Genomic DNA, 49848 nt, shown 5'->3' with positions numbered 1-49848 from the left:
CCCTGAGTCGCTTCGCGCCTTCCCCCTTCTCTCGAATGGCTGCGCCGTTCGGGAAGGGGGACACCGCCAGCGCGGCGGGGCGGCCCTTGCGCGGCGGTCACTGGTCTGGCCCCGCGCGCTTCATCGACCTTGGTGGGACGGCGCATAGCTCTCCCTTGGCACTTTTTTCATGGACCCACATGTGCTGCCCGGAATCTGTCCGGCCCGCCGGTGGGTCTTTCTCCAACAGACTGAACGAGATTTCCCATGAGCAAACAATTCGACGTGATCGTCATCGGCGGCGGCCCCGGCGGCTATGTGGCTGCCATCCGTGCAGCGCAGCTGGGCTTCAACGTGGCCTGTATCGACGAGTGGAAGAACGAGAAGGGCGGCCCCGCACCGGGCGGCACCTGCACCAACGTGGGCTGCATCCCCTCCAAGGCGCTGCTGCAATCGTCCGAGCACTTCGAGCACGCCAACAAGCACTTTGCCGAGCACGGCATCACCGCCACCGGCGTCAAGATGGACGTGGCCAAGATGATCGCCCGCAAGGACACGGTCGTGAAGCAGAACAACGACGGCATCCTGTACCTGTTCAAGAAGAACAAGATCAGCTTCTTCCACGGCCGTGGCTCGTTCGTGAAGACGGTGGACGGCGGCTACGAGATTGCCGTGAAGGGCGCCAGCGACGAGACGCTGACCGGCAAGCAGATCATCGTGGCCACGGGCTCCAATGCGCGTGCGCTGCCGGGCACGCCGTTCGATGAAGAGCTGGTGCTGTCCAACGACGGCGCGCTGCGCGTCGGCGCCGTGCCCAAGAAGCTCGGCCTGATCGGCTCGGGCGTGATCGGCCTGGAGATGGGCTCCGTGTGGCGCCGCCTGGGTGCCGAAGTCACCATCCTCGAAGGCCTGCCCACCTTCCTGGGTGCGGTGGACGAGCAGATCGCCAAGGAAGCCAAGAAGGCCTTCGACAAGCAGGGCCTCAAGATCGAGCTGGGCGTGAAGGTCGGCGAAATCAAGACCGGCAAGAAGGGCGTGAGCATTGCCTACACCAATGCCAAGGGCGAAGCCCAGTCGCTGGACGTGGACAAGCTCATCGTCTCCATCGGCCGCGTGCCCAACACCACGGGCCTGAACGCAGAAGCCGTGGGCCTGCAGCTCGACGAGCGCGGCGCCATCGTGGTGGACGCAGACTGCAAGACGAATCTGCATGGCGTGTGGGCGGTGGGTGACGTGGTGCGTGGCCCGATGCTGGCACACAAGGCCGAGGAAGAGGGCGTGGCTGTGGCCGAGCGCATTGCCGGCCAGCACGGGCACGTCAACTTCAACACCATCCCCTGGGTCATCTACACCAGCCCCGAGATCGCGTGGGTGGGCCGCACCGAGCAGCAGCTCAAGGCTGACGGCGTGAAGTACAAGGCGGGCAGCTTCCCGTTTCTGGCCAACGGCCGTGCGCGCGCACTGGGCGATACCACCGGCATGGTCAAGATGCTGGCCGATGCCGAGACCGACGAGATCCTGGGCGTGCACATCGTGGGCCCGCAGGCCAGCGAGCTGATCGCTGAAGCCGTGGTGGCCATGGAGTTCAAGGCCAGCAGCGAAGACATCGCGCGCATCTGCCATGCACACCCTTCGCTGTCCGAAGCCACCAAGGAAGCGGCCCTGGCCGTGGACAAGCGCACGCTGAACTTCTGATTCTTGAATAAAAATAGGCCCCAGCGCTTACTGGATAAGCGCTGGTAGCTATCAAAATCATAGTTTCAGAGTGTTGAGTCCGTGACTGTCAAACAGGCATACCTGGCCGAACTGGCCGCCAAAGGCTATCAAAGCGACCCTGCGCAGCTGCGTGCCGTGGAGGCTCTGCAGCGCTGTGCCGACGACTGGACGGCCTACAAAGCGCGCCGGTCCAACGCCCTCAAGAAGCTGATCAACCGGCCCGATGTGCCGCGCGGCGTGTACATGTACGGCGGAGTGGGGCGGGGCAAGAGCTTTCTCATGGAATGCTTTTTTGACGCCGTGCCCCTCAAGCGCAAGGTGCGCCTGCATTTTCACGAGTTCATGCGCGAGGTGCACCGCGAACTGGTGGGCCTGCAGGGCACGGTGAACCCGCTGGATGTTCTGGGCGCGCGCATCGCGCGGCGCTACAAGCTCATCTGCTTTGATGAGTTCCACGTGGCGGACATCACGGACGCGATGATCCTGCACCGGCTGCTCGTGGCACTGTTTGACAACGGGGTGGGTTTTGTCACCACCTCCAACTTCAAGCCCGACGAGCTGTACCCTGACGGCCTGCACCGCGACCGCATTCTTCCGGCGATCGCGTTGCTCAACCAGAAGCTGGAAGTGGTGAACGTGGACAACGGCACCGACTACCGGCGCCGCACCCTGGAGCACGTGAAGCTCTACCACACGCCACTCGGGCCCGAGGCCGACGCCGAGATGGGCCAGGCCTTTGACCAGCTGGCCGAGGTGCACGACGAGGACCCGGTGCTGCACATCGAGCAGCGCGAGATCCGCGCGCGCCGCAAGGCGGGGGGGGTGGTGTGGTTTGACTTCAAGACCCTGTGCGGCGGCCCGCGTTCGCAGAACGACTATCTGGAAATCGCCACCCAGTTCCACACCGTGCTGCTTTCCGACGTGCCCTACATGCCGGTGAGCATGGCGTCGCCCGCACGCCGCTTCACCTGGCTGGTGGATGTACTGTACGACCGGCGCGTCAAGCTCATCATGTCGGCCGCCGTCGCACCCGAGAAGCTGTATACCGAAGGACCGCTGGCCCATGAGTTTCCGCGCACGGTGTCGCGGCTCAACGAGATGCAGTCCAAGGAATTCCTGGCGCTGGAGCGCCGTTTGGTGGACACCGGACTCACATGAACCTGCTTGTGCTGAAACACACGCGGCCGCTTTGGCCGGGGGCAGCCCTTCGCGGGCTGCCGGTGCTGGTGGTGACGGCGCTGATGGCGCTGTCGGGGTTGTTGCCCGCCGCACATGCACAGACGTCGCCAGCCTCCGCGGAGGCGTCCCCAGCCCGTTCCCTCACGCCGGCGGATCAGCGAAAGGCGGAGCACGAACGCATCCGGGCCGAGCGGGCCCACCTGCTCGCGGAGCGTCAGCGGGACGAGGCGGCGTGCTACCAGCGCTTTTCGGTGGAAGACTGCCTGCGCGGCGTGCGCGCCCAGGCCCGCGAGGCCGAGGCCCGTCTGCGCCACCGTGAATATGCGTTGAACGATGCAGAGCGCAAGGAGAAGGCCGCAGACCGACTGCGCGCCATCGAAGAAAAGCAGGGCGGGGCCGGTGCCACCGCCCCGTCGCACGCAGGTGCGCCGGGCGCCAATGTGCGCTCTGCCGCCCGCGCTGCGGGCTCCATGGCAGCGCCAGTGCCCAAGGATTCAAAAGCCGCCAAGACCCCGAACGAACAGCATGCCGAGCGCCGGGCACAGGCACAGCGCAGCCGCGTTCAGGCGCAGGCCCGGGAGCAGTCCGAACGCAACGCCCAGAACGCCGAACGCGCGGCCAGGGCGCGGGCGCGGCAGGCCGAAGCCGTGAAGGCGGCTGATGATCGCCGCGATCGGGTGCAACAAAAAAGGGCCGAAGCAGCGGCTTTGGGGCGCACGCCTGCCGCACCGTTGCCGACAGCGCCCACGCCAGCGGCATCGTTCCCCGCCCGCTGAGGGGACTGAAGGGTCAGAGGGGTCAGTAAGCGGGCAACGGCGCCTTGGCCTGCGCGCGGCTACCCGGCTGCAGCCGTGATCAGGCGGGCCACCTTTTTCTCCTCGACCAGCGCCTCGATCTTCACGATCACGAGCGAGAGGTTGTCGCCACCGCCCCGTGCACGGGAGCGCGCTTTTTCGATGAGGAACTCCGTGGCTTCACGGGGCGACAGCGAGTCCACCACCGAGCCGAGTTCGGTGGGGGAGAAGTAATGCCACACGCCGTCGCTGCACGCCATGAGCACGTCGCCAGGCTGCAGCTGGGGAATGATGTGGGCGGTGACGGGTGGGTCGCTTTCGGTGCCCAGGCACCCCACCAGAATGTTGGAATGCGGATGGTTGTTGGCCTCAGCCTCGGTCAGTTCGCCGCGGTCTACCAGGGCCTGCACGTAGGAATGATCGCTGGTGCGCGACACCAGGCGCGAGCCCTGGAAGTGGTAGATGCGTGAATCGCCGGCATGCACCCAGTGGCAATCGCCGCGCGGGTTGATCAGGAAGGCGGCGATGGTGCTGTGAGGTTCCTGCTCTGCCGAAATGGCCGTGAGGCGAATCACGATGTGGGCTTCTTCCACCATGCTCTTGAGCATGGCCACCGGGTCGTCGGTGTCGGGCGAATAGCGATCAAACAGCTGGCGCGCTGTCATCATCACCTGGTCGGACGCCTTGCGGCCCCCGCTGCGGCCGCCCATGCCGTCTGCGACCACGCCCAGCACGCACCCGTTGTGGCGGGGGTGCGCGATCAGGACCACCTGGTCTTGCTGGTACTCACGGTCGCCCTTGTGGATGCCGGTGGACGCGATAAGACGGAAGGCTTTGGTCATGCTGGTGATTGTGGAGGTCGCGTGCGCAAACGCCCACTGGCACAGCGGGCCAAGCGCGTATTATCCGCCCGCCTGTCGCATTTTTGCCATCGCAGCGCCGCTCGCCTTGAACCCCCCTCCGAACTCCTCCTGCCTCCGCCCTTCAGGGCGCCTTGGCGCCGGGTCGCTTGCATCCACCCACGTCCGCACGCCCCAGGCTTCTGCCCGGTGCCGGCAGGATGCGTGCCTGTCGCCGCGAGCCGTGTGATGCGCCTGGCGGACATGGTGCAGGAGGTGTTTGCCGCCGACGGCGTGCTGGCCCGGGCGGACGCGCAGTTTCAGCCGCGCGAAGGCCAGACCGCCATGGCGGCCGCAGTGGCCTGCACGATGGAGCAGGGCGGGGTGCTGGTGGTGGAGGCGGGCACGGGCGTTGGCAAGACGTATTCCTACCTCGTGCCTGCGCTGCTCAGCGGCGAACGCGTGCTTCTGTCCACCGCCACCAAGGCGCTTCAGGACCAGCTGTATGCGCGGGATCTTCCGCGCCTGGCGCGCACGTTGGGCCTGCCCGTGCGCATGGCATTGCTCAAGGGGCGGGCGAGCTATCTCTGCCTGCACCGGCTGGAGCGGGCGCGGCACGATGCGCTGGCTGGCGAGCGCGGCGTGGCGCGGGTGCTGGGCAAGGTCGAGGCCTGGGCGCAGTCCACCGCCACGGGCGACCTGTCGGAACTGACGGGGCTGGACGACCGATCGCCCGCGATTCCCCTCGTCACCTCCACCCGCGAAAACTGCCTCGGGTCGCAATGCCCGCAGTTTCGCGAATGTCACGTGAATCGCGCGCGGCGTGAAGCGCTTGCGGCCGACATGGTGGTCATCAACCACCACCTGTTCTTCGCGGATCTGGCGGTGCGTGAGTCCGGCATGGCCGAGCTGCTGCCGACCGTGCGCGTGGTGGTGTTCGATGAAGCGCACCGCATCAACGAAACCGGTGTGCAGTTCATGGGCCTGCAGCTGGGCACCGGGCAACTGCAGGACCTGGCCCGCGATCTGCTGGCTGCGGGGTTGCAGCATGCGCGCGGTCTGGCGGACTGGCTGGGGCTGGCGCGTGCCCTGGAGCATGCGGCCCAGGACCTGCGGCTGGCCGTTGGTGACGCGCCCGGTGGTGCAAGATTGCGCTGGCTGAACGACGTGCCGGAGGGGGTGGACAGCGCCGCGTGGCGCGCCTCGCTGGCGGGGGTGGGCCACGCGTGCACGCAGGCCCTGGAGGCACTCGACACCGTGAGCGAGATGGCTCCGGACTTCGTCCGGCTGTACGAGCGCTGCAAGGAGCTGCTTGCGCGTTGGGTGCGGTTCTCGCAACCGGGAGGTTCGACCCAGGGCGTGCGCTGGGTGGATGTGGGGTTACAGGTGCGGCTTGTCGAGTCGCCGCTCGACATCGCAGAGACCATGCGCTCCCGCCTGCTGCCTGCCCCCGCCGCAACCGCTGCCGAAGACGATGGCTGGCCGCTGCATCCGCAGCCCGAAGCACCGGACTCCGCGCGCAGGGCGTGGATCTTCACGTCCGCCACGCTGGGTGACGATGATGGCCTTACCTGGTTCACCCACCGGGCCGGGCTGCAAGACGCGCAGATACTGCGCGTCGCCAGTCCGTTCGACTACGCGAACCAGGCAGCCATCTACATACCGCCCGACCTTCCCTCACCCGCCGACCCCGCCCACAGCGTTGCACTGGCCCGTTGGGTGGCGCGCGCGGCGGTGCAGCTGGGTGGGCGCACCCTGGTGCTCACCACCACGCTCAAGGCGTTGCGCACCGTTGGCGAGGCACTCAGGAGCGCCATAGGCGGCACGGGCGGTCAGGGAGGTCCAGGTGGCCCCGGCGGGCTGGAAGTGCTGGTGCAGGGGGAATGGCCGAAGCGCCGGCTCATGGAGCGTTTTCGGGAAGGCAGCACCGAGGGGCAGCCGGGCTGCGTGCTCGTCGCCTCAGCCAGTTTCTGGGAAGGTTTTGATGTGCCCGGGGAGGCGCTGCAGATGGTGGTGATCGACAAGCTGCCGTTCCCGCCCCCCGGCGATCCGGTGATGGAGGCGCGAGGGCAGAGGATCGAAGCGGCGGGCGGTTCGGCGTTCCGCTCCGTTGCGCTTCCGGAGGCCGCGGTCGCCCTCAAGCAGGGGGCGGGCCGGCTCATACGCCATGAGACCGACCGGGGCATCCTGGTGGTGGGTGACAAGCGCCTTGTCTCCATGGGGTATGGCAAGCGGCTGCTCGCTGCGTTGCCGCCCATGCGGCGCCTCCAGTCCGATCAGGAATTCGAGGAGGCCGTGCAGGCGCTTACCAGAACTTCCACCATGGATCGCCCTTGCCCTTGAAGCCGCTTCGCACCAGTTCGCTCTGGGGGTACGAGGTGTCCATCACGCGGCGGGCATCGTCACGCAGCTGGGTCATGCCCAGGGCGTCATACGACTGGATGAGGATGTACAGCGCTTCTTCCAGCGCCGGCACGTCACGGTAGTCGGCCAGCGCCACCTGGGCGCGGTTGATGGCGGCCACATAGGCGCCGCGCTGGTAGTAGTAGCGGGCCACGTGCACTTCGTACTGCGCCAGCGAATTCACGATGTAGGTCATGCGCTGGCGCGCGTCCTGCGCGTAGCGCGAGTCAGGAAAGCGCGTGACCAGCTCGCTGAAGGACTCGAACGAGTCCTTGGCGGCCTTCTGGTCCCGCTCGGACAGGTCCTGGCGCGAGATGAAGGAAAAAAGGCCGAGGTTGTCGTTGAAGTTCACCAGGCCCTTGAGGTAGAGGGCGTAGTCCAGCGCGGGGCTGGCGGGGTGCAACTTCATGAAACGGTCCAGCGTGGCAATGGCCTGGGCCTTTTCGCCGGCCTTGTACTGGGCATAGGCCTTGTCGACCTGCGCCTGCTGCGCCAGGGGGGTGCCTGCCGCGCGGCCCTCCAGCTTCTCGAGCAGCGGAACCGCCTTGTCGTAGGCGCCGCTGCTCATTTCGTCTTTCGCTTCGGAATGGATGCGGTTGGGGCTCCACCCCGCTGTTTTGTCCACGTCGGTGCTGGAGCAACCCGCCAGCAGGCCGGCGATCAGCAGGGCAGAAACAAGGGGCAGGGGGGCACGCAGCATTGCAGGCAGCTTTCAGCAGATGAGACAACGACAACCCAGGGGAGGCGGTGGCGGCCGGCTGCTTGGCGAGGACGGCAAAGCAGCCTGGCAAACGCGCCCCGGGGGACGCGGGCCATTGTACTGGCGCGGGCCCGGCTACTGAACCCAGGGAGTCGGGGCTGCCAGACCCTCAAGCGCCATTCAGGCTGAGGCAGGCTTTCTACAATGGCCGGCATGTTTGTCCATTTGCGCCTGCACACCGAATTTTCCGTCGTCGACGGCACCAACCGCATCGATGAGGTGGCCAAGGCCGCCGCCCGGGACGGCCAGCCAGCGCTGGCCATCACCGATCTGAACAACCTCTTTGGCGCCATCAAGTTCTACAAGGAAACCCGGGGCAAGGGCGTCAAGCCCCTGCTGGGCGCCGAGATTTTCCTGGAGGGCGAAGCCGGGGCGCCGCCCTCTCGCATGGTTCTTTTGGTGCAAAACCGGCAGGGCTACCTCAACATTTCAGAGTTGCTGGCCCGCGCGTGGACGCGCAACGTGGTCAAGAACCTGGCGCTGTGCACCTGGGAGTGGCTGGCGGAGCTGTCCGAAGGCTTGATCGTGCTGGCCGGAGCGCAGGCGGGACCCGTGGGGCAGGCGCTGCTGAAGGGCGACGATGCCGGGGCAGCCGACTTGGCGTTGCGCCTTGCAGGGATCTTTCCGCACCGTTTTTACGTCGAGTTGCAGCGGGCGGGCCGCGCGGACGATGAGAGCCACGTGGCTGCGGCCGCGCAACTGGCGGCGCGCCTGAACCTGCCCGTGGTTGCGACCCACCCGGTGCAGTTCGCCACGCCCGATGACTACGAAGCCCATGAGGCCCGCATCTGCATTGCTGAAGGGGAGATCCTGGCCAACCCGCGCCGGGTGCGCAAATTCACCCGCGACCAGTATTTCAAGTCTTCGGCCGAGATGAAGGCCTTGTTTGCCGATGTGCCCTCGGCCATCGACAACACGCTGGAGATCGCGCAGCGCTGCAACCTGACGCTGGTGCTGGGCAAGCCGCAGCTGCCGGACTTTCCGACGCCCAACGGCATGCCCATTGACGAGTACTTCCGCCATGCTTCCTTCGAGGGGCTGGAAGAGCGCTTGAAGCTGCTGTTCCCCGATGCGGCCGAGCGGGATCGGCAGCGCCCGCGCTATGTCGAACGGCTGGAGTTCGAGATCGGCACCATCCTCAAGATGGGATTCCCGGGCTACTTTCTCATCGTGGGTGACTTCATCCAATGGGCGAAGAACAACGGCTGCCCGGTGGGGCCGGGGCGCGGTTCGGGTGCGGGGTCGTTGGTGGCGTACGCGCTCAAGATCACCGACCTGGACCCGCTCGAATACAACCTGCTGTTCGAACGCTTCCTGAACCCCGAGCGGGTGTCGATGCCTGACTTCGATATCGACTTCTGCCAGGGCAACCGGGACCGCGTGATCGACTACGTGAAGGAAAAGTACGGCAAGAACGCCGTGAGCCAGATCGCGACCTTCGGCACCATGGCCGCCAAGGCCGCGATTCGCGACGTGGGCCGTGTGATGGACATGAGCTACACCTTCTGCGACGGTATCTCCAAGCTGGTGCCGGGCAAGCCCGGCATGTCGTACACCTTGCAGTACCCGCCCGAGGTGAAGAAAGAGGGCGACAAGAACAACTACGCGCTGGAACTGGAGCCCATGCTCTACGAGCGCGTGCGCAAGGAAGAAGACGTCAAGACCGTCATCGAGATGGCGCAGAAGCTCGAAGGCATGACGCGCAACATCGGCATGCACGCCGGGGGCGTGCTGATTGCGCCGGGCAAGCTCACCGATTTTTGCCCGCTGTACCAGCAGCCGGGCAGCGAGTCGGCCGTGAGCCAGTACGACAAGGACGACGTGGAGGCCATCGGCCTGGTGAAGTTCGACTTTCTGGGCCTGGCCACACTCACCATCCTGGAGATCGCGCGCGAATTCATCATGAAGCGCCACAAGGGCCAGGAGAACTTCACGTTCGAGACCGTGCCGCTGGACGATGGCAAGACCTACAAGCTCTTTCAGGACGGGCTGACCGAGGCCGTGTTCCAGTTTGAAAGCCGGGGCATGCAGGGCATGCTCAAGGAGGCCAAGCCGAGCCGTCTGGAAGACCTGATTGCCCTGAATGCGCTGTACCGCCCGGGCCCGATGGACCTGATCCCCAGCTTTGTGAACCGCAAGCACGGCAAGGAAGAGGTGGAATACCCGCACCCTGCGGTGGCCGAGATGCTCAGTGAGACCTACGGCATCATGGTCTACCAGGAGCAGGTGATGCAGACCGCGCAGATCCTGGGCGGCTACAGCCTGGGTGGCGCCGACCTGCTGCGCCGCGCCATGGGCAAGAAGAAGGCCGAGGAAATGGCCGAGCACCGCGAGAAGTTCCGCGCCGGTGCGCTCAAGACCCACGGCATCGACCAGCAAAAGGCCGATGAAGTGTTCGACCTGATGGAGAAGTTCGCGGGCTACGGCTTCAACAAGTCGCACGCGGCCGCGTATTCACTGCTGGCGTACCACACCGGCTGGCTCAAGGTGCATTTCACGGCCGAGTTCTTCTGCGCCAACATGACCGTGGAAATGGACGACACCGACAAGCTCAAGGTGCTCTATGAAGATGCGGTCAAGAATTTCGGGATGACCTTCGAGCCCCCGGACGTGAACCGGGGTGTGCACCGCTTCGAGCCCGTGACGGACAACATCATCCGCTACGGCCTGGGGGCCGTGAAGGGCACGGGCCAGCAGGCCATCGAAGCCATCGTGGCTGCGCGCGAAGGGCGGGGCGAAGGCCCCAATGGCGCCACAAAGGGCCCGTTCAAGAGCCTGTTCGACTTCTGCCTGCGCGTGGACAAGGCGCGCATGAACAAGCGCACCGTGGAAGCGCTGATCAAGGCGGGCGCCTTCGACTCCATCCACATGAACCGCGCAGCGCTGGTGGCGTCCATCGACCGGGCGTTCGACTTTGCGGCTGCCAGCCTGGCCAACGTGAACCAGGGCGGGCTGTTCGACATGATGGGCGACGACACGCATGGCTCCAGCACGCAGGAGCCGGAACTCGTCGATGCCGTGCCCTGGGGCATCAAGGAGCGGCTGACGCTGGAGAAAACGGCCGTGGGCTTCTACCTGTCAGGCCATCTGTTCGACGAAGTGGCGACAGAAGTGCGACGCTTCGTGCGCACCCAGATCGACGAGCTGCTCGACAGCCGCGAGCCGCAGGTGCTGGCCGGCATCATCAGCGACTTCCGCGTCATCAACGGGCAGCGGGGCAAGCTGGCGCTGTTCAAGCTGGACGACAAGTCGGCCGTCATCGAGGCTTCGGCGGATGAGGCGCTCATCAACACCTACCGCAATCAGCTCAAGGAAGACGAGTTTGTGGTGATGGTGGGGCGCCTGCAACTCGACCACTTCAGCGGCGGCCTGCGCGTGAAGGTGCAGCAGGTGTGGGACTTGGCGGGGGCGCGGTGCCGTTTTGGCAAGTACCTGCATGTAGTGGTGGGTGATTCCGCTCCGGATGTGCCTCGCCTGGTGCGGGAGTTCCCGCCGCGGCGGGAGGAACTGGAAGAAGGCGAAGTGCTGCACGGCCTGCGCGTGCGCATGGGCGTGCGCTGCAAGGCCGATGACGCGGCGGCGGTGGCCGAACTGCAGTTGGGAGAAAGCGCCCGCTTTTTCCCCTCCGACGCCGCATTGGCAGCGTGGGCGGCACAGGCCGGCACCGGAGCGACCACCGTGGTGTACGAGTAGCCGCAAGGCGCGGCGGAAGGTTCCTGTCGCGTGGCTTGAAAATACCGGGTCAACTCCCAACTTCTTCTGCGGCAGGCCCCGGCAGGGGTCGCTAGAATGATTTTCATGGCAACAAAACCACCCTCACCCCCCACCGCGCCGCCAGTTACAAGGCCAGCGCGGGATGATGGCGGTTCGGTCGTGCTGGAGAGACGCACCCAGAAGACCCAGCCGCCCCAGATGTACCAGGTGGTCATGCTCAACGATGACTACACGCCCATGGAGTTCGTCATCGTGGTCTTGCAGGAGTTTTTCAGCAAGGACCGGGAGCAGGCCACGCAGATCATGTTGAAGATCCACCTGGACGGCAAAGGCGTCTGCGGGGTGTATTCCCGCGATGTGGCCGCCACCAAGGTGGAGCAAGTGCTTGACGCCGCCGCCAAGGCGGGCCACCCACTGCAATGTGTCAGTGAACCTGTTGAATAACGGGTCTTTGGCCCTGAACTAAAGTTATCCCTACCACGCAAGCACAAAGGAGTTCTCAAATGATTGCCCAGGAACTGGAAGTCAGCTTGCACATGGCCTTTGTTGAGGCCCGTCAGCAGCGCCACGAGTTCATCACCGTGGAGCATCTGTTGCTTGCATTGCTCGATAACCCCAGCGCAGCGGAGGTGCTGCGCGCTTGTTCGGCCAACATCGATGATCTGCGTTCATCGCTGTCGAACTTCATCAAGGACAACACCCCCCAGGTCGCCGGCACCGACGAGGTGGACACGCAACCCACGCTGGGCTTCCAGCGCGTGATCCAGCGCGCCATCATGCACGTGCAGTCCACGGGCAATGGCAAGAAAGAGGTGACGGGTGCCAACGTGCTCGTGGCCATCTTTGGCGAGAAGGATTCGCATGCCGTGTACTACCTGCACCAGCAGGGCGTGACGCGCCTGGACGTGGTCAACTTCATCGCCCACGGCATCAAGAAGGGCGAGCCACCGGAGCCCGCCAAGGCCGAGAACCAGGCCGAAGGCGAAGAGGGCGGTGGTGGCGAGCGCAATGAAAAAGCCTCGCCGCTGGAGCAGTTCACCCAAAACCTGAACCAGGCGGCCAAGGACGGCAAGATCGACCCGTTGATCGGCCGCAACTACGAGGTCGAGCGCACCATCCAGATCCTGTGCCGCCGCCGCAAGAACAACCCGCTGTTGGTGGGAGAGGCCGGCGTGGGCAAGACCGCGATTGCCGAGGGCCTGGCCTGGCGCATCACCCAAAACGACGTGCCCGAGATCCTGGCTGAGGCCACGGTGTACTCGCTCGACATGGGTGCGCTGCTGGCGGGGACCAAGTACCGGGGTGATTTCGAACAACGCCTCAAGGGCGTGCTCAAGTCGCTCAAGGACAAGCCCAACGCCATTCTGTTCATCGACGAGATCCACACCTTGATCGGTGCAGGTGCGGCCTCGGGCGGCACGCTGGACGCCTCCAACTTGCTCAAGCCAGCGCTTTCCAGCGGCCAGCTCAAGTGCATCGGCGCGACCACGTTCACGGAATACCGTGGCATCTTCGAAAAGGATGCTGCCCTGTCCCGTCGCTTCCAGAAGGTGGACGTGGTCGAGCCCAGCGTGGCCGAGACCATCGACATCCTGAAGGGCCTCAAGAGCCGCTTCGAAGAGCACCACAGCGTGAAGTACGCCGCGGCGGCCCTGCAGGCTGCTGCTGAATTGAGCGCCAAGTACATCAACGACCGCCACCTGCCCGACAAGGCCATCGACGTGATCGACGAGGCGGGTGCAGCGCAGCGCATCCTGGTGCCCAGCAAGCGCAAGAAGACCATTGGCAAGGCTGAGATCGAAGAGATCGTGGCCAAGATCGCGCGCATTCCGCCCGCCAATGTCAGCAATGACGACCGCAGCAAGCTGCAGACGCTGGAGCGCGATCTCAAGAGCGTGGTGTTCGGCCAGGACAAGGCACTCGAAGTGCTCGCTTCTTCCGTGAAGATGGCGCGTTCGGGCCTGGGCAAGGGCGACAAGCCCATCGGCTCCTTCCTGTTCAGCGGCCCCACGGGCGTCGGCAAGACCGAAGCGGCCAAGCAGCTCGCCTACATCATGGGCATCGAGCTGATCCGCTTCGACATGTCCGAGTACATGGAGCGCCACGCCGTGAGCCGCCTGATTGGCGCGCCCCCCGGCTATGTAGGTTTTGACCAGGGTGGCCTGCTGACAGAAGCCATCACGAAGAAGCCGCACGCGGTGCTGCTGCTCGACGAGATCGAGAAGGCGCACCCGGACATCTTCAATGTGCTGCTGCAGGTCATGGACCATGGCACGCTGACGGACAATAACGGCCGCAAGGCCGACTTCCGCAACGTGCTCATCATCATGACCACGAACGCCGGCGCCGAGACCATGAACAAGGCGACCATTGGCTTCACGAACCCGCGCCAGGCGGGCGATGAGATGGGCGACATCAAGCGCCTGTTCACGCCCGAGTTCCGCAACCGGCTGGATGCCATCGTCAACTTCAAGGCCCTGGACGAGCAGATCATCCTGCGCGTGGTGGACAAGTTCCTGCTGCAGCTGGAGACGCAACTGGCCGAGAAGAAGGTGGAAGTGACCTTCACCGACCAGCTGCGCAAGCACCTGGCCAAGAAGGGCTTTGATCCGCTGATGGGTGCGCGCCCGATGCAGCGCCTGATCCAGGACACCATCCGCCGCGCGCTGGCCGATGAACTGCTGTTCGGTCGCCTGACTGAAGGCGGCCGCCTTTCTGTCGACATCGAGATGAAGACGGACGACAAGGGTGTGGAAACCCCCGAGGTACTGCTGGACATTCAGCCGCTGCCGAAGAAAGACCGCGCCACCAAGTCCGAGCCAGCGGAGCCGGAAGAGGCCACTGCCGACTGAGAAGACGGCGCTTCGCTGACAAGGCCCTGTGCCCCGAGCCAGCCATCATCATGATGGCTGGCTTTTTTTATGCTTGAGAGCGATCAGTTCAATGAGCCCCTGCGCTTGATGTGAAAACTTTCCCGCACGAGGAACCGTTGAACTAGCCAGTGAAAACAACGATCCATTTTTTTGGCAACCACAGGAGAACCCATGATCACGACCCATCCCACCATGACCAACCTTTTCCTGCAGCTGGGGCTGGACGAGAGTGAGCAGGGGATCGCCCAGTTCATCAAGGACCACCAGCTTGATGCCGGTGTCCCGGTCTCCGACGCACCCTACTGGAACGATGCCCAGCGCCAGTTTCTGTCCGAGCAGCTCAAGGCCGACGCCGTGTGGGCGGTGATCGTTGACCAGCTCAACGAGTCGCTGCACGAGGACGCCGTGCGGCGCAGCACCGGGCTCTGATGGAGCTTCTTGCTTTCCATTGAGCAACGGGGCGCGCTGCTCCCGATTTCATGATGGAAGGCACATAAGCGTGAAACGTTTCCGAACATTGGCGCGGCGGGGCGGCAGCATACTGCGCGCTGGTTCACGGAGACGCCCATGAAGACAACCCTCCCTCTACACAGCGCCACCACAGCCCGGCGTCTGGGCACCCTGGGCCGCTACATCGCCCTCATCAGCTTGGGCGCGGCGGTAGCGGCTTGCGGAGGTGGTGGGGGCGGCGATGCCCCGTCACCCGCGCCCAGCCCCGCAGCGCCAGCCCCGGCACCCCCCTCTCCGGCCCCCGGGGCGTCCACCTATGGCGACCTGCGCGGTGCGGCCCTGGGTGTGGGCGCATCGCTGAACGGCGCCGTGCCGTTTCCGGCCGACAACGCCTGGAATGCAGACGTCAGCACCCACCCGGTCGACCCGAATTCCGACAACCTCATTGCCAGCATCGGGCTGGACCGCGGACTGTTCCCGGATTTTGGATCGGGCCTGTGGGAGGGCGCGCCCATCGGTATTCCGTATGTGGTGGTGCAAGGCAGCCAGCCGCGCGTGACGGTGAGGTTTACCGACTATGCGGACGAAAGCGACCCGGGGCCGTACCCCATTCCGCGCGACGCGCCCATCGAAGGCGGCCCGGCCAGTGCGGGCGATCGCCATGTCATCGTGGTCGACCGCGACAACCACCGCTTGTACGAGACCGGCAACAGCTACCCCCAGCCGGACGGCAGCTGGCGCGCCTCGGGCGGTGCGGTGTTTCACCTGGACAGCAACAACGTGCGCCCCACGGCGCAGCCGCGCTGGACCAGCGCCGATGCAGCCGGTCTGCCGATTTTCCCGGGCCTGGTGCGCTACGACGAGGCCTCGCGCGGGCCGGGCGGCATCCGGCATGCGTTGCGCTTCACCGTCAGCCAGACGCGTCGCGCCTATGTGCCGCCAGCTACGCACTGGGCGTCCAGCAACACCAGCGCCAACCTGCCGCCCATGGGCATGCGCGTGCGCCTGAAGGCCAGCTATGTGATTCCTGAAGGCTTCTCGGCCGAGAGCCGCGCCATCCTCACCGCCCTCAAGACCCACGGGATGATGGTGGCCGACAACGGCTCCAACTGGTTCCTGAGCGGAGCACCCGACGAACGCTGGAACAACGACCGCCTCAAATCCGAACTGCGGCTGGTGCTGGGACGCCACTTTGAGGTCGTGCGCATGGACGGGCTGGTCACGCCCTGAGAACCTGGTGTGAACGGGCTGGGTGCTCGTTCAGGGCTGCGCAGTCAGCTGCTGCAGCAGCTCCAGCGTCGGATAGCCGTCCGCCACGGCGCCAATGCTCTGCTGGTAGCGCCGCAGGCCGCCGCGCGTGGCGGGGCCCGCCACCCCGTCGGGGGTGCCTGTGTCGAAACCGCGCTGGTTCAGGGCGGTCTGCAGTGTCCGCACCTGCTCGCGCGACAGGGGCTGCAGGTCACGCGGCCAGGCTGCCACAACGCCGGGCCCGCCGTCGATCTGCTGCGCCAGCAGCGCCACACCCAGTGCGTAGTTCATAGCGTTGTTGTAGCGCAGCAGGGTGCGGAAGTTGGGCCCCACCAGAAAAGCCGGCCCGCGCGCGCCTGCGGGGGCGAGGATGGAGGTTTCGGCCATCGCGGGCAGCGGCTGGCCGTGCATGCCCTGCACGCCCTCTGCGGCCCATTGCGCGGCGCTTTGCCGCACGCTCAACTCGGCGCGCGCATGGTCAAACCCGGGCGGCAGGCGCACCTCGGTGCCCCAGGGCTCGCCGCTGCGCCAGCCCGAGCGGGCCAAAAAATGGGCGGTAGACGCAGCCACATCGGGGATGCTGCCCCAGATGTCGCGCTGGCCGTCGCCGTCGGCATCCACCGCATGCACCAGAAACACCGTGGGCATGAACTGTGTGTGGCCCATGGCGCCAGCCCACGACCCCACCATGCGCTCGGCGCTGATGTGGTCCTGATCCACGATGCGCAGCGCGGCCAGCAACTCGCCTTCGGCCCAGCTGCGGCGGCGCCCCTCATGGGCCAGCGTGGCCAGGGCGTCCACGGTGCGGAAGCTGCCGAAGTTTTGACCGTAGTTGCTTTCCAGCCCCCAGATGGCCGTCAGCACCGGCGCCGGCACGCCGTAACGGGACGTGGCGGCGTCGAGGGCCGTGCGCTGCTCGGCCAGCTTGGCCTGGCCGTTGGCGATGCGCTGGGGCGACGCGGCGCTGTCGAGGTAGGCCCAGGGCGGGCGGGTGAATTCGGGCTGCGCTCGGTCCAGCTCTACCACGCGGGGCAGCCACTGGGCCTGGCCAAGCACGTCGCGCACGGTGGCGGGGCTGATGCCGGCGGCCAGCGCCTTTTGCGCGAAGCCTGCGCGCCAGGCGGCAAAGTCAGCGGGTTGCTGGGGGCTGTCGGGGGCGGTGGCCAAGGGCGGCACCGCCACAGGGGCTATCGGCGCAGAGCCTGGGGCGGTTGCCGAGGCGCAGCCCGACAGGGCCAGCGCAGCGGCCAGCGGCCACAGTGCGAGGGGGCGGAGGATAGTGTGGAGTGCAACAGGCATGCCCGCATTGTCCCGTGCGCTGGCATGCCCCATGTGTCTGTGTGTTGCACTATGGATTTGATAGCTGCTGGCGCTTGATGGATATGCGCTGGGGGCCAAAAACACTTTAAAACCGGTTACATTGGGCGGCTGTTCCCGCCCTTTTGCCATGCACGCACACACCTTTCTCTGGCACGACTACGAAACCTTCGGCGCCAACACCCGCAGCGACCGCCCCGCGCAGTTCGCGGCCATCCGCACCGATGCCGAGCTCAACGAGGTCGGCGAGCCGCTGATGATCTATTGCCAGCCGGCCAACGACTACCTGCCCGACCCAGAGGCCTGCCTCATCACCGGCATCACCCCCCAGCTGTGCCTCGAAAAAGGCCTGCCCGAGCGCGAGTTTGCCAACCGCATCGAGGCCGAATTCGCCCAGCCCGGCACCATCGGCGTGGGCTACAACACCATCCGGTTTGACGACGAGATCACGCGCTTCATGTTCTGGCGCAACCTCATCGACCCCTATGCGCGCGAGTGGCAGAACCAGTGCGGCCGGTGGGATCTGCTGGACGTGGTGCGCATGACCTATGCGCTGCGGCCCGACGGCATCACCTGGCCGAAGAAGGACGACGGCGCGCCCAGCTTCAAGCTGGAACACCTCTCCAAGGCCAACGGCCTGGTGCACGAAGCCGCGCACGATGCGCTGTCGGACGTGCGCGCCACCATCGCGCTGGCCCGCCTCATCCGGCAGCACAACGCCAAGCTGTTTGACTTTGCCCTCGGCCTGCACAAGAAGGACCGCGTGGCCGCCGAGCTGCGCCTGCCCGCCACCGCAGCCACGGCGCGGCCTTTTTTGCATGTGTCGGGCATGTTCCCGGCAGAGCGGGGCTGCCTGGCCGTGATGTGGCCGCTGGCCAGCCACCCCACCAACAAGAACGAGCTGATCGCGTGGGACTTGGCCCACGACCCGCGCGAGCTGGCCACGCTGAACGTGGACGACCTCCGCCTGCGCATGTTCACCCGCGCGGCCGACCTGCCCGAAGGTGTGGCACGCCTGCCGATCAAGACCATCCACCTCAACAAGTCGCCCATGGTGGTGGGCAACGTGAACACGCTCACCCCCGCGCTGGCGCAGCGCTGGGGCATCGACCTGGCGCAGGCCGCCGCACACGCCGATGTGGCGCGCTGCCTGCCCGACATGAGCGGCATCTGGCCCGCCGTGTTTGCCCGGCCGCAAGAGCCCGCGCCCGATGTGGACCAGGACCTGTATGGCGGCTTTGTGGGCAACAACGACCGGCGCCATTTGAACGACCTGCGCAGCCTGTCCGGCGCCAAGCTGGCCACTGCCCGCACGGGGTTTGACGACCCGCGTCTGGGCGAGCTGGTGTGGCGCTACCGCGCGCGCAACTTTCCGCAAACCCTTTTGCCCGAGGAGGCCGAGCGCTGGGAGGCCCACCGCGCCGCCTGCCTGTTTGACGGGCAGGGCGGGGCACGCACGGTGGAGCAGTTGTTTTCTGAAATCGACGCGCTTTCCGAAACCGCCGACGACGACCGCGCGCAGGACATCCTGGGCGCCCTCTACGACTACGCCGAACACATCGCTCCGGACCGGTAAATTCCATGACCAACCACCAATTCACCACCCAGATCGTGCACGCCGACCGCCTGGGCGGCGCTGAGCACGGCGCCATCCACAAGCCCATCCACACGTCCGTGCAATACGGCTATGAAAAGGTCGAAGACCTGATCGCCGTCTTCCAGGGCACGGCCAAGGGCGGCTTCAACTACGCGCGCCAGGGCACGCCTACCACGGCGGCGCTGGAGGCCAAGATCACGCAGATGGAAGGCGGGCAGGGCACCATCGCGTTTGCCACCGGCATGGCGGGCATCTGCGCGGTGTTCCTCACGCTGCTCAAGGCGGGCGACCACGTGGTGGCCAGCCAGTTCGTGTTTGGCAACACCAACAGCGTGTTTGGCACACTGGCCGACCTGGGCATCGAAGTGACCATGGTCGACGTGACCGACGCCGCCAACGTGGCCGCCGCCTTGCGTCCCCACACCCGCATGGTGTTTGTGGAGACCATTGCCAACCCCGGCACGCAGATCCCCGACCTCGAAGGCATTGGCGCGCTGTGCCAACAGCACGGGCTGCTGTACGTGGTGGACAACACCGTGGCATCGCCCTACCTGTTCCGTGCCTCCTCTGTGGGTGCGGGGTTGGTGGTGAATTCGCTCACCAAAAGCATCGGCGGGCAGGGCGCGGCCCTGGGCGGCGCCGTGACCGACACAGGGCTGTTCGACTGGTCGGGCTACCCCAACATCTTTGCGCCCTACCGCAAGGGCGATGGCAAGGGCTGGGGCCTGCAACAGCTGCGCAAGAAAGGCCTGCGCGACATGGGCGGCACGCTGTCGTCCCATGCCGCACAGCAGCTCGCTCTGGGCGCTGAAACCTTGACCCTGCGCATGGAGCGCACCAGCGCCACCGCGCTGGCCTTGGCGCGATACCTTGAGGCGCATCCTGCCATCTCGCGCGTGCTGTACCCCATGCTTGAATCGCACCCCCAGCACGCCTTTGCGCGCAAGCACCTCAAGGCGGGTTCGTGGCTGCTGTCGTTCGAGCTGCGCGACGCAGCCCAGTGCCTGCCCGTGTGCAACCGCCTGCAGCTGCCCATCAAGGCCACGGGCCTGGCAGACAGCCGCACGCTCATCATCCCCGTGGCTCACACCATCTTCTGGGAGGCCGGCCCCGATGTGCGCGCCGCCATGGGCATTGCCGACGGCATGATCCGGCTGTCGGTGGGCCTGGAAGAGGTGGAAGACCTGCTGGCCGATTTTGAACAGGCGCTGGCCGGAGCCTGACCCCGCCTGACTCGCCCACCCTCTCCGGGAGCCCCGCCATGGCCACCACTGCCACCACCGCCACGTCGGCACCGCCCGCCAACATTGGCAAGTACCGCATCGAGCGCGAACTGGGCCGTGGTGCCAGCGGCATCGTCTACCTGGGGCTCGACGGCTTTCGGGGCCGCAAGGTGGCCATCAAGCAGACCCATGCCTACCTGCTCAAACAGCCCGAGCAGGCCGAGCGCTACCGCAAGCTGCTGCGCAACGAGGCCGCGCTGTCCGCCCGCCTGCGCCACCCCCACATCGTGCGCCTGCTCGACGCCGACGAAGAGGCGCTGCCGCCCTATCTGGTGCTGGAGTATGTGGACGGTCAGCCCCTGTCGGCCTTTGCCACGCCCGACACGCTGCTGCCCGTGCCCCAGGTGCTGGACATTGCCTACAAGTGCTGCAACGCGCTCGACTACGCCTGCCGTGAAGGCCTGGTGCACCGCGACATCAAGCCCGCCAACCTGATGCTGGCGCGAGATGGCGACGTGAAGCTGACCGACTTCGGCGCCGCGCTGTCGCTGCGCAGCGACGCCACGCAGCTGTCGGGCCTGGTGGGCTCGCCGTCATACATGTCGCCCGAACAGGTGCGCGAGCACGACCTCACGCACCACAGCGACATGTTCTCGCTGGCTGTGGTGGTGTACGAGCTGCTCACCGGCCGCCGCCCCTTTGACGGCGACACCGATTTCGCCACCCTCTACAAGATCAGCAACGAGGCGCCCACACCACCGAGTCTGCTGCGCGCATCGCTGCCCCCGCATGTGGACGAGGTGCTGCTGCGCGCCCTGGCCAAGCAGCCCGCCGACCGCTTTGCCACCTGGGACGCCTTTGCCCAGGCCTTGCTGGCCGCGCACCAAAGCCTGCCCCGCCAACGCTCGCAAGACACCGAGGCCGAGCGTTTTGCCGCCCTGCGCGCACTGCCGTTCTTTGCCGACTTCCATGACGTGGCGCTGTGGGAGCTGATGCGCCTGGGCAACTGGCGCCGCCTGGAGCAGGGCACCGTGCTGATGCGCGAGAACACGCCCGGCGATTCGTTCTGCATCCTCATCGAAGGCCAGGTCGCCGTCAGCCGCCAGGGCTGGACCCTCAGCACCCTGGGCCCCGGCGTCACCCTGGGCGAGATGACCTACCTGCACCCCGAGAACCGCCTGCGCACCGCCACCGCCGTGGCCGAAACCGAGGTACTGGTTCTCAAGGTGCGCAACCCCGCGCTGCGCGAAGCGTCGGAGGACTTGCAGTCACGATTTGACAAGGCCTTCATCAAGCTGCTGGTGGGGCGGCTGATTGCGACGAATGAGCAGTTGGCGGAATGGGAGCAAGGGTTGAGCGCGCCGGAGTGACTGGGGTGTCGAAAGTGGGCATCGAGAGCGCGCAAGCGAGGCTGCCGATTGATGGTGTTGATGGCTATGAAATTTATAGCTGTTAGCGCTTGATGGTTAAGCGCTGGAGCCAAAAAACGCTAGACATTTAACGCTGAAAGCCCTTTCTCACAGATCGGTTTGACGTGATGTACGGGCTGTGCGGACGAATGACGGCTACGCAGCGATTGCAGCCACCCGACCTGCTTCATCGAACGCGTACTATCGGCCAAAAGCGGGCTCCGAAGTAGACATCACGACGACAGCCCCACTAGAAGATTCCAACTCTATGAAATTTCCATGGATTGCTCGTATTGCAATGGCTGACGTCCTGCGGGACGGCAGGCTCTTACTTCCTGCTGCTCGAAGGAAAAGGAGGCCAAATCTTCACTCTCAGGTTGCCAGTAAAGCTAAGCGAGTTGGGGAGGCGGACCGGATACGGAACTCCCTCGTTTTCCGAGCAGGTTACAGGTAAGTCTGACCCATTGAATTGGAATGATGCGGCTGATCTGGCTCGAATGCTGGAGGAAATTTGCAGGGGGGAAATCGCCGAAAGAGGCATACGACGCGCCAAAGAATGCATTGCACTGCTCGCCGGGGCTGGTTCATTGAGCGCTCTGCCGACAGATGCAGGGCATTAATTTCGCGCCAGCCAAGCGCCTGATCTGAGCGGCCGCTACGGGCCAGAAGGCAACGTTGAGCACCGCTGCGCAAAGCGGTCAGCGCAACCGGTTTATCCTGCGGGTTGCTAGAACAAGATCGTCATAGATTTCAATGCCAAAACGCCGCGTGAAAAGAGTCAGCTGGGAGGTCGAGAGCGAGCGTCTTTTGATAACACCGTCTATGCATCGGCGCATGAGGAAGGCGCGATTGGCGAGGGCTACCATTTCGTTCTCCGAGTGGAAAAAGGCAACTACTCAACAAGAAGCCTTCTACGCGGTCGCTGCTGCTGCTTTTGGTGCCTACGACCTGGGAAATTTTTCTGAAGCAGAGGCTATCGCGCACAGGGCTATTGAGCTTGCTTCATTATTTGAAGAGAACTGGAACGCCGGAAATGCCCTGTTTGCGGGCCATACGGTTCTTGGTCTCCTTGCATTGCGTCGAGGCGATGTTGAGCTTGCGCTCCAAGAACTCCACACTTCTGCGAGGAACCGAGGCTCGCCGCAACTTAGGTCATTTGGCCCAACGATGCGCCTAGCCAAAGAATTGGTAGAGCTAGGAAAAAAAGAGGAAGTAATTGCATTCCTTCATCAATGTTTAGGTTTCTGGAGGATGGGCAGCCCGTGGGTCGAAGTTTGGGAGAAGAAGATTCGGCGTGGGCTGGTGCCTAATTTCTTCATGAACCTCCATACTTAGAAAGCGAGTGGCTCAACTTGTTGCAGGCTGTTTACCTTTGAAGTCGAGCGTCTGCTTCATCTAGCTGTCGTCGGCTGCTTCTGGCCGATTTCTGCCTTTACGTCTTTCTTCTTGTTGCTCCCGCCACGATGCGGTTGGCTCGCTGAGCAGAACCTTCCCAAAGCATACCGGCACCGAAGCTGAGCAGTATCAACATGATGCCGTACCAACCGGTGAACCAGCTCAATGTCGCCGCTAGAAAAACCGCGATGCCCACCGCGACGAGAGTTAAGAGCCCAATACGCCAGTGCAGCGCCAGAATTAAAGCCAGTTCAAACAGCGCATCCATGTAGTTGCCCAAGCTCCCGAAGTGGCCGCTTTTGGCCGGGTCCGGCCTTACAGCGCGGATTCTGCATCGAACCAAGAGCTGATAGCAGCGCCATCGTTAGAGAGTCACAATCATGTGTTGATGCACAACCGAGCCGGGCCCAGACTGTTGGAAATCCAGCCATTTTTCGAGCGTATGTCGAAAATCACTTGTGAGCACTTTCTCTTCAAATCGGCTTTCATATAAATAGGACACGCTGGTTAGCTCTCCGCCAATTTCGGCACAACATTCACTGCCACTCCAGCCATACGGAGGAGCACCCAAAGGAAGTTGCTCCGCTGCGACTGCTAGGTTGATACCCTCACGAAGCCAATCATTCAAACTTCCCCCAAGCCCGGGAACACCACAATCGAGCAGTCGAGCGATCGGACTGAATCCTCCTGCCAAGTCGATATCTGCAACACAGCTGGCTCTTGGTCTTCCTTGTATTTCACGCCATCGAAATATGAGGTTCATTCTTTGTATTAACTGAGTGTCCGCTTGTGGCCGATAGTACTCATTCGCGTACGCCTCCCGCATGACCGCCGCCAACCTTTAGCAGTCGTTGAACTCGCGCAGACTGGTGTTGTCGCAGCGCGAGCGGGTAATGGACTGAGTATTTATCGTTGCGGCAACCCCTTTGCCATTTCCGACAGCTGCGCAGCCCTAGCGGTGTTCAATGCTCCCACGCACAGCAACCGGCGCATTTCCAGCCCATTGCCGACCGCGCCGCCACCCAGGGCCTGCTGCAGCTTGCAGTGTGCAGTGCGGTGCTTTGCAAACGCTTGGTCTGCGGCATCCAGCTGGCGCCGGGCTGCCGCTTTGTACTTGGCATCTTCGTCCCAGCGGTCGATGGCGGATGCCAACGCGGTGCGTGCCTGCGTCAATTCGACCTCGCTGGCGGCGGCTGCTTTGCCAAGGCATGTGAGCCTGTCCGCCTGGGAGTATGCGTCGCAGTCTTGGACAGACGCGATCGCGCTGGCGGGGGCTGCCAGCGCGCACACGGCCCACAGCACCGACAAGGCGAGGCGTTGATGGGAACAGGCGGCAGCCATCAGGGAACGCATGAGACTTCCTTGCCAGCCCGCACTACCGCCATGGCGTGGTCCAGCTTGCGGGCGTAGTGGGGGTCGCCTTCGCCGTTGTAGCGGGTCAGGGCCAATTGCGACGTCAGGGGGCGCCAGCCGGTGATCACGCGTTGTATGGAGGCTTTCTTGAAGATCAGCCTTTGGCCGATTCGCAGCACCGCCGTGTTGGCATTCATGCGTTGCAGCATGCCGACCGTCGTGCCTTGCTCTTGGGCGATGCGGCTCAGGCTGTCCCCTTTTTTTACGGACGTCTCGTGGATCGCAGGGTCTGAAGAGGGCACTTCCTGGTGTTCGAAATACGCCATGCGCATCAGCAGATAGCCGATGCCTGCCCGAATGTTGTGGGCGGGCATGGTGCGGGCAGAGTCCATGGTGAGGCGGCCGCGCCAGAGGGGCGGCAGGATCAGCTCTCCACCTTCTTCGCCCGACAGAAACGCCTTGAGCCCAGGGTCGCCCGCGACACCGATCTGCATGGGTTTGATGCGCCATTGCGCATTGCCCGCCCCGGATTCCACCCACAGCATGGATTTGATGAAGCGCCAGTCTGGAGGAACGTAGTTTGCGACGCCCTGCAAGTGCTGGTTGAACTCGCTGAGTGCGAGCTGGACTTCACAGTCCCACTGGTTCCAGCGCACGTCACCGGGGGCGGCATTGTTGATGCCTTCTGCCCACTGTTGAAACTTGTCTTTAGCTGCGGTTGGGGTTTCCATGATCTTGGGTTTGCCTGCCGATGTTGTGTGTGGTGGCCGATGCCCGGCGCGGCCCCGCAGAACCGCTGTGCAGTCCGTCTGCCATCCAGGTCCGAGCGGCTCGCATGCTAGACGCAGGCGCGGTGGGACTGGTGGAACAAAACGTGAGATTGGTCGTTGTTTTGTATCGGAGTTTTGCTCAGGTACTGGGGTCTTGCACGGGGTGTCGGTAGGGGGCCGCCGTTTGGCTTCACGGGCGGGTCAGCCAACTGCAGCACGTTTGCCCTTTGTCGCCCGGGCGCGCTCACCCAAAAAACCAATAGCTCACCCCAATCGCCGCCACTACACCCGCCAACTCGGCCAGTAGCGCACAGCCGACCGCGTGCCGGGCTCGCTGAATGCCTACGGCCCCGAAGTACACGGCCAGCACATAGAAGGTGGTTTCGGTGCTGCCTTGCACCGTGGCGGCGGCCAGCGCGGCAAAGCTGTCCACGCCCTGGGTCTGCATGGTCTCGATCAGCATGGCGCGCGCCGCGCTGCCCGAAAACGGCTTGACCAGGGCGGTGGGCAGGGCGTCCACAAACCGGGCGTCGGCGCCCAGCGTGGTCACGCACCAGCGGATGCCATCGAGCACATAGCCCAATGCCCCCGAGGCGCGAAACACGCCTACCGCACACAGCATGGCCACCAGGTAGGGCAGCAGGCCCTTGGCCACGTCAAAGCCTTCACGCGCGCCGTCGATGAAGGCCTCGTACACCGGCACCTTGCGCCACGCGCCCAGCGCCACAAACAGCACCACCAGCGCAAACAGCGTGAGATTGCCGAGCAGCGACGACAGCGAGGCCAGGGCGGCGGCGCTGAGCGTGGTGAGCAGCGCCACGAAGCCACCCAGCACCAGCGCCACGGGCAGCAGATAGGCCAGCACCACGGGGCTGTACAGCGGCAGGCGCTGCACCACGGCCACGCAGAGCAGGCCCACCAGGGTGGACGCGGACGTGGCCAGCAAGATGGGCAGAAAGACCAGCGTCGGGTCGGGCGCGCCTTGCTGCAGCCGGTACATGAAGATGGTGACGGGCAGTAGCGTGAGCGATGAGGCGTTGAGCACCAGAAACAGAATCTGCGCGTTGGTGGCGGTGTCGGGCTCGGGGTTCAGCTCCTGCAGCGACTTCATGGCCTTCAGGCCGATGGGCGTGGCGGCGTTGTCCAGCCCCAGGGCATTGGCCGCAAAGTTCATGGTGATGAGCCCGAGCGACGGGTGGCCGCGCGGCACGCCGGGCATGAGCTTGGCAAACAGCGGCGCCAGCCAGCGCGCCAGGGCGTCCACCAGGCCCGCCTTTTCGGCGATGCGCAAGAACCCGAGCCACAGCGTGAGGGTGCCGAACAGCAGCACCATCACCTCCACCGACAGCTTCGCCATCTGGAACAGCGCCTGCACCATGGCCGAGAAGATGTCGGCATTGCCGCCCACCAGCCACTGCGCCAGCGCGGCCACAGCCGCCGTGATGAAAAAGCCGAGCCACAGGGTGTTGAGCATGGGGTGGGGGTCTGGAAAACGGGGCAGGGCGGGTGAGGACGGGGACGTGGGGGTTGCTGCCGAGGTTACACGCTGGCCCGGCCCCAACCAGGGTTGCAGGGCACCGGATAAAATATAGGGTTTTGCCGCGCGGGGCGACCTGCGGCAAACACCCCTCACCAACCCCCACACACAAAGGGAACCCCATGGGCGCGCAGTGGAAAGCAAAAGGCAAGGCCCTGGTGGCCGATGCCAAGGGCAAGCTGTTTGGCAAGCTGGTTAAGGAAATCACCGTGGCCGCACGCGGCGGCGCCGACCCAGCCAGCAACTCGCGCCTGCGCCTGGTGGTCGAGCAGGCCCGCAAGGCATCGATGCCCAAGGACACGCTGGAGCGCGCCATCAAGAAAGGTTCTGGCACCGGTGCCGATGCCGTCAACTACGAGCGCGTGATCTACGAAGGTTTTGCCCCGCACCAGGTGGCGGTGATGGTCGAATGCCTCACCGACAACGTCAACCGCACGGCGCCCGAGATGCGCGTGCTGTTCCGCAAGGGGCAACTGGGCACCTCCGGCTCGGTGGCGTGGGACTTCAACCATGTGGGCATCATCGAAGCCGAGCCTGCCAATGCGGATGCCGACCCCGAGCTGGCCGCCATCGAAGCCGGTGCGCAAGACTTTGAAGCGGGCGACGAAGAAGGCACCACCGTCTTCTGGACCGACCCGACCGACCTGGACCTGGTGAGCCGCGCCTTGCCCGCGCAGGGCTTCACGGTGCTGACCGCCAAGCTGGGCTACAAGCCCAAGAACCCGGTGAACCCGGCCAACCTCTCGCCCGAACAGCTGGAGGAAGTGGAAGCCTTTTTGGCCGCCATCGACGCCAACGACGACGTGCAGAACGTGTTCGTGAGCCTGGGGGGCTGATGCAGGCTCTCGCTGGCCATGTGCCGCATGGCCGGTGCCGGTCTTTGTTTGCCACCCACCCTGCGAATCCTGCTTCATGACTGCTGCTGACCACTACGGTGCGCTGGGGCTGGCGGCGAATGCGTCGCTGGCCGACATCAAAAAGGCCTATCGCCAGAAGGCCGCGTTCTACCACCCCGACCGCAACGACGCGCCCGACGCCGCCCAGCGTTTTGCCCTGGTGCAAAAGGCCTACGAGGTGCTGTCGGACGACGAAGCCCGCCAGGCCTACGACGACAACCGCCGCCGCAACCTGCTGGACGACCCGCTGCAGACCGCGCAAGAGATCTGGCAGGCCTATTCGGCGCGCATCCTTTCTTCTTCCTCTTCTCCCCAGTGAAACTTTCTCCCTACTTTCATGACCTGCGTTCCGCCTACCAGGCCGAGCTGGATGACCTGGTCTCCGACTCCGAAGGCAACGATGTGCTGCGCAAACGCCTGGCCGAAAAGCGCAACGAAATTGCCTTTCTGGTGCAGATGATGGAGCTGGCCCCGGAGATGGTGGCCGTGGTGTTCCACCGGGGCTTTCGGTTCACCAACCCTGCCGCCGTCGAGCACCTGCTGGGCCAGCCCGTGGACGCCTTGCCCGACTGGCACAGCCTGACCCACGCGGTGGCGCTGGAGCCCTGGGCGCAGAGCCTGGCGCAGACGGTGCTGCGCGAGCCGCAAGGTGCGCGCTTCATGGCCGTGGCTGCGGGGCTCGAATACCTGCAACAACACGCCCGCATGGCCCCTGCATCGGCCATGCATGACGACAGCGATGGCGAGGACGACGGCGAAGACGCCGCCGAGCACGACGACGACTACAACGCACTGAGCGCCGACGATGCGGTGGACCCGCAAAACAGCCGCACGCGCGAAGAGTCCAGCGCCAACTGGCTGGCCGACGCAGGCTTCGACCGGAAAGAATGACCATGAGTGACCGCAACCACCTCGCCCTCATCACCAAAACCACCAGCCTCATTGCGGCCGGTGACATCGTGGGCGCCGAATCGGCCCTGGCCGAGCTGGCCGACACTGACGGCGACGGCGCGCTGATGGTGGTGCTGGACCAACTGGCGCCCAAGGACATCCTGGCCGTGATGCGCGAGTACGACGACTCCAAGGCGTCCGTGGTCAACATGCTGGTCACGCCCGAGCAGTTCGCTCGCGCCATGGTGCTGGAGAAGCAGTACAAGGACCTCACCCACACGCATTTGCGCAACATGGTCAATGCCGTGGTCTTTCGCGACGATGCCGACCCGGTGGAGTTTTTGACCGCCATTGGCGACCTGGAGGGCGGCGCCGAGGCCCTGGCCAACTACTTTGCCGAGAAGTGGAGCCGCGTGGAGGCCTTTGCCCGCACCGGAACCTTTGACGCGACCGAAGACTACGGTGTGACGCTGAGCGACGATGAGCTGCTGGCCTCGGGCTACGTGCAGCCGCGCGTGGACCAGGACGAAGTGGCCGACCGCGACTGGATGCAGATGGCCTGGCTGCTGCGCTATGAATGCCGCGACCTGTTCATCGAGATGCTACTGGTGCTGCGCGCCAAGGCCCGTGCCTTTGACCTGGGCCTGGAAGAGGGCGACGAGACGCCCGCCGAGGAAGACGACGGCAAGTTCGAGACCAGCGAAACCGACCGGGGCAAGGCCACTCCGGCCGCACGTGGTTCCGACGAAGAATCCGCGATCTAGAAACAACCCCCTGAGGCGCTGCGCGCCTTCCCCCTTCTCTCGAACGGCTGCGCCATTCGGGAAGGGGGACACCGCCAGCGCGGCGGGGCGGCCCTTGCGCGGCGGTCCTGGTATGGGCCGCGACAGTTTCATAGCCCATGAGCAGCGCGAAGCGCGATGGATATCCACATGACCCAGCCCGATACGCCTTCCTTTGATGCCCAGCCGGCTGCAGCAGCGAATGCACTGCAACTGCACGACGCCCGTCCTTTTTTTGAAAAGGCGCTGGTGCACGGCGTGCAGCACGGCATCCTGGATGCGGACCGGCTGGCGGCCATTCACACCGATGCGCCGAAGGGTATGGTGCAGATTGCGCGCTACTTTGGCAGCGAGTTTTTGCGGCCCGAGCTGGAAAAAGCGCGCGACCGCATGGTCAACCTCATCAGCCTGTACCTGCTGGAGACCACGGGCGGCGACCTGGCCAAGGCGGCGGTTTCGCTGCGCGACAACTCCTTTCTGTCGCGGTCCAAGGGCGGCTCGGACATGCTCAAGCGCCTGATCGCCATGCCCGAGAGCAGCAACTTCGGCATGGCCGGGTATGCCGATGCCGAAACCCCGCTGCTGGCCGCCTGGTCGCTGCGCAGCCATGCCGACTACCGCGCCGAGCTGGCCCGGCGCAGCCAGATTGGTGAGGCCATTGCCGCCGCCGAGTGGCTGGCCGCGCAGTACGACCTGGACACCGACGAGCTGGAATCCGCCGGGGCCGACGCTGAGGCCGTGATCCGCACCGGGCTGCTGATGCAGGCCCTGGCCCCGCAGGCCATGGCGGCGGGCGAATGGCCCAGCGCCCCCGCGTTTGAAAGACTGGTGACAAGCCTGCGCAAGAAGAAGGTGCCCGTGCCCACGGCGCTGCGCCTGCCGCCCGGGCTGCCCCAGCCGCTGCACGATGCCGTGGCGGCGCACTGCAGCGCCGTGCTGGCCGACCTGCCCAAGCTGCTGCAGTCCACCACGCCGCTGCGCAACCTGCTGCGGCCCATGGCGGCGTTCCGTGCGCGCTACTTTTTGCTGGACGACCCGCTGGCCGAGGTCGAGGCCCTGCACCACAGCTTGGACACGCTGGACGAAGACGCCGAGCCGCCCCAGCCCGCCACCAAGACCTGGACCCGGGCCACCGAGGGCAACGATGACGAGCATTCGTTGCTGACCCTGTTTTTGTGCGTGGCCGCCGGTGTGCCCAAGAAGACCCTGCTGACCGAGAAGACCGCCGCCAGCCTGGTGCGCAAGGCGCGCAAGTCCGGCCTGCAGCCCACGCTGGCGGCCGATTTCATCCGCACCCACGCGCCCGGGTTGCACCAGCAGGATTACCTGGCGCTGTGGACCGGCTTTGTGCAGGACGCCGAGAAAACCTTGCTCAGCGACATGGACTACCAGTTGCACGACGCGCTGGCGCTGCTGCGCCGCGAGTGCAACGTGCAGGGCTGATCGGCGCGCGTTAACGCCGAACAGGGGCAGAACAGGGGCGCAATGGGAGGTGCCCTGCCTGTGCCCATGCCCGGAGGCTTTGCCGTGGTGGGCGTGAGACTGCCGTAAGGGCTCGGGTAACATGGCGCCAACTGCGGGCCCACGCTCCTCATACTGCTTAAACCCCCCACGCGCCGCCTGCCACACGCCCGTCGCCGACCGGGCCCCCGCCCACCGCACTCAGCATAGTCCTCCGTGCACAGCCCCACCCTCATCATCCTCGCGGCGCTTTTGTCGGTGCTGGTCACCGTCGTTCTGTTTGCGGTGTGGTGCTTCAACCGCCAGATACCGGGGCTTCGGGTGTGGGTGCTGGCCTTTGTCAGCAGTTCGGTGTTCAGCGCCAGCCTGCTGGCCCGCGACTGGGTTCCAGTGGCCGTTTCGGTGTTCGTGGCGCAGGTGAGCGTCAGTCTCACCGGGTATCTGTGCTGGATGGGCAGCCGCGCCTACATGGGCCGGTCGCCGCCGCCGCACGGCGTGGCGGCTCTGGCGCTCGCGGGGCTCACGGCGGCGGCCCTTTATTTCACAGTGGAGCGGAACGACCCCGGCGTGCGCTTCATGCTGCTGGGGCTGATGACTGGGGTGTGTTTCATCCTCACTGCACGCACGCTGGCGCACGGCGGCTTTCACCGGGTGCCTGCGCGCTACCTGTTGGCGGGCATTGTGGGGGGCCATGGCGTGTTTGTGCTGATTCGCCCGCTGGCGTTTGCGCTGGTGTTGCCCCAGCCACCGGTGGAAGGGGCGCTGCTGTCGGCACTTTCGTACATCGTGGTGCTGGAGGCCACTGGTGCCCTGGTGCTGATCGGCTTTGGAGCCGTGATGCTGACCAATGAGTTCATCACCAACGAGCTGCGCCACCTGGCCGAGGTGGACCCGCTGACCAATGTGTTCAACCGCCGCGCCTTTCTGACGCTGCTCGACAAGGCCATCAGCAGCGCCCAGCGAACCGGCCAGCCTCTGCCCGTGCTGGTGCTGGACGTGGACCACTTCAAGCAGGTCAACGACAGCCACGGCCACCAGTGTGGCGACGAGGTGTTGCGCCATTTCGTGCGCGTGGCACAGCGCTGCCTGCGCAAGGAAGACGCGATGGGCCGCCTGGGTGGCGAGGAGTTCGGCATCTTTCTGCCCAACGCGGACGGCGCAGGTGCGCTGGCCGTGGCCGAGCGCTTGCGCGCCCTGGTCGAGAACACCCCGGTGCGCGCGGGCGCAGTCGCGCTGCTTCGGGTCACGGTGAGCATCGGCGTGACGCTGGCCGGCCCCGCCGATGCGCCCGACACCGCCCTGCAGCGGGCCGACGAGGCCATGTATCTGGCCAAGCAACGGGGCCGCAACCGCGTGGAGATGAGTGCGACCGCGCCAGCGAAACCCGCAGTCGGCCTTTCTGCCGCCGCGTGAGCCGCTGCACCTGCCGACAGCAGGGCAGCAGGGCAGCGGGGCAGCAGTGCAACTCGCCGCAGGTCAGCAAGGCTGTGCGGCTTGTGTCGGGTGGCTGACGGTGGGGCGGCGCGGTGTCGCCGCAAAATCGCCGCCTCGGCGTTCACACGCCATCCCAACGTGCAAGTGAGCTTGTCCCCGCATGGCAACAACACCTCCTGGCGTTTCACCGGACTCCGGTGCATCCCCCTCATCCCCCGCGTTCACCCCTGCCGCCCCGGCCGTCCCGGACACTCCAGGGCCCGCTGCCACGCGCCGCTCGTTCATGCGCTCCGGTGCCGCGCTGGCGGCTGCAGCCGGTGGGGCCGTGGGCGCGGGCGCAGTGGCCTATTCCCTGCTGTACCGCCCGGCGCACGACCGGCAACTGGTGTTCGGCCGCCTCAGCGAGGCCATGGCCGAGGTCGAGCGTCTGGCAGCGGGCGCAGCGGCGCCTCTGGACACCGCCACGGCCTGGAGCTGGTCCGAAACGCTGGCGCATTGCGCGCAGAGCATCGAGTTCTCGATGCAAGGTTTTCCAAAGCCCAAGCCGGCCTGGTTCCAGGACACGCTGGGTGCGGCGGCGTTTGCGGCGTTTGCCTGGCGCGGCCGCATGAGCCACAACCTGGCCGAGCCCATCCCCGGCGCACCGGCCCTGAATGCCAGCGCTCCAGCCGCTCAGTCCCTGGCCCGCCTGCGCCAGGCCGTGGCGGACTTTGGCGCCCACACCGGGCCGCTGCAGCCGCACTTTGCCTATGGTGCGCTCCACCGCGCGCAGTACGAGCAGGCCCATGCCATGCACCTGGCCAACCACCTGTCGGCCTTTGAAGTTGCACAGGTATTGCTGCCAAATTGATAGCTATCAGCGCTTGATGGATAAGCGGTCGAGCCTGTTTTTATCCAAAATTTGGACTGGCTTGCAGGACCCCCACTTCGTGCCCCCGTGCTATGCGCACTGCGGGTACTGCGGGCCAGTGGCGGGTTACAAAAATTCCACGCTCTCTGGCCGCCCCGGCAGGCGCAGCGATGCCGTGGGGGCGGGCTGGCTGGCAATGCGCTGCCCGCGCCGCCACACGCCCAGGCGCGTCGCCCGCAGGCGGATGGCGTCCACCGGATTGCGTGCGTGCAGCAGCACAAAGTCGGCATGGCAGCCCGGGGCCAGGCCGTAGCCCTCCAGCCCCAGCAGGCGCGCGGGGTTGGTCGTCACCGCATCAAAGCACTGGCGCATGGCTGCCTGGCTGGTCATCTGGCCCACGTGCAGGCCCATGTGCGCGGCCTCCAGCATGTCGGCGCTGCCGCCGCTGTACCACGGGTCCAGCACGCAGTCGTGGCCAAAGGCCACCGTCAGGCCCGCCGCCATCAGCTCGGGCACGCGCGTCATGCCCCGGCGCTTGGGGTAGGTGTCGTGGCGGCCCTGCAGGGTGATGTTGATGAGCGGGTTGGCCACCACGCCCAGGTCGGCTTCGGCCATTAGCGGGATGAGCTTGCTCACGTAATAGTTGTCCACGCTGTGCATGGAGGTGAGGTGCGAACCGGTCACACGGCCGTGCAGGCCCAGGCGCTGGGTTTCAAACGCCAGGGTTTCGACGTGGCGCGAGTGGGGGTCGTCGGATTCGTCGCAGTGCATGTCCACGCGCTTGGCCTGCGCGGCTGCCAGTTCGCAGAGGATCTTCACGCTCTCCGCCCCCTGGGCCATGGTGCGCTCGAAGTGCGGGATGCCGCCCACCACGTCCACGCCCAAGTCCAGCGCACGCTTCAGGTTGGCCAACCCGCTCGGGCTGCGCAGCACGCCATCTTGCGGAAACGCCACCAGCTGCAGGTCCAGGTAGGGCGCCACGCGCTGCTTCACGTCGAGCAGCGCCTGCACGGGCAGCAGGCTGTCGTGGCTGGTGTCCACATGGCTGCGAATGGCCAGCAGGCCGCGCGCCACGGCCATGTCGCAATACTGCAGCGCGCGCTGCACGATGGCCTCGTGCGTCAGCGTGGGCTTGAGCTCGCCCCACAGCGCAATGCCTTCCAGCAGCGTGCCGCTGTCGTTCACGCGCGGCTGGCCGTAGCTCAGCGTGGAATCCATGTGGAAATGCGCGTCCACAAATGGCGGGCTCACCAGCAGACCATCTGCATCCACCGTTTCGTGCGCGGGGGCCTGCAGGCCCTCGGTCACCTCGGCAATGCGGCCGCCCTGGACGGCGATGGACATGTTCTGGCGGCCGTCGGGGAGGGTGGCGTGGGTGATGAGCAGGTCGAGCATGGTGATGGAGTGTAGATTTTTGGCGGGTCGCGCAGGCACACTGCGGGATCTTGCGAAGAAAGGTTTCTCGTATGAACGCACATGAAAAGCTGAACTACGTCGAGTTTGCGGCACGTGATTTGCCTGCCACCCAATCGTTCTTTGAACAGGCCTTTGGCTGGGTCTTCGTGGACTATGGACCGGCGTACACCGCGTTCTCGGGCCAGGGGCTGGACGGAGGCTTCTTTCAGGCGGACCTGTGCTCCACCGCGGCCTCTGGCGGCGCCTTGCTGGTGTTCTACAGCGCAGACCTTGAAGCCACGCTGGCCAAGGTGGTGCAGGCGGGGGGCCACATCGTCAAACCGGTGTTCGACTTTCCAGGAGGGCGGCGCTTTCACTTTACCGAGCCCAGTGGCAACGAGTTGGCCGTGTGGTCGGACCACAAGGCGTGATGGAATCCTGAGGGGCCGAGCGGACATGGCGGGTTCACTCGCTCCGTCTCACCGCTCCCCCTTGCGATACGGCTTCATCAGCGCCTGCGGATACGCCGCCTTGCGCGCCACCAGCACCAGCGCCAGGATGGACAGCAGGTAGGGCAGCATCAGGTACACCTGATAGGGCAGCCACGCATCGCCCGCCTGCTGCAGGCGCAGTTGCAGGGCATCAAAAAACGCAAACAGCAGCGCGCCCAGCAGCGCCTTGCCGGGCCGCCAGGACGCAAACACCACCAGCGCCACGCAGATCCAGCCGCGCCCGTTCACCATGTTGAAAAAGAAGGCGTTGAACGCCGACAGCGTGAGGAACGAGCCCGCCACACCCATCAGCGCCGAGCCTGCCACGATGGCCCCGGTGCGCGTGGCCGCCACCGGAATGCCCTGGCCCTCGGCGGCTTGCGGGTTTTCGCCCACCATGCGCACGGCCAGGCCCAGCGGCGTGCGCATCAGCACCCAGGCGAGCAGCGGCACCAGCAGCAGCGCCAGCAGCGTGAGCGGTGTCTGGTCGGCCAGCACGGGGATGGGCAGCCAGTCCATGGCGGCAAACGGCTCGATGGTGGGGGGCGTGTTGACCTTGGGAAAGCTCACGCGGTAGCCGTAGTAGCTGAGCGCCGTGGCCAGCAGCGTGATGCCCAGCCCCGACACATGCTGCGACAGCGCCAGCCCCACGGTGAGCCAGGCATGCAGCAGGCCGAACACCGCGCCCGTGAGCGCTGCCACCAGCACCCCGGTCCACAACCCGTAGCCGGCATATACGGCCAGCCAGCCGGTGAAGGCACCGGCCACCATGATGCCCTCGATGCCCAGGTTGAGCACCCCGGCGCGTTCGCACAGCAGCACCCCCAGCGTGCCCAGGATGAGCGGCGTGGCCACGCGCAGCGTGGCGATCCAGAAGGCGGGGTTGGCGAGGATGTCGAGCAGTTCGGTCATGCGGCTGCCCCCCTGAGGCTCGCCCGGCGGAGTCGGCACGGACGAACTCGCAACACCCGTTCGGGCTGAGCCTGTCGAAGCCTGGCGCAGCGCTTCGACAGGCTCAGCGTGAGCGGTTCCAGGTGGTTTGACCTGGATGATTCAATTTTGATAGCTGCAAGCGCTTTATGGATAAGCGCTGGGGGCTTATTTGGCATGAAATTTTGATGAACATGTTCGTGCATGGCGACTTCACCATCACTTCCAGCGCACGCGGTACTGCGTCAGCAGCCCCGCCACCAGCACCGCAATCAACGAGGTCGCCACGATCACATCGGCAATGTAGGTGGGCACACCCACCGCGCGGCTCATGCTGTCGGCGCCGACCAGCACGCCCGCCACAAAGGTGCCCGCCGCAATCACGCCCAGCGGGTGCAGCCCCGCCAGCATGGCAATCACGATGCCGCTGTACCCATAGCCGGGCGACATGTCGAGCGTGACATAACTCGTGCGGCCCGCCACCTCGATAGCACCCGCCAGCCCCGCCAGCCCGCCCGACAGCAGGGCCACCAGCACCACCGTGCGGGTGATGGGCACGCCTGCAAACGCCGCCGCCCGCGCATTGGCCCCGGCGGCGCGGATGTCAAAACCCGGCACCGTGCGCGCCAGCAGCGCCCACAGCATCACCGCCAGCGACACGGCCCAGAGCAGGCCCGTGTGCAGGCGCGTCTGCGGCACCAGCTTGGCCAGTTCCAGGTCGCCCTGCAGCGCCACGCTTTGCGGCCAGCCCATGGAGAGCGGATCTTTCATCGGCCCGTCGAGCAGGGCCGAGACGAGCAGCAGCATGATGAAGTTGAGCAGCAGCGTGGTGACCACCTCGTCCACCCCCAGCCGCGCCTTCATCAGGGCCGGGCCCAGCAGAAGCGCAGCCCCAGCCAGCGCGGCCGCCAGCATCATGAGTGGAAAGAGCAGGTAGGGCGACCATTCCAGGCCCGTTCCGCCGTGCATCCCGCCCACGGCCACCGCAGCCAGCGCCCCGGCATAGAGCTGCCCTTCGGCCCCAATGTTGAACAGCCGCGCGCGGAAGGCCACGGCCGCCGCCAGCCCGGTCAGGATCAGCGGCGTGGCGCGGGTCAGGGTTTCGGTCAGCGCGAACACCGAACCGAAAGCGCCTTGCAGCAGCAGCGCATAGGTCTGGCCCACGGGGGCCCCGGCCCACAGCACCAGCAGGGCGCTGACGATCAATGTGAAACCCACGGCGCCCACCGGCGCCAGCAGGTAGGCGGCGGGGGAAGTGTGGTTGCGTTTTTCGAGTCTCATGACGGATCGTTGTGGTTGTGTGGCTTCTCTCAGTCCGTTCACGCTGAGCCTGTCGAAGCGCCGCGCAAGGCTTCGACAGGCTCAGCCCGAACGGTGGGGGTAGCACCGGCCATCGCCAGCCCGATGGCTTCGCGCGTCCAGTCTTCTGCGGGCCGCGCCTCGCTCAGATGCCCGTCGTGCATCACCGCCACACGGTCGCCCAGGGCCAGCACTTCGTCTAGGTCGTCCGAGATCAGCAGCACGGCGGCGCCGTTGTCCCGCGCTGTGATGAGCTGCTGCTGCACAAACGTCACCGCGCCAATGTCCAGCCCCCAGGTGGGCTGGTGGGCCACGATGAGTTGCGGCGCGGGGGCCGAGTTGCCAGACGCATCCTGCGGCGGCATCAGGGCCCGGCCCAGGATGAGCTTCTGCATGTTGCCGCCCGACAGCGACCTGGCCGGCGCATCGGCCCCGCCGCCGCGCACGTCAAACGTTTCGGCCACCTGCTTCGCATGCTGGCGCGCCGCGCGGCGCTTGACCCAAAAGGCGCGGAACCACGGGTGCGCAAACCAGGGGCCGCGCAGGCGTTCGGACACGGCGTTTTCCCACACCGGCAAGTCGCCCACCACGCCCACCGCATGCCGGTCTTCAGGGATGCGGGCCACGCCTTGGCCCACCAGCCATGCGGGCCGCGCTTGCAGCGGGGCGCCACGCAGCGTGACCTGGCCCGCGGTGGCGCCGCGCACGCCGCACAGCACATCGGCCAGGGCCACCTGGCCGTTGCCGCTGACACCCGCAATGGCGACGATCTCGCCGGCGCGCAGAGTCAGGGACACATCCCGCAGCCGGTCGCGCCCCGTGGGCGCAGTGCTCACGTTGCTCAGGGTGCAAAGGGGCTCGCCCACATTTTTGGCAGGGCGGCGCTCGGCCGCTTCAATCGCATGGCCGACCATCCACTGCGCCAGCTGACCTTGCGTGGTGCATTGCGCGGGCGCCTCGGCCACCAGCTTGCCCTGGCGCAGCACGGCCACGCGGTGCGACACGCGCAGCACCTCGCCCAGTTTGTGGCTGATGAAGATGATGGACAGGCCCTGCGCCACCATCTGCGCCAGGGTGTCAAACAGCGCCTCGCTCTCCTGCGGCGTGAGCACGGCGGTGGGCTCGTCCAGGATGAGGATGCGGGCGCCCCGGTAGAGCGCCTTCAAGATTTCGACGCGTTGCCTTTCGCCCACCGAGAGGCTGCTTACCTTCGCATCGGGGCTGACCGGAAGGCCAAATTGCTCAGACACGGCCAGCAGCTTGGTGCGTGCCTCGCTGCGACGGGAGAAGGGCTGCCACAGCGGCTCGGTGCCCAGCAGCACGTTGTCCAGCACCGTGAGGTTGTCGGCCAGCGTGAAGTGCTGGTGCACCATGCCAATGCCCGCCGCCAGCGCAGCGCGCGGCTGGCCCGGGGGCAGGGGCTGCCCAAACACCTCGATGCTGCCTTCATCGGCCACGTAGTGCCCGAACAAAATGGACATCAGCGTGGACTTGCCCGCACCGTTTTCGCCCAGCAGGGCCAACACCTCGCCCCGGGCCAGGGTCAGGCTGATGCTGTCGTTGGCGATGAGTTTGCCGAAGCGTTTGGTGATGTTTCCGAGCTGCAGCGCATTGGTGGTCATTCGACGATGGTATTCAAAATTGATGCCAGGTTGACCCAAGGCTTCTTCGGTGCCGCGAATCTCTGTCACATCAGTTGCAAATGGATGCGCTGACTGTCTGCGACAACCTTTTGTCTCTGCATAGGATGCCTGGGCCCAAGGTTTGATGACCTGCGGCGGCTACACATCAACCTCAATTCTTCGGCATGACCTCCAACCTTCAGAAGACGGATTTCGGACATTCAGGTCTCTATGACCGCTCAATTTTCCAAAACGAGTTCACTGCGCAATTCAGCAAGAGCGGACGCTACAACTCGGCTGCCATTCCCGACATGCTCAATTTGTTGGGCATGATGGAGCGCGATCCCGGCGTCACTGATCTACGGCATGTGGCCTACATGTTGGCGACGGTCATGTGGGAGACAACTTCTCCGACCACAGTGACCCGCCCAGCATTCAGCAAAAAGGGCCGCCCGCTGATGGACAAGCACAATCAGCCCGTCATGTTGCGCGAGCGCCGGTGGGTGATGACGATGGCTCCCGTAGACGAAGTGGGGCGCGGCAAAGGACGCAGATACCACGAGCCCGTAAAAGTCAAGAGGCTGCCCAGCGGTTCAGCGCGGATCACTGAGCAAGATGGCGACCAGTTCATCGTGTCGCCCACTGGACTGATCACACCACTCACTAAAAACGCCAAGATGGGGACGGCGGATGGCGGCACTGCCCACGCAGCCTACGCCGAGGATGACGGGGTTGAACAAGCGTATTTTGGCCGTGGCTATGTTCAGCTGACTTGGTGGTCCAACTATGCAACGGCTGGCGTTGCATTGGGACGTGGACTCGATCTGCTGTTGAACCCGGAAGTTGTGAAGACCCCGGACGTCGCGTATGCATTGATGTCCCATGGCATGCGCACAGGACGCGGGTTTGCCAATGGCCGCAATTTTTCGCAGTATTTCAGCGCGGGCTCTACGAACTATGTAGCAGCGCGCAGTATGGTGAACGGCAGCGACCATGCGGCCGACATCGCCGGGATTGCTCAGCAGTTTGAAAAAATCCTGCTCAAGGCTAGGGTATCCAGAACCTTCAAAGAGGTGACGCCATGACGCGGACCTATCAGCAGCGAGTAGCAGCGTGGTATCGGCTGGCGACCATGGCGACCATGGCGTGTGTTCTGCCGTTCGCCGCGGCTCAGGCTTTGGCCGGGGAACGCGCGCAGGCTGTCCTACCTACGTTGTGCGGTTGGCTAGACAACCCCACGCCCGGGAACGTGGATTTCATAGATCGCGATGGCAACTGGATGGTTGGGATCCAGGGCGGGCACCAAGCTGCGGGCAAACTGCCAACCTTTTCGTCGGGGCGCTGGGTGCGCACAGGCCATGGCAGCACTGGCTACGGATGCGTCTGCATGAAAGCCCGCATCGACCCTGATGACCGGAAAATTCTCGAGCTTGTACAGGCGCGCTCGATGCCGCTGGCGACTTGCCGAAAGGATCCCGCTATCAAGGGCGAAGAGCCTTTCAATCCCTTGAAGTGAAAGTTGTGGCGTCGTTGCTGCGTTGAGGTGGTTGCTGCTCACTTCCAAGCCGCCAGAAACGCCCGCAGCACCTTGGCCGAATTCGCCGCCGCCAGGCCCATGAAGGTGCCCATTTCGTTCTCTCCCTCGCCACCCCCAGCCAGGTCGCTCAGCGAGCGGAACGCGATGTAGGGCACGCCGTTGCTGTGCGCCACCATGGCCGTGGCGGCGGTTTCCATGTCGAGCACATTGGCCTCGAAGGTCTTGAACGCGTATTCGCGGAAGGCCTTGTTGTCCACAAACGCCTGGCCCGACACACCATTGCCGCCCACCACCAGTTGCGGGCGCTGTTTCAGGCAGGTGGCGGCCAGGCAGTGTTCCAGGCCCACGTTCTGCAGGCTGCGCGCGGTGGCCAGCATCTTCGGGTCGGCTTCAAACCAGAATTTCTTGGTGACCTTGGGCGTAGCCGCAGAGCGAAACTCCACGGGGCGCGGGTGCATCATGCCGAAGGCGGGCATCGTCAGCTCGCTTTTCATCCACGCGGGGGCGCTGTACTGGCCGGGTTTGTCCTCGCGCGCCATCAGCCATTCCATGTACTGGCCCCAGCGCGCGGGCACTGTCACGTCGCCGATGTGCAGGCCGGGGTTCACGCCACCTGCGATTCCGCTGAAGACCACGTGGCTCACGTTGAAACGGTCGAGCACCAGCTGCGTGTTCATGGCCGCGTTGGTCATGCTGATGCCGGACAGGAACACGACCACGGGTTTGCCCTCCAGCGTGCCGGTGGTGAACTCCACGCCATTGACGCTGTGCTTGGCGGGTTGCTGCACCTGGGGCAGCAGCACGGTCAGTTCGGGCGCGAAGGCAGAAATCACGGCGATGCGGGGAGTCTCGTCCAGGCGCCCCGCAGCCTTGCCCGGTGCATTGGCAGCGCAGCCTGCCACTGCAGCCGCAAGGGCCAGGGTCACGAGCAGGCGAGTGCAGCGTGAAGTGAGGGGCTCTTTGGTGGTGTGGGCTGGCTGCATGGTGTGGGTGCCGGGTTGGGGGTGAATGTTGGCAACAAGCAGAAACAAAAATGCAAACAGGCCACCGCGTTGCAGAGGTGGCCTGTGCAGAGGAGGGAACTGACGGGCTGGGCGCCCGGAAGGCCCGGTGCTTACTTGGCCGTGGACTTGGGCTGGCTGTCGTCCACCTTCACGGTGAACTTGCCCGCCAGGATGTCGGCCTGCTTGGCCTTGACCTTGGTCACGATGTCGGCCGGCACCTTCTTCTCAAAAGTGCCCAGCGGCGCGAGCTCCGAGCCCTTGTGCTTCATCATCGAATACGGGCCGTAGTCCTCGGCGGTGAACTTGCCTTCCTTCACCAGCTTGAGCGCCCGGTCGATGCTGGGCTCCATGTGCCAGATGGCCGAGGCCACCACGGTGTCGGGGTACTGCGGCTGGGTGTCGATCACGTTGCCGATGGCGAGCTTGCCTTTTTCCTTGGCGGCGTCGCTCACGCCAAAGCGCTCGGCGTAGAGCACGTCGGCGCCCTTGTCGATCATGGCGAAGGTGGCTTCCTTGGCCTTGGGCGGGTCAAACCAGCTGTTGATGAAGGTGATGGTGAACTCCACCTTGGGGTTGGTCTCCTTCGCGCCGGCCATGAAGGCGTGCATCAGGCGGTTGACCTCGGGGATGGGGAAGCCGCCCACCATGCCGATCTTGTTGGTCTTGGTCATGCCGCCCGCGATCATGCCGCTGAGGTACGCGGGCTCCTGGATGTAGTTGTCGAACACGCTGAAGTTGGGTGCCTGGGGCTTGCCCGACGAGCCCAGCAGGAAGGAGGTCTTGGGGAAGTCCTTGGCGACCTTGCGCGCCGCCGATTCAACGGCAAAGGCCTCGCCCACGATGAGCTGGTTGCCGCCGGTGGCGTACTCGCGCATCACGCGCTCGTAGTCGGCGTTGCTCACGTTCTCGCTGGCCTTGTATTCGATCTCGCCGCGTGCCTCGGCGGCCTTCAGGGCCTTGTGGATGCGGCTGACCCACTGCTGTTCGAAAGGCACCGTGTAGATCGCCGCCACCTTGAGCTTGGACTGCGCTGTGGCGAGCGAGGGAGCGAGTGCCATGGCGGCCGAGAGGGCCATGGAGGTGCACAGCAGGCGTCCGGTGAAGATGCGGCGAGTGGTCATGGATGGTTTCCTTGGTTTACGTCAATGTAAATGAATGTATGGTCATCTAAGCAATAAGCATGCACATCGATAACCATCAGGGCTGACCCAGCCAGCTTTTCGCCGGGTCCTGGGGTGAAAGCGGACACAGAGAGCAAAACATCCCGTTGCAAATCGCTGCTCCATTGATGGGCTCAATTGCAAACTTTTGTCAATTTGGTCATTAGTATCGCCCCCCACGAGAGGGAAGGATCGATGAGCAAACAATTTGCCGAAAAGGGGGCTGGAGTTCCTTTGGCAGCTACCGATACGGCAGAGTCTTCTTCAACTGCAACATTTGGTCAAGGTTTGGGGGCGGCGCGAGCGCCGCATGGCGGTTTGATGGCTCTGGTGCTGGTTGCGCGCTTCCATCAAGTCGCCGCAGACCCAGACACCCTGGCCCACCAGTTGGGAATCCTCCCCGCCGACGCATGTGACACCCACGACATCCTGCGTGCCGCCAAACACCTGGGCCTCAAAGCCAAGCTCTCCCGCACCACTTTGGACAGATTGCCACTGTCCCCCTTGCCCGCGTTGGCCCAACTGCGTGCAGAAACCGGAGAGATTCGGACCGTGGTGCTTGCGCAGTGCGACGGCCAGCGCGTTCTGCTGCAAGACCCCGCCGCTACAGGTGCAGGTGCTCGCCCCGTCATCGAATCCATGGAGGCTTTCGCCGCCCAATGGACGGGCGAACTCATCCTCATCACCAGCCGCGCCAGCCTGGCGGGCGAGCTGGCGAAGTTCGACTTCTCCTGGTTCATCCCCAGCCTCATCAAGCACCGCAAGCTGCTGGGCGAAGTGCTGCTCATCTCCTTCATGCTGCAGCTGTTTGCCTTGGTAAGCCCCCTGTTCTTCCAGGTGGTGATGGACAAGGTTCTCGTGCACCGGGGTATGACCACGCTGGATGTGCTCGTCATTGGCCTGGTGGTGGTCGTTGTGTTTGAAAGCGTACTAAACGCCCTGCGCACCTACGTCTTCAGCCATACCACCAGCCGCATCGACGTGGAACTCGGCGCTCGGCTGTTCCGGCACCTGGTGCACTTGCCCCTGGCGTACTTCCAGGCCCGCCGCGTAGGCGACTCTGTGGCCCGCGTGCGCGAGCTGGAGAACATCCGCAGCTTTCTCACAGGCAACGCCCTCACCGTGGTGCTGGACGTGCTGTTCTCGGTGATTTTCATCGCCGTCATGTTGTTCTACAGCCTGCCGCTCACCCTCATCGTGCTGGTCAGCCTGCCGCTGTACTTTGGCCTCAGCCTGGCCGTGGTGCCCATCCTGCGCAAACGCCTGGACGTCAAGTTTGCCCGTGGAGCAGAGAACCAGTCCATGTTGGTGGAAACCGTTACCGGCATCCAGACCGTCAAAGCCAGCGCGCTGGAGCCATCCTTCGCTCGCCGCTGGGACAACCAGCTCGCCGCCTACGTCAGCGCCAGCTTCAAAACCCAGAACCTCGCCAGCTGGGCCCACGAAGGCGTCAACCTGATTGGCAAACTCGTCAACGCCGCCACCCTGTGGTATGGCGCCCACCTGGTCATGGGCAATGAACTCACGGTGGGCCAGTTTGTCGCCTTCAACATGTTTGCCCAGCGCGTGGCCCAGCCCATCATGCGCATGGCCCAGCTGTGGACCGACTTTCAGCAAACCGGCATCTCCATGGCCCGCCTGGGCGACATCCTGAACACCCGCACCGAAGTGCCCCCGAGCAGCGCCGCCCAATTGCCCCCCGTCAAAGGCCGCATCACCCTGGATGGCATCCACTTCCGCTACCGGCCTGAAGCCGCCCCCGTGCTCGGCGGCGTCAGCCTGGACGTGCGCCCTGGCGAAGTCATCGGCATCGTCGGCCGCTCGGGCTCAGGCAAAAGCACCCTCACCAAGCTGGTGCAGCGCCTGTACACCCCCGAACAGGGCCGCATCCTTGTGGACGGCATCGACATCAGCCTCATCGACGCCGCCCAGTTGCGCCGCCAGGTGGGCGTCGTGCTCCAAGAGAACCTGCTCTTTAACCGCAGCGTGCGCGAGAACATTGCTATTGCCGACCCCGCTGCGCCGATTGAGGCCGTGGTGCACGCCGCCCAACTGGCCGGCGCCCACGACTTCATCAGCGAACTGCCCGAAGGCTACGACACCGTGGTGGGCGAACAAGGCGGCAGCCTCTCGGGCGGGCAACGCCAGCGCATCGCCATTGCCCGCGCTTTGTTCACCAACCCCCGCATCCTCATCCTGGACGAAGCCACCAGCGCACTGGACTACGAGAGCGAAGCCATCATCCAGCGCAACATGGCCCACATCTGCCGGGGCCGCACCGTGCTCATCATTGCCCACCGCTTGAGTGCCGTGCGGCATGCGAACCGCATCATCGTCATGGACAAAGGCCGCATCGTTGAGGCAGGCCCGCACGACGCACTGATCCAAAAGCAGCAAGGCCTGTACGCCCACCTGTGGCGCATGCAAGATGGCAGCCGTGCTGCGGCACCGCCCACACCCGGGGGCAACCAGCCCGCCGCGCAAGAGGTGGCGGCATGAACAGCGCAGCACACACAGTGGCACAGACAACAGCGCAGGCAGCCGCCCCCCGCCACCCGGCCCTGGACCTGCTGGCCCGCTACCGCGCCATCTTCAAAGCCGCTTGGCAGCACCGCCATGAACTGGCCGGCCCAGCACGGCTGGCCGACGAGCAAGCCTTCTTGCCCGCAGCCCTGAGCCTGCAAGAAACCCCCGTCCACCCCGCACCCCGGCGCATCGCCTACGTGCTGATGGCCTTGTTCCTTATCGCGCTGGCCTGGGCCATCCTGGGCAAGATCGACATCGTTGCCGTGGCCCCCGGCCGCATCATCGTGAGTGACCGCACCAAAGTCATCCAGCCCCTGGAGCGGAGCGTGGTTAGCCGCATCCTGGTCAAAGATGGCGACCACGTACAAGCAGGCCAGGCCCTGGTGGAACTGGACCCCACCGATGCCCAAGCCGACAAGGCCAGCCTGACAGCGACCCGCAAGGCGGCACAGTCTGAATGGCTGCGTGCCCGCACTTTGCAGCATATGCTATCGAAACAAGAGCTGTCAGCGCTTACCCATCAAGCGCTGGATGCCAAAAAGGCTCTCAACCATAACACCCCAGCAGACTGGACCGCCGCCGACAAGGCCGACGCCCATGCCCAACTGGCCGCCGAGTGGAGCGACATCACCGCCCGCCTGGCCAAACTGTCTGCCGAACACCAGCGCCGCTAGGCCGAAATGGCCACTGTGCGCGCCATGATCGGCAAGCTCGAAGCCACCGTGCCCATCGCCCGCCAGCGCGAACAAGACTTCCAGGCGCTCACAGCTCAAGGCTTCATGTCCGGCCACGCCAACCAGGACCGCACCCGCGAACGCATCGAGCTCGAACGCGACCTGGCCACCCAGCAGGCCCGGCTGCAAGAAGCCCAGGCCGCCCTGCGCGAAGCCGAGCAAACCCGAAGCGCTTACCTGGCAGAAACACGCAGAACCTTGAGCGAACGCCAGGCCCAGGCGGACCTCAAGCGCCACCAGACCGGCCAGGAACTGACCAAGGCCACACAGCGTGAACAACTCGCCACCCTCTCGGCCCCCGTGGCGGGCACCGTCCAGCAACTGGCCCTGCACACCGAAGGCGGCGTGGTTACCGAAGCTCAAGCCCTCATGGTGATCGTGCCCGATGCAGCCAGCGTCAGCGCCGAGGTCACGCTGGAGAACAAGGACATCGGGTTTGTGGCCACGGGGCAGGAGGTGGCCATCAAGCTGGAGACGTTCCCCTTCACAAGGTACGGCACGGTGAAGGCCAGCGTGGACAAGGTCACGCAGGACGCGGTGAATGACGAGAAACGCGGTGCGATCTTTCCGGCCACGCTGAGGCTCAGCCAGACCAGCATCGACGTCGATGGCAAGCCAATCCGGCTGGCGCCGGGGATGAATATCACTGTGGAGATAAAGACTGGCCAGCGCAGAGTGATCGAATATCTGCTCAGTCCAATTCAGAGAGCGGGCAGTGAGAGCTTGAGGGAGAGATAAAGCATTGGCTAATCGGACCCCCACCGAAGCGGCGCGGGCACTGCCCCAGATGCGCGGCAGCGGCTGGGCGCGGGGTTTGCGCAGGTGCCGGGGCGGGATTTCAAAAAAGATAGCTGCCAGCGCAGGCCCAGTAAGCGCTGGAGGCCGAAAACACTTGAATTCAGTGCAACAACACCTTAGTCGTTGTCACTGACCACAAAAGAAGGGGAACGCTCAATGAATCCGATACAGGAAAAACCTCAGAAGCCGCGCAAAGGCCGATGGCTCATTGGCCTATTGGTACTGCTGATTGCGGGCATGGCGTACTTCGTGTGGCGGCTGTCATCGGTAACAAACGCATTTGCCGACGGATTCCAGTCACCGGAGATGGCAGCAGCACAGTATGCCGACCGCACGGTCTATGGAGAACTCGGCGGCGTATTGGTGGCGATACCGCCGCATTTTGCGGAGTACGTGGAATACAACGGCGATTCAGGGGGGGGTAAGCGGAAAGGCCCTAAGCCTGTCAGAACAAAGGAATCAAAACTGATGAGCTTCGGTTTTGACGTGCGCTATCCAGATATGGTGGGAAAGGATACGTCGGAGCGGCGCGAAGATTATAGAAATAGAAAACTTAGAACTACAACGTGGATTCGCGTGGGGTTGGGTTCTGGTGAAATTTATAACGGCCCCGGAGTTATTAACAGGAGGACGAAAAACGCTCTTGCCCGCAAGCTTGATCCTAATCAAAAATCCCCGTGGGAGCGATATGAAAAGTTAGGGAGAAATGAATATGGACTAGATGTGTATGTCCTAAAAGGGAATAATCCAGCGGATGGGGTGCCTTACCGGGAGAGCAGGAATGCAAAGGATATTTTTGTAGGAGGAGATGCCGGTGGGCATGCATTGGCTTACATCGATTGCGACAGTCAATCAATTTTAAATCCACTGTGTCAACATGAGTTTGACTTGGCGCCAAAAATGCATGCATACGTGAGGTTGATTTATCGGCGCGGCCTGCTTTCCGAATGGAAAAATATCCAGGACGAAGTAACGAAACTTGTTTTGAATTTTGCTATGGATGGCCAGAAGTAAGCTGTACTTCATTTCTGAATATGAGGAAAATTATGAATTCTATGACAACTTTTCAATTGATTTCGTACAGGGATAGCATAGATGTTGGCGGACTGGGCGCCGCTTTGCAGATGTATGAGGCACTTTACTCCCAAGGATATAACTACGCCGGGTGGGCGCAGGGTGTGGCAACTGGAACTGCTATTACTGGCCAAGCCGCACTGGATTACCTTGGCGGTACCGCAATGCTGGGACTTGGTGGCGATGCTTGCCGCAATCTGACTCAGGTGCAGATGGATCAAATCCGTGTTGATATGGCCAAGGGCTACATTAATACATTGATCGCCATTGCTGATGGGAATGATGATGTTTTGAATAGAGATGTGAATTTCGGTGAGACATCAGATTTTCATAAAATTGCATTCGAAAAAAATAATCTCAGTTTGGATAATTGGACGCTGCACACTCCCATGGAAATCCTTCGTCTGCAGAAAGGCCAGGATGCTGTCGAGGAAATGTGGTCAAGCATAAGAGATACTGGTGGCGGTGGCTTTGACGCACTATTGGCCAGCACGTGGCTTGCCAACTTGGTTGGTCAGGCTGCATCTTCTCCTGTTGATAATCTTCGGCTACTCGCGCAAGACTGGATTGACAAGGTTCCAGGGACGGCGAATTGGGCGCAAATATTCCGCCTAGCCAAAAATGTCATCGATGCCTGGGGCAGCACATTTGATTCATGGATTGGCGCTATCAATGGGGTGGTCAACGATTTGTATCTTTCTGCACGTCGTTGGGTCGCCCCCCGCGACCCTCTGGTCATGGACTTGGATGGCGACGGCATCGAAACAGTAGGCATCAACGGCAATTCCCCCATCCTCTTTGACCACGACGCAGACGGCACGCGCACAGGCACCGGCTGGATCAAGCCCGACGATGGCTTGCTGGTGCTGGACCGCAACGGCAATGGCCTGATCGATTCCGGCCGCGAGCTCTTCGGTGACGAGACCCTGCTGGCCAACGGTAACAAGGCGGCCAATGGCTATGCCGCCTTGGCGCAACACGATGCCAATGGCGATGGGCAGATAAACAGCGCTGACGTTGTGTATTCCCAGCTTCGGGTTTGGCAAGACCTGAACCAGGACGGCATTAGCCAAGCCAACGAACTGCGCACGCTCGCCGAATTGGGTATTGCCAGCATTGGTGTGCAGGGTACGGAGGTGAATGTTGACCTGGGCAATGGCAATACCATGCCCTTGCAAGGCACGTTCACACGTATGGATGGCAGTGCCGGCACCAGCGGCGTGGCCGAACTCTCGGGCAGCCTGCTGCTGGCGGGCAACGGGTTCTACCGAGAGTTCTCGGACGACCCCACCCCCACCGAAGCAGCGCGCGCGCTACCCCAGATGCGCGGCAGCGGCTGGGCGCGGGATCTGCGGGAAGCGATGAGTACATCCAGCGGTGCAAGTCTCCAGCGCCAAGTGCAGGCGTTCGCGGCGGCCGACACGCGCGATGCCCAGATGGCAGTGCTCGACGGCCTGCTGACCGAATGGGCCAAAAGCTCGGGGGCAATGCTGCAGGAAACCTGGAAATACGATTTGAAGCGGGACGCCAATGGCAACTACACCACGGGCGTAGTAACCGGCATGCCCAGCCCACGCAGGGTGATTTTGACGCTCAACCCCGAGGGTATGGTGGAGGACTTGGAGACGGGCGGTCTGGCTGGCACGCAGCAGCGACTGACTGTGGAGGGGCAGCAACTTCTTGAGCGCATGAACGTGCTGGAGGTGTTCAATGGCCTGCGGTTCCTGGAAATTCGTCCTCGGGAGGACGATGGCCTGCCTCAGGGCGCACCCAGCGCGGGCAGCGGCGGCGGTGGGGGCGGCAGCGGGGTGGACGACGGCATCACTCGGATGACCGGGATTCTGGCTCAGGCCCAGATTGACTTGTTGAACCAGAGCTACGATCAACTGCGCGAGAGCGTGTACGGCGCTCTGGTGATGCAGACCCGACTGGCTCCATACATGGAGACGATTGGGCTTGTCGTGGATGAAACAGGCATTCATTTCGACACGACGCAGTTGGCAGCAGCTTTGGATCAAGCCATTGCATCCAATGCGCGCACCGGGCTGATCGATTTGATTGAGCTCAATAGATACGCCGGGTATACCTTACGGGCGGTCGGATTTGATGGCCTTGGTGCGCTGCGGCAGGAGATCCACTCTGGCGCTGTTTCTGCGTCTGAACTGGCTGAGTTGCGTGTCTATCTCGAAGGGGATACGGGATCGGCCAGCGCAGATGTCTTTATTGGCGACGCGTCGGACAACAGTTTCCACGGTCGTGCAGGCAACGACATTCTTGATGGAGGCGCAGGCAACGACACGCTGCAAGGCCAGGAGGGCAACGACACACTGGACGGAGGAGAAGGCAGCGACTACCTGTATGGCGGTGAAGGCGACGATGTGCTGTTGGGCGGTGCGGGCAATGACTAC

At 64.4% G+C, this 49848-nt stretch carries 42 protein-coding genes; 28 read left to right on the top strand and 14 right to left on the bottom strand.

Annotated elements, in window-relative coordinates:
* The first annotated feature begins 246 nt into the window (after positions 1–246).
* The 3 genes from lpdA to ACOQFS_RS19575 all read left to right on the top strand — a co-directional run bounded on the left by lpdA (position 247) and on the right by ACOQFS_RS19575 (position 3650).
* Complete coding sequence (gene lpdA / locus ACOQFS_RS19585; protein ID WP_421564495.1) at positions 247–1674, top strand: dihydrolipoyl dehydrogenase; 1428 nt, start codon at positions 247–249, stop codon at positions 1672–1674.
* Between the two features lie 81 nt (positions 1675–1755).
* Positions 1756–2853 (top strand): cell division protein ZapE, encoded by a 1098-nt coding sequence (gene zapE / locus ACOQFS_RS19580; RefSeq protein WP_421564494.1) that lies wholly within the window; start codon positions 1756–1758, stop codon positions 2851–2853.
* Positions 2850–3650 carry a hypothetical protein gene (locus ACOQFS_RS19575; protein WP_421564493.1) on the top strand — a complete coding sequence of 267 codons (801 nt, stop codon included), beginning with the start codon at positions 2850–2852 and terminating at the stop codon, positions 3648–3650. Before zapE ends, ACOQFS_RS19575 begins: the two co-directional genes overlap by 4 nt.
* A gap of 59 nt (positions 3651–3709) precedes the next feature.
* Here ACOQFS_RS19575 and ACOQFS_RS19570 read toward each other — a convergent pair whose 3' ends face one another.
* The gene (locus tag ACOQFS_RS19570; RefSeq protein ID WP_421564492.1) at positions 3710–4510 is read right to left on the bottom strand and encodes a PP2C family protein-serine/threonine phosphatase; all 801 of its coding nucleotides are present in this window, start codon (positions 4508–4510) and stop codon (positions 3710–3712) included.
* A gap of 246 nt (positions 4511–4756) precedes the next feature.
* Between ACOQFS_RS19570 and ACOQFS_RS19565 the strand changes: the two genes are divergently transcribed.
* Positions 4757–6850: an ATP-dependent DNA helicase gene (locus ACOQFS_RS19565; RefSeq protein ID WP_421564496.1), complete on the top strand. Its 2094-nt coding sequence runs from the start codon at positions 4757–4759 to the stop codon at positions 6848–6850.
* Here ACOQFS_RS19565 and ACOQFS_RS19560 read toward each other — a convergent pair.
* Positions 6813–7610 (bottom strand): outer membrane protein assembly factor BamD, encoded by a 798-nt coding sequence (locus tag ACOQFS_RS19560; RefSeq protein WP_421564491.1) that lies wholly within the window; start codon positions 7608–7610, stop codon positions 6813–6815. The genes ACOQFS_RS19565 and ACOQFS_RS19560 overlap by 38 nt on opposite strands.
* 213 nt (positions 7611–7823) lie before the next feature.
* Here ACOQFS_RS19560 and dnaE point away from each other — a divergent pair, with 213 nt between their 5' ends.
* The 5 genes from dnaE (at position 7824) to ACOQFS_RS19535 (ending at position 15937) form a co-directional block, all read left to right on the top strand.
* Positions 7824–11363, top strand: coding sequence for a DNA polymerase III subunit alpha (dnaE, locus tag ACOQFS_RS19555; RefSeq protein WP_421564490.1), 3540 nt, complete (start codon positions 7824–7826; stop codon positions 11361–11363).
* 96 nt (positions 11364–11459) lie between these two features.
* Positions 11460–11828 carry an ATP-dependent Clp protease adapter ClpS gene (gene clpS / locus ACOQFS_RS19550; RefSeq protein ID WP_421564489.1) on the top strand — a complete coding sequence of 123 codons (369 nt, stop codon included), beginning with the start codon at positions 11460–11462 and terminating at the stop codon, positions 11826–11828.
* Between the two features lie 59 nt (positions 11829–11887).
* A complete protein-coding gene (gene clpA, locus ACOQFS_RS19545; RefSeq protein WP_421564488.1) occupies positions 11888–14236 on the top strand; it encodes an ATP-dependent Clp protease ATP-binding subunit ClpA in 2349 nt (782 codons plus the stop codon).
* Positions 14237–14428: 192 nt separating this feature from the next.
* A complete protein-coding gene (locus tag ACOQFS_RS19540; protein WP_421564487.1) occupies positions 14429–14686 on the top strand; it encodes a DUF2789 domain-containing protein in 258 nt (85 codons plus the stop codon).
* A gap of 138 nt (positions 14687–14824) precedes the next feature.
* Positions 14825–15937: a hypothetical protein gene (locus ACOQFS_RS19535; protein WP_421564486.1), complete on the top strand. Its 1113-nt coding sequence runs from the start codon at positions 14825–14827 to the stop codon at positions 15935–15937.
* A gap of 30 nt (positions 15938–15967) precedes the next feature.
* Here the strand turns inward: ACOQFS_RS19535 and ACOQFS_RS19530 are convergent, their stop codons facing one another.
* On the bottom strand, positions 15968–17254 hold the full coding sequence (locus tag ACOQFS_RS19530; protein ID WP_421564485.1) for a lytic murein transglycosylase: 1287 nt from the start codon (positions 17252–17254) through the stop codon (positions 15968–15970).
* A 148-nt stretch (positions 17255–17402) separates the two neighbouring features.
* Here ACOQFS_RS19530 and sbcB point away from each other — a divergent pair, with 148 nt between their 5' ends.
* The 4 genes from sbcB (at position 17403) to ACOQFS_RS19510 (ending at position 22836) form a co-directional block, all read left to right on the top strand.
* Complete coding sequence (gene sbcB / locus ACOQFS_RS19525; protein ID WP_421564484.1) at positions 17403–18848, top strand: exodeoxyribonuclease I; 1446 nt, start codon at positions 17403–17405, stop codon at positions 18846–18848.
* Between the two features lie 5 nt (positions 18849–18853).
* Positions 18854–20092 carry a cystathionine gamma-synthase family protein gene (locus ACOQFS_RS19520; protein ID WP_421564483.1) on the top strand — a complete coding sequence of 413 codons (1239 nt, stop codon included), beginning with the start codon at positions 18854–18856 and terminating at the stop codon, positions 20090–20092.
* Positions 20093–20130: 38 nt separating this feature from the next.
* Positions 20131–21462, top strand: a complete 1332-nt coding sequence (locus tag ACOQFS_RS19515; protein ID WP_421564482.1) for a protein kinase domain-containing protein — start codon at positions 20131–20133, stop codon at positions 21460–21462.
* 873 nt (positions 21463–22335) lie between these two features.
* On the top strand, positions 22336–22836 hold the full coding sequence (locus ACOQFS_RS19510; RefSeq protein WP_421564481.1) for a hypothetical protein: 501 nt from the start codon (positions 22336–22338) through the stop codon (positions 22834–22836).
* A 97-nt stretch (positions 22837–22933) separates the two neighbouring features.
* Here the strand turns inward: ACOQFS_RS19510 and ACOQFS_RS19505 are convergent, their stop codons facing one another.
* From ACOQFS_RS19505 to ACOQFS_RS19485, 5 genes are all read right to left on the bottom strand, one after another.
* Positions 22934–23164, bottom strand: coding sequence for a hypothetical protein (locus ACOQFS_RS19505; RefSeq protein ID WP_421564480.1), 231 nt, complete (start codon positions 23162–23164; stop codon positions 22934–22936).
* Positions 23165–23260: 96 nt separating this feature from the next.
* Positions 23261–23659, bottom strand: coding sequence for a hypothetical protein (locus ACOQFS_RS19500; RefSeq protein ID WP_421564479.1), 399 nt, complete (start codon positions 23657–23659; stop codon positions 23261–23263).
* Between the two features lie 143 nt (positions 23660–23802).
* A complete protein-coding gene (locus ACOQFS_RS19495; protein WP_421564478.1) occupies positions 23803–24249 on the bottom strand; it encodes a lysozyme inhibitor LprI family protein in 447 nt (148 codons plus the stop codon).
* Positions 24237–24980 carry a LysM peptidoglycan-binding domain-containing protein gene (locus ACOQFS_RS19490; RefSeq protein WP_421564477.1) on the bottom strand — a complete coding sequence of 248 codons (744 nt, stop codon included), beginning with the start codon at positions 24978–24980 and terminating at the stop codon, positions 24237–24239. Before ACOQFS_RS19490 ends, ACOQFS_RS19495 begins: the two co-directional genes overlap by 13 nt.
* A 283-nt stretch (positions 24981–25263) precedes the next feature.
* On the bottom strand, positions 25264–26493 hold the full coding sequence (locus tag ACOQFS_RS19485; RefSeq protein ID WP_421564476.1) for a nucleoside recognition domain-containing protein: 1230 nt from the start codon (positions 26491–26493) through the stop codon (positions 25264–25266).
* A gap of 185 nt (positions 26494–26678) precedes the next feature.
* On the opposite strand from ACOQFS_RS19485, the gene ACOQFS_RS19480 reads away from it, so the two are divergent.
* The 7 genes from ACOQFS_RS19480 to ACOQFS_RS19450 all read left to right on the top strand — a co-directional run bounded on the left by ACOQFS_RS19480 (position 26679) and on the right by ACOQFS_RS19450 (position 32870).
* Entirely contained in the window at positions 26679–27392 is a 714-nt protein-coding gene (locus tag ACOQFS_RS19480) for a YebC/PmpR family DNA-binding transcriptional regulator (RefSeq protein ID WP_421564475.1), read from the top strand.
* A 76-nt stretch (positions 27393–27468) separates the two neighbouring features.
* Complete coding sequence (locus tag ACOQFS_RS19475) at positions 27469–27771, top strand: DnaJ domain-containing protein (RefSeq protein WP_421564474.1); 303 nt, start codon at positions 27469–27471, stop codon at positions 27769–27771.
* Positions 27768–28343 (top strand): hypothetical protein, encoded by a 576-nt coding sequence (locus tag ACOQFS_RS19470; RefSeq protein ID WP_421564473.1) that lies wholly within the window; start codon positions 27768–27770, stop codon positions 28341–28343. Before ACOQFS_RS19475 ends, ACOQFS_RS19470 begins: the two co-directional genes overlap by 4 nt.
* A 2-nt stretch (positions 28344–28345) precedes the next feature.
* Positions 28346–29107 (top strand): hypothetical protein, encoded by a 762-nt coding sequence (locus tag ACOQFS_RS19465; RefSeq protein ID WP_421564472.1) that lies wholly within the window; start codon positions 28346–28348, stop codon positions 29105–29107.
* Positions 29108–29275: 168 nt separating this feature from the next.
* A complete protein-coding gene (locus ACOQFS_RS19460) occupies positions 29276–30568 on the top strand; it encodes a hypothetical protein (RefSeq protein ID WP_421564471.1) in 1293 nt (430 codons plus the stop codon).
* A gap of 234 nt (positions 30569–30802) precedes the next feature.
* Positions 30803–31999, top strand: a complete 1197-nt coding sequence (locus tag ACOQFS_RS19455; protein WP_421564470.1) for a GGDEF domain-containing protein — start codon at positions 30803–30805, stop codon at positions 31997–31999.
* Between the two features lie 304 nt (positions 32000–32303).
* Positions 32304–32870: a DUF1569 domain-containing protein gene (locus tag ACOQFS_RS19450; protein ID WP_421564469.1), complete on the top strand. Its 567-nt coding sequence runs from the start codon at positions 32304–32306 to the stop codon at positions 32868–32870.
* 126 nt (positions 32871–32996) lie between these two features.
* Here ACOQFS_RS19450 and ACOQFS_RS19445 read toward each other — a convergent pair whose 3' ends face one another.
* The gene (locus tag ACOQFS_RS19445; protein ID WP_421564468.1) at positions 32997–34265 is read right to left on the bottom strand and encodes an amidohydrolase family protein; all 1269 of its coding nucleotides are present in this window, start codon (positions 34263–34265) and stop codon (positions 32997–32999) included.
* A 71-nt stretch (positions 34266–34336) separates the two neighbouring features.
* Here ACOQFS_RS19445 and ACOQFS_RS19440 point away from each other — a divergent pair, with 71 nt between their 5' ends.
* The gene (locus tag ACOQFS_RS19440; protein ID WP_421564467.1) at positions 34337–34696 is read left to right on the top strand and encodes a VOC family protein; all 360 of its coding nucleotides are present in this window, start codon (positions 34337–34339) and stop codon (positions 34694–34696) included.
* Positions 34697–34744: 48 nt separating this feature from the next.
* On the opposite strand, the gene ACOQFS_RS19435 is transcribed toward ACOQFS_RS19440, so the two are convergent.
* From ACOQFS_RS19435 to ACOQFS_RS19425, 3 genes are all read right to left on the bottom strand, one after another.
* Positions 34745–35668, bottom strand: coding sequence for an ABC transporter permease (locus ACOQFS_RS19435; RefSeq protein ID WP_421564466.1), 924 nt, complete (start codon positions 35666–35668; stop codon positions 34745–34747).
* Between the two features lie 237 nt (positions 35669–35905).
* Complete coding sequence (locus tag ACOQFS_RS19430; RefSeq protein WP_421564465.1) at positions 35906–36967, bottom strand: ABC transporter permease; 1062 nt, start codon at positions 36965–36967, stop codon at positions 35906–35908.
* A 38-nt stretch (positions 36968–37005) separates the two neighbouring features.
* On the bottom strand, positions 37006–38607 hold the full coding sequence (locus ACOQFS_RS19425) for an ABC transporter ATP-binding protein (RefSeq protein ID WP_421564464.1): 1602 nt from the start codon (positions 38605–38607) through the stop codon (positions 37006–37008).
* 185 nt (positions 38608–38792) lie between these two features.
* Here ACOQFS_RS19425 and ACOQFS_RS19420 point away from each other — a divergent pair, with 185 nt between their 5' ends.
* Both ACOQFS_RS19420 and ACOQFS_RS19415 read left to right on the top strand, forming a co-directional pair.
* Complete coding sequence (locus tag ACOQFS_RS19420; protein ID WP_421564463.1) at positions 38793–39692, top strand: glycoside hydrolase family 19 protein; 900 nt, start codon at positions 38793–38795, stop codon at positions 39690–39692.
* Positions 39689–40123, top strand: a complete 435-nt coding sequence (locus ACOQFS_RS19415) for a DUF4087 domain-containing protein (RefSeq protein WP_421564462.1) — start codon at positions 39689–39691, stop codon at positions 40121–40123. Before ACOQFS_RS19420 ends, ACOQFS_RS19415 begins: the two co-directional genes overlap by 4 nt.
* A 38-nt stretch (positions 40124–40161) precedes the next feature.
* Here ACOQFS_RS19415 and ACOQFS_RS19410 read toward each other — a convergent pair whose 3' ends face one another.
* A complete protein-coding gene (locus tag ACOQFS_RS19410) occupies positions 40162–41127 on the bottom strand; it encodes a 5'-methylthioadenosine/S-adenosylhomocysteine nucleosidase (RefSeq protein WP_421564461.1) in 966 nt (321 codons plus the stop codon).
* 131 nt (positions 41128–41258) lie between these two features.
* Positions 41259–42269: a BMP family protein gene (locus tag ACOQFS_RS19405; RefSeq protein ID WP_421564460.1), complete on the bottom strand. Its 1011-nt coding sequence runs from the start codon at positions 42267–42269 to the stop codon at positions 41259–41261.
* Positions 42270–42629: 360 nt separating this feature from the next.
* Here ACOQFS_RS19405 and ACOQFS_RS19400 point away from each other — a divergent pair, with 360 nt between their 5' ends.
* The 5 genes from ACOQFS_RS19400 to ACOQFS_RS19380 form a co-directional block, all read left to right on the top strand.
* Positions 42630–44807, top strand: coding sequence for a type I secretion system permease/ATPase (locus ACOQFS_RS19400; protein WP_421564459.1), 2178 nt, complete (start codon positions 42630–42632; stop codon positions 44805–44807).
* Complete coding sequence (locus tag ACOQFS_RS19395) at positions 44804–45508, top strand: biotin/lipoyl-binding protein (RefSeq protein ID WP_421564458.1); 705 nt, start codon at positions 44804–44806, stop codon at positions 45506–45508. The genes ACOQFS_RS19400 and ACOQFS_RS19395 overlap by 4 nt, the downstream gene beginning before the upstream one ends.
* 6 nt (positions 45509–45514) lie before the next feature.
* Positions 45515–46306 carry an HlyD family type I secretion periplasmic adaptor subunit gene (locus ACOQFS_RS19390; RefSeq protein WP_421564457.1) on the top strand — a complete coding sequence of 264 codons (792 nt, stop codon included), beginning with the start codon at positions 45515–45517 and terminating at the stop codon, positions 46304–46306.
* Positions 46307–46489: 183 nt separating this feature from the next.
* Positions 46490–47380, top strand: a complete 891-nt coding sequence (locus ACOQFS_RS19385) for a hypothetical protein (protein WP_421564456.1) — start codon at positions 46490–46492, stop codon at positions 47378–47380.
* Positions 47381–47421: 41 nt separating this feature from the next.
* Positions 47422–49848: calcium-binding protein (locus tag ACOQFS_RS19380; protein WP_421564455.1), on the top strand; the 2427-nt coding region annotated here is incomplete at its 3' end.

Source organism: Paracidovorax sp. MALMAid1276 (genome assembly GCF_049198005.1).
In the GTDB taxonomy this organism is placed as follows: Bacteria; Pseudomonadota; Gammaproteobacteria; order Burkholderiales; family Burkholderiaceae_C; genus Acidovorax.
The sequence above is the reverse complement of the archived record's forward strand: the minus strand, read 5'-3'. Positions and strand labels throughout refer to the sequence as shown.

Coding starts and splice junctions, on each gene's coding strand:
- ACOQFS_RS19510 (WP_421564481.1), top strand. CDS start 22,336: ATGAGGAAGGCGCGATTGGCGAGGGCTACCATTTCGTTCTCCGAGTGG.
- ACOQFS_RS19465 (WP_421564472.1), top strand. CDS start 28,346: ATGAGTGACCGCAACCACCTCGCCCTCATCACCAAAACCACCAGCCTC.
- dnaE (WP_421564490.1), top strand. CDS start 7,824: ATGTTTGTCCATTTGCGCCTGCACACCGAATTTTCCGTCGTCGACGGC.
- ACOQFS_RS19445 (WP_421564468.1), bottom strand. CDS start 34,265: ATGCTCGACCTGCTCATCACCCACGCCACCCTCCCCGACGGCCGCCAG.
- ACOQFS_RS19565 (WP_421564496.1), top strand. CDS start 4,757: ATGCGCCTGGCGGACATGGTGCAGGAGGTGTTTGCCGCCGACGGCGTG.
- ACOQFS_RS19480 (WP_421564475.1), top strand. CDS start 26,679: ATGGGCGCGCAGTGGAAAGCAAAAGGCAAGGCCCTGGTGGCCGATGCC.
- ACOQFS_RS19440 (WP_421564467.1), top strand. CDS start 34,337: ATGAACGCACATGAAAAGCTGAACTACGTCGAGTTTGCGGCACGTGAT.
- ACOQFS_RS19390 (WP_421564457.1), top strand. CDS start 45,515: ATGGCCACTGTGCGCGCCATGATCGGCAAGCTCGAAGCCACCGTGCCC.
- ACOQFS_RS19475 (WP_421564474.1), top strand. CDS start 27,469: ATGACTGCTGCTGACCACTACGGTGCGCTGGGGCTGGCGGCGAATGCG.
- clpA (WP_421564488.1), top strand. CDS start 11,888: ATGATTGCCCAGGAACTGGAAGTCAGCTTGCACATGGCCTTTGTTGAG.
- ACOQFS_RS19450 (WP_421564469.1), top strand. CDS start 32,304: ATGCGCTCCGGTGCCGCGCTGGCGGCTGCAGCCGGTGGGGCCGTGGGC.
- ACOQFS_RS19575 (WP_421564493.1), top strand. CDS start 2,850: ATGAACCTGCTTGTGCTGAAACACACGCGGCCGCTTTGGCCGGGGGCA.
- ACOQFS_RS19535 (WP_421564486.1), top strand. CDS start 14,825: ATGAAGACAACCCTCCCTCTACACAGCGCCACCACAGCCCGGCGTCTG.
- ACOQFS_RS19410 (WP_421564461.1), bottom strand. CDS start 41,127: ATGCAGCCAGCCCACACCACCAAAGAGCCCCTCACTTCACGCTGCACT.
- ACOQFS_RS19570 (WP_421564492.1), bottom strand. CDS start 4,510: ATGACCAAAGCCTTCCGTCTTATCGCGTCCACCGGCATCCACAAGGGC.
- ACOQFS_RS19405 (WP_421564460.1), bottom strand. CDS start 42,269: ATGACCACTCGCCGCATCTTCACCGGACGCCTGCTGTGCACCTCCATG.
- ACOQFS_RS19515 (WP_421564482.1), top strand. CDS start 20,131: ATGGCCACCACTGCCACCACCGCCACGTCGGCACCGCCCGCCAACATT.
- ACOQFS_RS19500 (WP_421564479.1), bottom strand. CDS start 23,659: ATGAACCTCATATTTCGATGGCGTGAAATACAAGGAAGACCAAGAGCC.
- lpdA (WP_421564495.1), top strand. CDS start 247: ATGAGCAAACAATTCGACGTGATCGTCATCGGCGGCGGCCCCGGCGGC.
- ACOQFS_RS19430 (WP_421564465.1), bottom strand. CDS start 36,967: ATGAGACTCGAAAAACGCAACCACACTTCCCCCGCCGCCTACCTGCTG.
- ACOQFS_RS19530 (WP_421564485.1), bottom strand. CDS start 17,254: ATGCCTGTTGCACTCCACACTATCCTCCGCCCCCTCGCACTGTGGCCG.
- ACOQFS_RS19425 (WP_421564464.1), bottom strand. CDS start 38,607: ATGACCACCAATGCGCTGCAGCTCGGAAACATCACCAAACGCTTCGGC.
- ACOQFS_RS19400 (WP_421564459.1), top strand. CDS start 42,630: ATGGCTCTGGTGCTGGTTGCGCGCTTCCATCAAGTCGCCGCAGACCCA.
- ACOQFS_RS19520 (WP_421564483.1), top strand. CDS start 18,854: ATGACCAACCACCAATTCACCACCCAGATCGTGCACGCCGACCGCCTG.
- ACOQFS_RS19420 (WP_421564463.1), top strand. CDS start 38,793: ATGACCTCCAACCTTCAGAAGACGGATTTCGGACATTCAGGTCTCTAT.
- ACOQFS_RS19560 (WP_421564491.1), bottom strand. CDS start 7,610: ATGCTGCGTGCCCCCCTGCCCCTTGTTTCTGCCCTGCTGATCGCCGGC.
- ACOQFS_RS19435 (WP_421564466.1), bottom strand. CDS start 35,668: ATGACCGAACTGCTCGACATCCTCGCCAACCCCGCCTTCTGGATCGCC.
- ACOQFS_RS19460 (WP_421564471.1), top strand. CDS start 29,276: ATGACCCAGCCCGATACGCCTTCCTTTGATGCCCAGCCGGCTGCAGCA.
- clpS (WP_421564489.1), top strand. CDS start 11,460: ATGATTTTCATGGCAACAAAACCACCCTCACCCCCCACCGCGCCGCCA.
- ACOQFS_RS19415 (WP_421564462.1), top strand. CDS start 39,689: ATGACGCGGACCTATCAGCAGCGAGTAGCAGCGTGGTATCGGCTGGCG.
- sbcB (WP_421564484.1), top strand. CDS start 17,403: ATGCACGCACACACCTTTCTCTGGCACGACTACGAAACCTTCGGCGCC.
- ACOQFS_RS19505 (WP_421564480.1), bottom strand. CDS start 23,164: ATGGATGCGCTGTTTGAACTGGCTTTAATTCTGGCGCTGCACTGGCGT.
- ACOQFS_RS19490 (WP_421564477.1), bottom strand. CDS start 24,980: ATGGAAACCCCAACCGCAGCTAAAGACAAGTTTCAACAGTGGGCAGAA.
- ACOQFS_RS19495 (WP_421564478.1), bottom strand. CDS start 24,249: ATGCGTTCCCTGATGGCTGCCGCCTGTTCCCATCAACGCCTCGCCTTG.
- ACOQFS_RS19395 (WP_421564458.1), top strand. CDS start 44,804: ATGAACAGCGCAGCACACACAGTGGCACAGACAACAGCGCAGGCAGCC.
- ACOQFS_RS19485 (WP_421564476.1), bottom strand. CDS start 26,493: ATGCTCAACACCCTGTGGCTCGGCTTTTTCATCACGGCGGCTGTGGCC.
- ACOQFS_RS19540 (WP_421564487.1), top strand. CDS start 14,429: ATGATCACGACCCATCCCACCATGACCAACCTTTTCCTGCAGCTGGGG.